Annotated in this window: 50 protein-coding genes; 29 read left to right on the forward strand and 21 right to left on the reverse strand. The window is 48.5% G+C overall.

What is annotated here, in order from left to right:
• From ACN0RL_RS17975 to ACN0RL_RS18005, 7 genes are all read left to right on the forward strand, one after another.
• On the forward strand, positions 1 to 278 hold a 278-nt coding region (locus ACN0RL_RS17975; RefSeq protein ID WP_417519297.1), incomplete at its 5' end, for a hypothetical protein.
• Between the two features lie 26 nt (positions 279 to 304).
• On the forward strand, positions 305 to 535 hold the full coding sequence (locus tag ACN0RL_RS17980; protein ID WP_417519299.1) for a hypothetical protein: 231 nt from the start codon (positions 305 to 307) through the stop codon (positions 533 to 535).
• Between the two features lie 271 nt (positions 536 to 806).
• On the forward strand, positions 807 to 1031 hold the full coding sequence (locus ACN0RL_RS17985) for a hypothetical protein (protein ID WP_417519301.1): 225 nt from the start codon (positions 807 to 809) through the stop codon (positions 1029 to 1031).
• A gap of 379 nt (positions 1032 to 1410) precedes the next feature.
• On the forward strand, positions 1411 to 1626 hold the full coding sequence (locus ACN0RL_RS17990) for a hypothetical protein (protein WP_417519303.1): 216 nt from the start codon (positions 1411 to 1413) through the stop codon (positions 1624 to 1626).
• A gap of 20 nt (positions 1627 to 1646) precedes the next feature.
• Complete coding sequence (locus ACN0RL_RS17995; RefSeq protein ID WP_417519305.1) at positions 1647 to 2252, forward strand: hypothetical protein; 606 nt, start codon at positions 1647 to 1649, stop codon at positions 2250 to 2252.
• A 61-nt stretch (positions 2253 to 2313) separates the two neighbouring features.
• Positions 2314 to 2613 carry a hypothetical protein gene (locus ACN0RL_RS18000; RefSeq protein ID WP_417519306.1) on the forward strand — a complete coding sequence of 100 codons (300 nt, stop codon included), beginning with the start codon at positions 2314 to 2316 and terminating at the stop codon, positions 2611 to 2613.
• Between the two features lie 23 nt (positions 2614 to 2636).
• Positions 2637 to 2882: a hypothetical protein gene (locus tag ACN0RL_RS18005; protein WP_417519308.1), complete on the forward strand. Its 246-nt coding sequence runs from the start codon at positions 2637 to 2639 to the stop codon at positions 2880 to 2882.
• A gap of 23 nt (positions 2883 to 2905) precedes the next feature.
• Here ACN0RL_RS18005 and ACN0RL_RS18010 read toward each other — a convergent pair whose 3' ends face one another.
• Genes ACN0RL_RS18010 through traJ form a run of 7 tightly spaced genes read right to left on the reverse strand, consistent with a single transcriptional unit; the run spans position 2906 to position 13960 of the window.
• Positions 2906 to 6424 carry a zincin-like metallopeptidase domain-containing protein gene (locus ACN0RL_RS18010; protein ID WP_417519310.1) on the reverse strand — a complete coding sequence of 1173 codons (3519 nt, stop codon included), beginning with the start codon at positions 6422 to 6424 and terminating at the stop codon, positions 2906 to 2908.
• Positions 6425 to 6427: 3 nt separating this feature from the next.
• Positions 6428 to 6799, reverse strand: a complete 372-nt coding sequence (locus ACN0RL_RS18015) for a conjugal transfer protein TraD (protein WP_417519312.1) — start codon at positions 6797 to 6799, stop codon at positions 6428 to 6430.
• A 5-nt stretch (positions 6800 to 6804) separates the two neighbouring features.
• Entirely contained in the window at positions 6805 to 8865 is a 2061-nt protein-coding gene (locus ACN0RL_RS18020) for a DNA topoisomerase III (RefSeq protein ID WP_417519314.1), read from the reverse strand.
• 14 nt (positions 8866 to 8879) lie between these two features.
• Entirely contained in the window at positions 8880 to 9413 is a 534-nt protein-coding gene (gene traF / locus ACN0RL_RS18025; protein ID WP_417519316.1) for a conjugative transfer signal peptidase TraF, read from the reverse strand.
• On the reverse strand, positions 9410 to 11314 hold the full coding sequence (locus ACN0RL_RS18030) for a type IV secretory system conjugative DNA transfer family protein (protein WP_417519318.1): 1905 nt from the start codon (positions 11312 to 11314) through the stop codon (positions 9410 to 9412). The genes traF and ACN0RL_RS18030 overlap by 4 nt, the downstream gene beginning before the upstream one ends.
• Positions 11311 to 13551, reverse strand: coding sequence for a TraI/MobA(P) family conjugative relaxase (gene traI / locus ACN0RL_RS18035; RefSeq protein WP_417519320.1), 2241 nt, complete (start codon positions 13549 to 13551; stop codon positions 11311 to 11313). The genes ACN0RL_RS18030 and traI overlap by 4 nt, the downstream gene beginning before the upstream one ends.
• A 34-nt stretch (positions 13552 to 13585) precedes the next feature.
• Positions 13586 to 13960 (reverse strand): conjugal transfer transcriptional regulator TraJ, encoded by a 375-nt coding sequence (gene traJ, locus ACN0RL_RS18040; RefSeq protein ID WP_417519322.1) that lies wholly within the window; start codon positions 13958 to 13960, stop codon positions 13586 to 13588.
• 358 nt (positions 13961 to 14318) lie between these two features.
• On the opposite strand from traJ, the gene ACN0RL_RS18045 reads away from it, so the two are divergent.
• The 3 genes from ACN0RL_RS18045 to ACN0RL_RS18055 are packed head-to-tail and all read left to right on the forward strand — an operon-like array spanning position 14319 to position 15879.
• Positions 14319 to 14717, forward strand: coding sequence for a TraK family protein (locus ACN0RL_RS18045; protein ID WP_417519324.1), 399 nt, complete (start codon positions 14319 to 14321; stop codon positions 14715 to 14717).
• Positions 14717 to 15442 carry a conjugal transfer protein TraL gene (locus ACN0RL_RS18050; protein ID WP_417519326.1) on the forward strand — a complete coding sequence of 242 codons (726 nt, stop codon included), beginning with the start codon at positions 14717 to 14719 and terminating at the stop codon, positions 15440 to 15442. Before ACN0RL_RS18045 ends, ACN0RL_RS18050 begins: the two co-directional genes overlap by 1 nt.
• Positions 15442 to 15879 (forward strand): conjugal transfer protein TraM, encoded by a 438-nt coding sequence (locus ACN0RL_RS18055; RefSeq protein ID WP_417519328.1) that lies wholly within the window; start codon positions 15442 to 15444, stop codon positions 15877 to 15879. The genes ACN0RL_RS18050 and ACN0RL_RS18055 overlap by 1 nt, the downstream gene beginning before the upstream one ends.
• A gap of 54 nt (positions 15880 to 15933) precedes the next feature.
• On the opposite strand, the gene ACN0RL_RS18060 is transcribed toward ACN0RL_RS18055, so the two are convergent.
• The 3 genes from ACN0RL_RS18060 to ACN0RL_RS18070 all read right to left on the reverse strand — a co-directional run bounded on the left by ACN0RL_RS18060 (position 15934) and on the right by ACN0RL_RS18070 (position 18682).
• Positions 15934 to 17262 (reverse strand): phosphoribosyltransferase, encoded by a 1329-nt coding sequence (locus ACN0RL_RS18060; RefSeq protein WP_417519392.1) that lies wholly within the window; start codon positions 17260 to 17262, stop codon positions 15934 to 15936.
• A 23-nt stretch (positions 17263 to 17285) separates the two neighbouring features.
• Positions 17286 to 17630: an IncP plasmid survival protein KfrB gene (gene kfrB / locus ACN0RL_RS18065; protein ID WP_417519330.1), complete on the reverse strand. Its 345-nt coding sequence runs from the start codon at positions 17628 to 17630 to the stop codon at positions 17286 to 17288.
• Between the two features lie 107 nt (positions 17631 to 17737).
• The gene (locus ACN0RL_RS18070; protein ID WP_417519332.1) at positions 17738 to 18682 is read right to left on the reverse strand and encodes a DNA-binding protein; all 945 of its coding nucleotides are present in this window, start codon (positions 18680 to 18682) and stop codon (positions 17738 to 17740) included.
• Between the two features lie 197 nt (positions 18683 to 18879).
• On the opposite strand from ACN0RL_RS18070, the gene ACN0RL_RS18075 reads away from it, so the two are divergent.
• Entirely contained in the window at positions 18880 to 19425 is a 546-nt protein-coding gene (locus tag ACN0RL_RS18075) for a hypothetical protein (protein WP_417519334.1), read from the forward strand.
• A gap of 216 nt (positions 19426 to 19641) precedes the next feature.
• Here the strand turns inward: ACN0RL_RS18075 and ACN0RL_RS18080 are convergent, their stop codons facing one another.
• The 9 genes from ACN0RL_RS18080 to trfA form a co-directional block, all read right to left on the reverse strand.
• The gene (locus tag ACN0RL_RS18080; protein WP_417519336.1) at positions 19642 to 20703 is read right to left on the reverse strand and encodes a transcriptional repressor gene korB; all 1062 of its coding nucleotides are present in this window, start codon (positions 20701 to 20703) and stop codon (positions 19642 to 19644) included.
• Positions 20700 to 21458 carry a ParA family protein gene (locus ACN0RL_RS18085; protein WP_417519338.1) on the reverse strand — a complete coding sequence of 253 codons (759 nt, stop codon included), beginning with the start codon at positions 21456 to 21458 and terminating at the stop codon, positions 20700 to 20702. The genes ACN0RL_RS18080 and ACN0RL_RS18085 overlap by 4 nt, the downstream gene beginning before the upstream one ends.
• Complete coding sequence (locus ACN0RL_RS18090; protein ID WP_417519340.1) at positions 21458 to 21754, reverse strand: transcriptional regulator KorA; 297 nt, start codon at positions 21752 to 21754, stop codon at positions 21458 to 21460. Before ACN0RL_RS18090 ends, ACN0RL_RS18085 begins: the two co-directional genes overlap by 1 nt.
• A 117-nt stretch (positions 21755 to 21871) precedes the next feature.
• Positions 21872 to 22222 carry a KleE stable inheritance protein gene (gene kleE / locus ACN0RL_RS18095; RefSeq protein ID WP_417519342.1) on the reverse strand — a complete coding sequence of 117 codons (351 nt, stop codon included), beginning with the start codon at positions 22220 to 22222 and terminating at the stop codon, positions 21872 to 21874.
• A gap of 130 nt (positions 22223 to 22352) precedes the next feature.
• Positions 22353 to 22589, reverse strand: coding sequence for a stable inheritance protein KleA (kleA, locus tag ACN0RL_RS18100; protein WP_417519344.1), 237 nt, complete (start codon positions 22587 to 22589; stop codon positions 22353 to 22355).
• Positions 22590 to 22738: 149 nt separating this feature from the next.
• Positions 22739 to 22993: a transcriptional regulator gene (locus tag ACN0RL_RS18105; RefSeq protein WP_417519346.1), complete on the reverse strand. Its 255-nt coding sequence runs from the start codon at positions 22991 to 22993 to the stop codon at positions 22739 to 22741.
• Positions 22994 to 23222: 229 nt separating this feature from the next.
• Entirely contained in the window at positions 23223 to 23432 is a 210-nt protein-coding gene (locus tag ACN0RL_RS18110) for a hypothetical protein (protein ID WP_417519348.1), read from the reverse strand.
• 135 nt (positions 23433 to 23567) lie between these two features.
• The gene (locus tag ACN0RL_RS18115) at positions 23568 to 24002 is read right to left on the reverse strand and encodes an antirestriction protein (RefSeq protein ID WP_417519350.1); all 435 of its coding nucleotides are present in this window, start codon (positions 24000 to 24002) and stop codon (positions 23568 to 23570) included.
• A gap of 1600 nt (positions 24003 to 25602) precedes the next feature.
• On the reverse strand, positions 25603 to 26646 hold the full coding sequence (trfA, locus tag ACN0RL_RS18120) for a plasmid replication initiator TrfA (RefSeq protein ID WP_417519352.1): 1044 nt from the start codon (positions 26644 to 26646) through the stop codon (positions 25603 to 25605).
• Between the two features lie 186 nt (positions 26647 to 26832).
• Here trfA and ACN0RL_RS18125 point away from each other — a divergent pair, with 186 nt between their 5' ends.
• From ACN0RL_RS18125 to ACN0RL_RS18205, 17 genes are all read left to right on the forward strand, one after another.
• Positions 26833 to 27216, forward strand: coding sequence for a transcriptional regulator (locus ACN0RL_RS18125; protein ID WP_417519354.1), 384 nt, complete (start codon positions 26833 to 26835; stop codon positions 27214 to 27216).
• A gap of 241 nt (positions 27217 to 27457) precedes the next feature.
• Positions 27458 to 28423, forward strand: coding sequence for a P-type conjugative transfer ATPase TrbB (gene trbB / locus ACN0RL_RS18130; RefSeq protein ID WP_417519356.1), 966 nt, complete (start codon positions 27458 to 27460; stop codon positions 28421 to 28423).
• Positions 28424 to 28441: 18 nt separating this feature from the next.
• Positions 28442 to 28864, forward strand: coding sequence for a conjugal transfer system pilin TrbC (gene trbC / locus ACN0RL_RS18135; protein ID WP_417519358.1), 423 nt, complete (start codon positions 28442 to 28444; stop codon positions 28862 to 28864).
• Position 28865: 1 nt separating this feature from the next.
• Positions 28866 to 29177 (forward strand): conjugal transfer protein TrbD, encoded by a 312-nt coding sequence (locus ACN0RL_RS18140; RefSeq protein ID WP_417519360.1) that lies wholly within the window; start codon positions 28866 to 28868, stop codon positions 29175 to 29177.
• Entirely contained in the window at positions 29174 to 31711 is a 2538-nt protein-coding gene (locus ACN0RL_RS18145) for a VirB4 family type IV secretion/conjugal transfer ATPase (RefSeq protein ID WP_417519362.1), read from the forward strand. Before ACN0RL_RS18140 ends, ACN0RL_RS18145 begins: the two co-directional genes overlap by 4 nt.
• Positions 31711 to 32487, forward strand: a complete 777-nt coding sequence (locus ACN0RL_RS18150; RefSeq protein WP_417519364.1) for a conjugal transfer protein TrbF — start codon at positions 31711 to 31713, stop codon at positions 32485 to 32487. Before ACN0RL_RS18145 ends, ACN0RL_RS18150 begins: the two co-directional genes overlap by 1 nt.
• 19 nt (positions 32488 to 32506) lie before the next feature.
• Positions 32507 to 33409 carry a P-type conjugative transfer protein TrbG gene (trbG, locus tag ACN0RL_RS18155; RefSeq protein WP_417519366.1) on the forward strand — a complete coding sequence of 301 codons (903 nt, stop codon included), beginning with the start codon at positions 32507 to 32509 and terminating at the stop codon, positions 33407 to 33409.
• A 2-nt stretch (positions 33410 to 33411) separates the two neighbouring features.
• On the forward strand, positions 33412 to 33951 hold the full coding sequence (locus ACN0RL_RS18160) for a conjugal transfer protein TrbH (protein ID WP_417519368.1): 540 nt from the start codon (positions 33412 to 33414) through the stop codon (positions 33949 to 33951).
• A gap of 3 nt (positions 33952 to 33954) precedes the next feature.
• The gene (locus ACN0RL_RS18165; protein WP_417519370.1) at positions 33955 to 35418 is read left to right on the forward strand and encodes a TrbI/VirB10 family protein; all 1464 of its coding nucleotides are present in this window, start codon (positions 33955 to 33957) and stop codon (positions 35416 to 35418) included.
• Between the two features lie 17 nt (positions 35419 to 35435).
• The gene (gene trbJ, locus ACN0RL_RS18170; RefSeq protein ID WP_417519372.1) at positions 35436 to 36203 is read left to right on the forward strand and encodes a P-type conjugative transfer protein TrbJ; all 768 of its coding nucleotides are present in this window, start codon (positions 35436 to 35438) and stop codon (positions 36201 to 36203) included.
• Positions 36204 to 36216: 13 nt separating this feature from the next.
• Positions 36217 to 36435: an entry exclusion lipoprotein TrbK gene (gene trbK / locus ACN0RL_RS18175; protein ID WP_417519374.1), complete on the forward strand. Its 219-nt coding sequence runs from the start codon at positions 36217 to 36219 to the stop codon at positions 36433 to 36435.
• 11 nt (positions 36436 to 36446) lie between these two features.
• A complete protein-coding gene (trbL, locus tag ACN0RL_RS18180; protein ID WP_417519376.1) occupies positions 36447 to 38093 on the forward strand; it encodes a P-type conjugative transfer protein TrbL in 1647 nt (548 codons plus the stop codon).
• Between the two features lie 555 nt (positions 38094 to 38648).
• Positions 38649 to 39260, forward strand: coding sequence for a muramidase (locus tag ACN0RL_RS18185; protein ID WP_417519394.1), 612 nt, complete (start codon positions 38649 to 38651; stop codon positions 39258 to 39260).
• Positions 39253 to 39954 (forward strand): TraX family protein, encoded by a 702-nt coding sequence (locus ACN0RL_RS18190; protein WP_417519378.1) that lies wholly within the window; start codon positions 39253 to 39255, stop codon positions 39952 to 39954. The genes ACN0RL_RS18185 and ACN0RL_RS18190 overlap by 8 nt, the downstream gene beginning before the upstream one ends.
• A gap of 14 nt (positions 39955 to 39968) precedes the next feature.
• Entirely contained in the window at positions 39969 to 40394 is a 426-nt protein-coding gene (locus ACN0RL_RS18195; protein ID WP_417519380.1) for an OmpA family protein, read from the forward strand.
• A gap of 85 nt (positions 40395 to 40479) precedes the next feature.
• Entirely contained in the window at positions 40480 to 40728 is a 249-nt protein-coding gene (locus ACN0RL_RS18200; protein ID WP_417519382.1) for a hypothetical protein, read from the forward strand.
• A gap of 33 nt (positions 40729 to 40761) precedes the next feature.
• Entirely contained in the window at positions 40762 to 41112 is a 351-nt protein-coding gene (locus ACN0RL_RS18205; protein ID WP_417519384.1) for a hypothetical protein, read from the forward strand.
• A gap of 200 nt (positions 41113 to 41312) precedes the next feature.
• Here ACN0RL_RS18205 and ACN0RL_RS18210 read toward each other — a convergent pair whose 3' ends face one another.
• Positions 41313 to 41972 carry a recombinase family protein gene (locus ACN0RL_RS18210; protein WP_417519386.1) on the reverse strand — a complete coding sequence of 220 codons (660 nt, stop codon included), beginning with the start codon at positions 41970 to 41972 and terminating at the stop codon, positions 41313 to 41315.
• A complete protein-coding gene (locus tag ACN0RL_RS18215) occupies positions 41942 to 42589 on the reverse strand; it encodes a hypothetical protein (protein WP_417519388.1) in 648 nt (215 codons plus the stop codon). The genes ACN0RL_RS18210 and ACN0RL_RS18215 overlap by 31 nt, the downstream gene beginning before the upstream one ends.
• A gap of 280 nt (positions 42590 to 42869) precedes the next feature.
• Between ACN0RL_RS18215 and ACN0RL_RS18220 the strand changes: the two genes are divergently transcribed.
• The coding region (locus ACN0RL_RS18220; protein ID WP_417519390.1) for a hypothetical protein at positions 42870 to 43070 on the forward strand (201 nt) is incomplete at its 3' end.

Raw genomic sequence — 43070 nt, forward strand, 5'->3', positions numbered from 1 at the left:
CCGCTTCGGCCAAAGCCTTGCGCTATTTGGGCAACCCTTCGTGGAAGGCTCAGCAGGAATACAGGCAAGGGTTATATGACGCAGGCATCCCTCTTACCGGGGATTACCCCTCTGGGGCTAATAGCTATCCAACACACCTTGAAAATGTTGATGAGTACCTTGGCCAAATCGTCGATTTCTATGAACTACACCACAGTAACGACGGTTATTCTTCTGGAGAGCGTGAAACTCTTTCATATAGGGGGAGCGAATACCTCGTAGACCCCAAGGGCCAGTGACAACATGGGAAACCGGGGATGACGAAATGAAACAAGGCATATGGGTAGACGCAAAAGTGTTTGCAGAGGCGATGGCGATTCCTGAAACCGGGGTCAGCCAGAGCGAGCTAATGCTGGGAAAGGACGAAAGTGGAAACGAGATTCCTTTTGTAGCTTTCTCAGCGGGCCATGGCCGAGTCAAGTACCCAGAGAATGTGACTGAGGTCTTCGTAGAGGACCAGGATCGAAATCGTGGTTATCTCAAAACACCTTTGTAAAGGCCGCTGAACAGGATTGGAATTCGGACAATGCGATATAAAGATGAACAGGCCCTTTTGCTATCCGTACTGCAAGCAAATCCCTACTTTGGCGATAATGTCGAACACCTAGAGCATATCGAGCCGGCAATAAAAAATGACGAGCAGATCTTCGAGGTCACGTACAGTGGACCTCTTGGGAGCGATACTGTCAAAGTGACCATGTTGGATGTTCTGTTGCATATCGCAAATCAATAGATGGGAAATCGGATACCCGAGAGGAAGGCAGAAAATGGCTAACTACACATCAGGAAGACATAAGTTTGCACGAGGCCCTGTCACCGATCAGGTGAAAAGGAAGCTGGTAACCATGATTAAGGCAGCGGAGGGTAAAGAAGATCTCTTGGCAGAGGACATCATCGAGGCGATTGCTGTTGCGCGAAATGATCGAGATGGCTTCCGTGCAGTTGATCGTTTACTCGCTGATTTGGCTAAAGAGTATGCCGCTGGGGCGTAAACCTGGGAAAACGCTTATGAAACAAAGCGCCCGAAAGAACTCTCTGATTTTTGTGCATTGGCTGGCCGGGTTGTGCGCGGTGGCAGGTGTAATTGCCAGTTTGCGAGGCCTTTATGGAATGTTCCAAGTGTGGACTGGGGAGATTACTTCTGTCCCAATCATCGGGAACTTGATGTATCCCAGCGATACGGACTCCGGAACCGGGTTGCTGATCTCGTTCTTTGAGGTGGGCTTCGGCGGATTGGCTTATCTCTTCATGTGGGTGACACCAGCGGGCATAGCCTTGGTGGTTCTGACTGCCATTGCAGACCGCCTAAAGAGGCCTCGGGCTGATCGGCTTGAGCCCATCCAGTAGACATCAGCAACATTGGAAATCGATATGCGTGACGGCAAAACACATGAACAGCGCACGATCGACACCTGCGCCAATAGGTACCAGGGTGCCATGGCGATATACAAGCCAGTATTCGATTACTGCGTATCCAAGGGCTGGTCGCATCGTCGATCATTTTTGATGACGCTGGGTGTGGGTGTGGTGGTATCCGGTGTTTTCGTCTGGGTTTGCTGGGCAGCGATCACAGTTGCTAAATCGTAGTGGGAATTCGGTGAGGCCTGATGCGGAAAAGACTCACTAACGTCATGCGAGAGTTTTGGGGGTGGTTCGGCACAGAACGTTTTACCCGTCAAGACTTGTGGCGTCGATTCGAAGGACAGTACCGCCATGCGGGTGGACAAGAGCCTTGGCCCAAGGACGATTTTCTGGGGTGGCTAAAGCTTTCGGAGCATAAGTGGATAATCCCCGCGCCAGGCCCAAGAGGTGGAGAGGGCTGGCGACTGAGTGATGACCTTGTTGAAGCGTTTCAAGCCGAGAGCAAGCGGAGCTTTGAACTTCGCGCCCAGGCCACAAATACCATCGAACACACACAGGTTAGGATAGGGACGCTTGAGCTTGCAAAAGATCCTTACAAACCGGCTGCCTGGAATATTGTTTGGTCATTTAAGCCACCGTTCCCGGTGCCTGGCTCTGATGTGGATGGAAAATCGCGCCACGATCCAAACTGGGCGTTCGTGTTCAGCGTAACAGCGGACGTTGAGCCTGCTAACCTGCAATCCCAGGTTGATGACGCAGCAAGTTATTTGAAACTTTTGCTTGAGAAGGAGCGATGCCGGGTAGTCGCCATTCTGGAAGAGATAGACACTTTGGCCGCTCAAATTAACTGATGGGAAATCCGGTCTCGGCAACAGAATATGTTCAGTATGCGATGACAAATGGAGAAAAGTAATGATTAAGCTGGAAACAACGATAATCGAACTGGCAGAGCAGTTTTGCGTTGAAGCGGAGGCTTTTGAAAACGACCGCAAGAACCCGCCGCCTTCCATCACAAAGCTGGCAGAGAGACGCGGCATGGATGTTGATGCATACATCAGGAAAAAGACAGCGTCAGTCGGGCAAAAGGCTTTCACGCTATGCCTTCTTGCTGAGGACAGTTCCGGCTTGACGGACGGCGCCCGATCTCAGTTGAAAGCCATCAACCAGCGGCTCATTGACCTATTTGCATCCGCTCGCGCTGACGCATTATAGGATTGGAAGCCGGGAGTAATTGTATGAGCGACTGCTTTTTGAAGAAGCGCCAAGTAGATGAACTATGGGTTGATGGGCCGCTGAATACCTTTGCCGCCCGCGTGGCTTTTCTGATTCCGATGATTCTGTTCGCAGTTGGTGTGATTGCTGGCACGTTCTTCGGCGTCAAATACACATTCAATGAATTGCTGATAGGCGTTGGTGTTCTCTTGTTTACAGCGAGCTGGTTGCCCTTCGCGTTTCAGAAGCCGAAGGGCAGTCATAGATGAGAAATGATTACTCCTATCAAATATCAAATCCGGGCAGATCGCTTTTGTTTGTGAACCTGTTGTTCCACCTGTTTCTGTTCGCGCTTTCGTTCCATTTCTAGACCGGCTTTACTTACGGCAGCCCTTATTTGGCGTTCAACTCCATCACGCCCTAAACGGCTGTTAGTTGCCAGGTCATTAAAGTCAGTGTGTTTCTTCATGTGACTAAGAGCCGCCATCTGATCATTGCTGAGCAAGGCCTTTTGCAGCTTTGCTTTATGCGTCTCTGGTGCAGTCTCTAGAGCTTTTGATGCTCGCAGATGATCCCGGTAACGCTGTGGGGTTATCGGAGATAAACCGTTGGGGTAGTCAGCCTCACCTGGTGCAAACACTGGAAATACGGCCTTTCCACCAACAGCCTTAGCTGCTTCCAGAGCTTTTGACTTGCCGGGGTTCGTCCCCTGTGTCAGCTCTTGATGACGATCATTATCACCAAAGATCACAACAGGCTTATCAGGGAACTTCTCATGTAGGGCTTTCGCTACATTTGGTAGATTCCCTGCATCGAAAGCAGCCACAGTGACGTGGCCCAGCACTTCGGCATTAGTCGCTGCAGTTGAATACCCCTCTTGTAGTACCAGAGCCGGTGCAGCTTCCAGCGCTTTCATATCACCACCCACAATGTGAAAACAACCCTCTTTCCGCGAATCTCTGGCGAACCGCTTTGTGCCATCTTCTTTGATGTACTGCATAGTCCATTGCTTTCCATGTTCATCATACGCGGGAACGTAGGTAGTTTTTCCTTCGGAATCGGTTAGAACGCCAGCCTGAGGTCGGATACCCTTATTTTGCATGTATGGTGTCTGCACAATGACGGGCAACAAACTGGCAGCCTGCCCACAAACACGTTTTGCGGTAGCCTCATGAGTTTTTTCCAACTCTACTGCCCTTGCAGCCAGCGTCTCAACTGCCAAGGCTTGAAGCTTGGCCTTCTCTGCTGGATCGAGGGTATACCCCTTAGACTTCCATTTCATATCAACGCCGGTACGGTTATTTAAAATGTAACCGGCAGGATGGCCGTCGAGGTGTCCGACATAGAAACCAGACCCCGATTTGTGATTGACTCCCTTTTTATCGCCCTCAGTACGAATCCGGTGCTTCTTCCCGTCCATAATTGGATGCTCGCCAGTGACCTCGCAGCCTAAAGACTTCATAGCTTCCGCAAATTCTTCGCGGGGCGACATGGCCGGGCCTTGTTGACTCTTGACGTTATCAGGCATCCAGCGACTTAGGCGCTCCATGTCTCCGTTCGGGCCAACATACCAAGACTTAGCATTTTTATCCCAGACCGCACCTGCAGCTTTCGCAGCACCACGCTCACCATAGGGCACAGCTAAATATTGTTTTCTTTGGTCTTCGCTCTGGGTTTGGTCTCGATCATGCGACCCTTGTATTGCCCCCGATGCCCATTTAGCGAAATGAGTAGGGTCAACCCCTTCAGGTACATACCAAGATTGCTCCAGACGATCCCAGCGAGCCCCAAGCTGTTTTGCTGAGTCTTTCTCTTTGTAGGGCACGTTAATGTAATGCCGGCTTTTTTCCTCAATGCTATCACTTTTTATTTCAGCAGCTCCCTGCTGCAGCTCTTCTGTTTCTGCCTTCATCTCAATTCCAGCCTCCTGACATTGCTGGAAGGTCTGGTGAAGCTGCTCTGCCTTTAACAGGAACACCTGCGCCAGTCCTTTGCGCTCTAAGTAGGGGTTGTCCACATCATTATGATCAAGCGGTATCCCAAAAACCGGGGAAAGACGCGCTAAAGCCGTATCTAAAAAGTTATCAGGATCGTGCCCGGTGACACTGCCTACAGTAGTAAATCCTAGATCCTGCAAAGCTTGCTCTAGGCTGTCACCGTGATATGCCTCGAAGTGATTGAACGTCACATCCGAGTCATTGAGCACTTCCCGAATGTCTACGGCCAACGCCTCAACAATGGCGACCTCCTGTTGATTCTGTTCCTGTATTTGGGTCTGCTCGAAGGCCAGCACATAGTCGTGAACCTTCTCCGAATTCGCTGACGCCCGGAAAACCTCTAAGGGGTCATCCTGCAATACCTTAATCCAGGAATCGACATAGGCGACGTGTTGATCTGGATCGTGACCAATGCCCAGTTCGTCACCCAAGATCATCGAGGCAATTTCAGCACACAGTTCCTCCTTGGCGTACCCTTCTGACCCGAACGGATGTGACAGGTCACGGTCGAGGCGTGAGGGGTGCCCTGTCCAGTGAGCCAACTCATGAAGAGTAGTTGCATAGTAACGGTCTGCTGACTCGAACTGACTACGCTCTGGCATCGTGATGCTATCGGTTGACGGTTGGTAGAAAGCCCGATTGCCGGAGACGTGTGTGATCTTGGCCCCAGAAGCGTTCAAAATATGTTCGGCCCGCTCCACGGCATTCCACTGCTGTTCTGTTTTTTGTTGAACCGGTGGCAAGCCGTCAATCTGTTCTGCATTGAACACTGTCGCGAAGAACACTCGCGGCCGTTCCAGCATGACGGTTTCCTTGACGGGTTTATCCTCTGCATCAAATACTGGCTTGCCGTGTTTGTCGACTTTTGTTTGCTCTTCGCTGAATTTCCAGTATTGAACGGGAGTCCCCTTCTCTCCCTTGCGCACTTGAGCATCTACGGCCAACGCCTGTTTGTAGGTCATCCAACGCGCATCACTACGCCCTTGAGCCATCAAGTAAATGGCATTGATACCCTTGTAACGCTTATTTGTTGTCGGATTCATCGGTAGGTGAGAGTTCGGCTCGCCTGGGTTCCATGGCCTTTGCCAGGGCGCAGTGCCCGCCTTGAGCTGTTCAATTAGCTTTTCAGCCACCACTTCATGAAAGGGTTTTTTAGCCCTCATTGTTGAGTCCCTTCTTTGTAGTTCGTTGATATTCGGAAAAGTCTGCTGTGTGCGGGTTCGGTCATGCAAGCCTTGCGCGACCATGCAAGCAATGTTGTTCAGGTCGGCGGCCTGCATAAGCCGAGTCCGATCAATGCAGGTTTCCAGAAATGATTGTTGGCCCCTTTCGACGGTCTTTTCGATGACGTGATGATCCGGGGCAACGCCCTCACTGTGCAGCGCAAAGACCTCTTCGGCGCGCACGTCTAATGAGCGGTCGCTATAAAGCTGGTCGATACTTTCCCATAGTGGTTTGATGCCTGGCTCGTTACGCGCAGCAATCAAACCATCTAACAAGCCCCGCTTTTCATTGGGCGCGAATGTGTTAGCTCCGTAGTGGCCAAGAACCTCATGGCGCAACGTCATCAGCAAATCGCGGGGATCACGCAAGTTTTCCAGTGGAATATCGATGCGCCCCCGGTAGACTCGACCATTATGAGTTGTTTCCTTGGAAACATACCCGCCCTTCATGCTCGCCGGAACTTTATCCGCGTGACGACCATACAGCTCTGCCGTGTTATGACGGAATCGATACGCAAGCTCCAACGCCCCCGGATAGTCGCGCACAAAGTGGCGCGTCAGGTTTTGGGCCTCAGACTTAGTCAGCGCCATACCTTAATCCTTGACGGCTCGGGCCCGCCGCGCAATAGCGTCGGCAACCGTTTCATCATCACGTAGCCCGTACAGCTCTCGCGCATTTGTAGTAGTAGGAACAGACGGCAAGTCATTGCTCGGGCCATCATCGTCCAAGAACGCGGGCTCAAAATCTGTGCTGAGATCGGCCAAGTCGTCGCCGCTCTCGGCGGCGTCATGCTCGGTCAATGCATCTTCGATGAAGGCTCCTGCCCGCTCGGCCTCTTCCGGGTCAAACTCGGCTTGATAGCCCGGCGTTTGTGCATCAACCAGCTTCTCGTGCAGGACTTCGGCTGCATTTGCCTGATCATCAAAAGAGCCTTGTTCCAGATTTACATTAGTTTCGATTGTCATGGCGATCATTCCTTCTCAGAATTGTTGCGTCCCTTGCTGTAGTTGGGACAACCTTTAACATCAGGGTAAGTCTGTTTGCAGGATGGGAAATTTGAACACCCCCACCAAAAGTGACCTTTTTTCTTTGGCAGAGGGCGACGGGAGAGGCCAGCGCCACAGGCCATACATTTATAAACAGTCGAGACAGGAGTCGCGGCCTTACCGCCTGCAATAGTCACTGCACCATCATTAGCTTTGGCTACCTGATCCCTGATAAAAGTCTCTTGTTTAGCGATGAAAGTGGCGAGATCCGTTTTGCCCGTTTCGACGCTTTTTAACATTCGCTCATAGAGGGATGTCAGCACAGGGCTTTTTACAACATCAGGCAGCGCGTCAATAATGCTACGTCCCAGAGTGGTGCTGGTGATTTGTTTACCTTTCGTCTCCAAATATTCGCGCCGTTTCAACTCTGAAAGAATTGAGGCCCGCGTTGCTTCGGTGCCAATGCCATCACCATCTCTCAGCATTTTCTTGTGCTGTGGGTCAGTAACAAAACGATGAATGTTGACCATTGCAGTGATCAACGTACCTTCGGTAAATCGCGCCGGAGGTTTGGTTTTGGCATCTCGTCTCACAGCTTGGTTACAAGTGATGCCATCACCTTCGCTCATCTTGGGCAGTGACTGGCTTTCGTCGTTCTGATCGCTGTCGTCCTCGTCCGCGTTATCCAGATACACATCGTGCCAGCCGTTTTTTGTGACTACCTTGCCTTTTGCGCTAAACGTCTCGCCTTCAACATCGACGGTAACGGTCGTACTCATAAACTCATGAATCGGGTAAAACTGTGCCAGATATGCCCGCACAACCAAATCATAGATATTGCGCTCCTTGTCATTAAGTTTGTTCAAATCGCCCTTGTGCATCGTCGGAATAATCCCGTGATGCGCTGACACCTTTTTATCGTTCCAGGTTCGAGATCGAATATTGGTATCTGCTCCGTCAACAATAGACGCCAGACTAGGGTTCACGGCTTTAACCACTGCCAACACGTCCGGGGCATCTGCAAACTGAGATTCCGGCAGGTAGGCACAATCGGTTCGCGGGTATGTGGTCAACTTGTGCGTCTCGTACAACGACTGACAGGTTTTAAGCACGTCTTCGGCGCTGTAGCCGAAGCGTTTGGACGCCAGAGCGGTCATATCGGAAAGACTGAACGTCAGCGGGTGATTTTGGTTCTTGGCGTCTTGTTTGTACTCGCTGATTGAGCCTGACTTGCCGATGAGTGATTCAACCAAAGCATTCGCAATGACAGTGTCAACAAGTCTGCCTTCGGCATCGAGGCCCGCTTGATCTTCCTTGGCCTTCCAGCTAGCCCAAAATGCTCCATTCGAGTGCTGAATTTCGGCGCGAATAGTGTGGAACGGAACAGCCTTGAATGACTCAATTTCGCGGTCTCTAGTGACAACCAGGGCCAAGGTAGGGGTTTGCACTCTCCCAACCGTTAACAATGCCCTAGAGCCGCCCCGCTGCGCTCTCAGTGTGTACGCTCGGGACAGGTTCATACCAATGAGCCAATCAGCTTTTCCGCGCCCTTCGGCAGCGTTTGCAAAGCCGTGGTACTCCTTGTTGTCCTTCATGTTCGCCAGCGCTCGTTTAACAGATACCGAGTCAATAGCGTTCGACCAATAACGGATCACCGGCTTTTTGTTGTTGAAGTGTTCTAGCAGTTCATCAACCAGTAACTGACCCTCGCGGTCGGGGTCGCCAGCGTTCACGATTTGCGACGCCGATTTAAGCAGCCCCCCGATAACTCGAACCTGTTTCTTGGCGTCATCCTTGGGCCTTAAAATCCATTCATCCGGGATAATTGGCAGTTCATCAACGCGCCAAATTTTGCGGCCCTTGTCATTCGTTGGCACATCATCAGCAGTGTATTCGTCAGGCCCGACCTGCTCCAGCATGTGGCCGAAACACCAGGTAACTTTGTCACCGCCGCATTCAATGTAACCGTCACCCTTTCCGGTAACTCCTAGCTCGGCGGCAATGGCTTTTGCAACCGAGGGTTTTTCTGCAATAAATAGTTTCATGGTGATTCCCTTCCCTACCAGATAATAACTGGACGAATGACGCTCTTAACTTGCGAGCGACTGACTGGCCCGAAGTAGCGGCCATCAAATGAGGTATCGCTTACATCAGACATAAGCAGCAGCTCAGAGCTGCCGAGTGTGTATTGATTGGATTGATAGCGCGGCAATTTTCGGCCATCGAGGTCGGCCTGAATGGGCTTGCTGTGCGGTAACAGCTCACCATTAACAGAAACACCGCTATCCGTTATCGTTACTACATCGCCTTTAGCGGCTAAAATTCGCTTCATCATGTAACCGTAATCACCTGGACAAAATCCTCCAGATATATAATTCCGCTCTTTAGCGGTTACGAAAGCGCTGACATCAGGCGGACAGAAAAAAACATAAGCGCCTTTCTCAAGTTTCGCGTCAGTTGTCCAGTAAAGGCCGACCGGGATGCTCCTTGTTGTGTTAACTCGCGCCCCCGCTGCGTAGCTAATTGCTGCAAGGGACAAGATAGAAATACCAACAATAGCTACCCCAACATAAAAACGACTTAGGGTGTTCATATCGTGACCCCTTTTTCTTCTGGTGCCGGATGCCGTAGCTTGTCGCTAGTTTTCGGAGCATCAATGCTTGCGCGAGCCTGAAAAATAGGATCTTTAAAATACAGTGGTTGTTTGCCATAAATTGCGGGATAACCAGCTACGTAAATCACCATGTCACCGGCTTTTTCAATGTCGCCTGCAGCATTTTTGGTTGGGCCAGGCATACGCAAACATTCATCGGGAGTGAGCAACGGACGCTGTACTTCTTGTATTGTTCGAGACACTTGGCCGAGCATGGCCGCTGTTCGACGACCGCTGGTTGTGATCTGTTCTTTAACGACAGTGGTTTGACCGGTTAAGCGTGAAAGGTGTTCTGCTGTTTCAATGCGATTAGGCGGATATGCATTCTGAACATGACAATTTGAGGTGATTGTTTCATCTGGGCCATAACCAGTTTCACGACTTTTAAGCTGGTTTAAATCTTGACAGATCAAATAGCACTTGATGCCATACCCCGCCACAAATGCCAACGATTCTTGTAAGATTTCTAATTTCCCAAGACTCGGGAACTCATCGAGCATTGCAAGCAGTCGATGCTTGTAACGAGCAACAGGTCTTCCCTTCTCAAACGACATTTCATCTGCCAATAGACGGATAATCATATTGGTCAATACGCGAACCAAAGGGCGCAATCGGGACTTGTCGTTAGGTTGTGTGACAATGTAAAGACTGACAGGGTCATCGTGGGTCATCAGATCTTTAATACAAAATTCAGATTTACTCACGTTGCGAGCAACTACCGGATCACGGTACAAAGCCAAATATGACTTAGCCGTTGAGAGTACCGAGCCTCCCTCTTCCTCTGGGCGATCCATCATGTCCCTTGCGGCAGAACCTACCGCTGGATGATTCTGGCCGTCCACATGACCATACGTTGCCATTTCCATCCAAAGCTCACTTGTATCGCGCTCTGGGTCGGCCAACATTGCATCAACAACAGGCAGGCTAGCCGGGACACCTTCATTTCTGGCTTTATAGAGCGCATGAAGAATGACACCAACTAACAGAGCATAAGATGTTTTCTGCCAGTGCGACTCCATCCCCTTGCCATCGGGATCAACAATGAGCGTTGCCAGATTCTGCACATCACCAACTTCGTATTCCGTACCAATCCTAATTTCATCCATAGGATTCCAGCACACACCGCCGTTACTCGAAGCGGGTTCAAAACGCAGCACCTTATTCTTAGCGTGTTTCTGCCGCCACCCCGAAGTTAGCGCCCATAATTCACCTTTTAAATCGGTTATAACGCAACTTTGGGGCCACGAAAGTAAGGTAGGTACAACTAGACCAACACCCTTTCCCGAACGAGTTGGAGCGTAAGTAAGAACGTGTTCAGGGCCATTGTGACGCAGATAAAAAAAGTTGCCGTTATCATCTTCCCAGCCGCCGACATAAACCCCCGTCGACGTAGGTTTCTCTTTAGATCGTACTACATCTAAACCGCTACGCCGTCGAGGCAACAAACCCGCAGCTTGAATGTCGTTTTTACTCGCCCAGCGGGCAGAGCCGTGAAGATAGTCGTTACTTTTAGAGCTATTCGAAGCAATCACCTTTGCTATCGCGACACAAAGGAGCCCCCCAGCCGCAACTACTAAGCCGATACTTCCGGCGCTCATGATTTCATCAGGATAAGTGCCGTACCAGTTATTAGCCCACCCCAGAATCGACCAAGGAGCGTAAATAGGGCCAACACTGCCTCCCAAACTATCTTGATAATTGAAGGTGTATGCAAAGAACTGGGTTGCAGCTTGCAAGCCGCCAATCAAAGAGCCAGCGCCCAAAACAGGCAAAAACCTGTTTGTTCTCGGCTTTTTGTTGCGTACTTGCGGCCCAACAGCGTTGTTTCTCTTGGATTTCATCTGCTCCTTCCTTTTGAGCTTTTAAGAGATCCTTGTGTAACTGTTACAGCATTTCCAACTCGTACACGCTTCATGCGTTGTGCCGTAGCTGCGTCAATTGGCAACACAAGAATTTCATCATTACAATTTAACAAGGCTAATGATTGGCCTTGAACATTCCGGGTGCCTGCATAAGTTATCGCACCACCCTGATTAGTATACCTCGTATGCTTCGGTATATCGAAACCCAATAGACGTTTTGATTCCCGCTCCGCAATATATTTATCCGCCGCACGAAACTGATCGGTGGTTAATTCTCTTGGCCCAGAAACTCCCCATCGCAGTTGGTTATCTGATTGGGTTCTTTGGTACTCCAGCTCACCAGAAACATCACCCGGCAATAACACTTCAGCTCGTCGGGTGAAGCGAACCACACTGAGTGAGGACAACGCTCGCAAACGGTTTTTTGCGAAGGACGGCGGCTCTCCTCCAATTCCCGTAACGTTGGGCTTGTTGCTGATATAGCGCCCTCCATTTCCGGCGTCATTTCGACGGCCTGTTGACTGCTCACGTCCTCGATGCTCGTATCCAATACGGCTATCGTCTCGTTCTCTACCGGCGCTGTCGGCAGCTCCCCGTCCATTGCGGCTAATGCTGCGTCGATCAGTTCGTCCTCGTTCATTTCCTCTTCCGGCATGTTCGTTTCGTCGGTCATGACTATGCTCCCGTTGCAATAGCTGCTGTCTGCGGCGTTCCAAGCCCGCATCAGCAAAGGTGATAGATAGATTTCTGGTAACTGCTGCCTGTATTACCTGAGCTTTAAATTGAGGTGAACCGCTAACTGTGATCTGGCTACCGTATCGCTCCATTGCCATGCGCAAAGCTTCCGCAACTGTGTCACCAGTCGCAGCTTTAGAAACCTGTAATTTGTCGCCATCGTCCCGAACGGCGTTCTTGCCTACGCGAAAAATGATGGTGCCTTTTTTCGTGATGTTGTCGGTAACTGGGGCATATACAGGCCTTACCTCCCCACTCCCTTTGATAGTGTCACCTTGGAGACCTTTGGATTGCTCCCGTGACCGTAACGCCTCCAGAGCCTTTTTATCACCATCCAACGCCTGCCTTTTGAGCCAGTCAGCCCAAGCCCGTCGCTTGTATTGGTCGTGCAGTTCTTGTCGCTCTCGCTTGTACTTTTTATTAATCGACTGGATATCATCTTTCAGCGCTTTATGAGCTTGCGCATAAAGCAATCGTTTAGATAAACCGCTGTCGGCCATTAATTTGATAGCAGAGCGCCGTAAACGATTACTTCGTTTTGCGGCATCTATGAGGCGGGCTTTTCTTCCTATGGCGCTATCCCATTCAATCTTTCGCGCCATTGTTAGTTCTTTTTGTTCTTCCTGATACTTGGCGTACAACTCAGTTGTATTGATCTTGAAGTGAGTGGGGCGCTTGTTATATCGACGCTTTGCTTTCCTCTGGGTCAGCCCCTCTGCTTCTTCAAAAGCGCCAACTCGGGCCTCCAATTGACGCTTAGACAGATCGCGGGCAACGGTGCTGGCCTTAACCTGCGTCCCGTCTTCAGATTCAATGACAAAACCATTAGCCCTCTGGCGAATTTCCAGCCCGTTATCGCTCATGACCTGATGCAGCTTTGCCCAGGTCTCGGCTGCCCGCATTTCCTCCAAGCACTCCCGTTTAATCCAACTCACCAAACTTTCTATGCCTGCGTGTCGCTCCATGTCAGAGGCGCGACCTTGAGATACGCTTTTGCGCCCCTGATGATTGTCCTTCTGTAACCCATATTCATCTTCAAGCGAATCACATAGCCCGCCCAATGTTCTATACGCCTGATAAGGCTCGTGCATTGTGTTTCTGGTTGGATGAATCTTGTTGATTGCGATATGAATATGAACGTTATCGGTATCGTGGTGTACAGCACTAACCCGCTGATGGTCTGCATATCCAAGCCCGGCACAAATACGCTCTTCTATCGCTTTCAAAGTGTCAGGTTCTGGCTTTTCCCCAGCCGGAAAGCTGACTATTAGATGGTATGTTTTATCACCTTGAGCGCGTGTATTAGCCTGCTGCGTGGCAAGAACTTCACCAATTACGGCCTGCATGGTGTCAGCTTCACAATTAGTCGCATTCACCAGACCAAGGCGCTCGGTTTTGCTTTGGTCGTCAGTGATGTACTTAACCAAACCAGAAAAATCAGAATTCTTGAGGGAGCGCATGGGAACGTGCTTTGCAATCAAAACCCACCTCGCGCTGCTTTAGCCGCTAAAAAAATCACTGCTCCGACCTCGGCATAACAACCTTAGTCATAACCTTACCCATCTCTTCCTGAGTCGCCTCAATCCTGCGAAGAACAGCAAGGATTGTTGATCGACCGAATTGCGCCGTCCGAATATCATCGGTTAACCATAATTTTAATAGGCCACCTAACCTGCCAAGGTCACCGTTAATTCGCGCCAATTCTCGAACTTGCTCAAAATCGACCACGCCCTTAATTTGATAGCCCTGCCCGACCTCTCGCAAATAACGCGCAGCACTCATACCTGCACGTTCGGCCTGCAACTCAATGCTCCGCTTTTCTTCGGGCAAGCAATACACCTTAATTGGTGGGCTACTCTTTCTCGTCACCTTGTTTTCTGAATCATCCATCTCGCACCTCATTAACCGGCGGCAGCCGGTAGCCTCGCAGAGCAGGATTTCCCGTTGAGCGCCTTCGGCGCGAATAAGGGGGAGTGAAGTAGGAACATCGGCTTGCCGGTGGGCCTACTTCACCTATCCTGCCCGCCTTACGGCATTGTTTACGCCAAGGAAAGCTTACACCGATAAACTTGAATTTACATGTTTTTCGTTGAAAAAGCGGGGATATATCGTAAAATAGGAAAAATAGAGGCATAAACAGGGAAAGCCAGCCAAAATACTTAATATAAACATGATTAATGCAAGGGAATGAACGAGAAAAAGCAAAGAAAAAAAGGAAAAAATAGGATTAATGTGAGCAGGCTTACCAATGGGAAAGTTAACCACCGGCGAACTGAGCAAATGGGTTCAAAAAAAACAAGGAAAAAAGCGGAAATCCTCTGCAATCGTTGAGTTCATTGCAGTCAAAACCTTTGTAGCGGAGGCAATTGAAGCGGGGTATTCGATAAAAGACATTTGGGGATACCTAAAAGAAGGGGGGCAAATACGCTCTACCTATGAAACGTTCCGCAACCATGTCAACCGGCACCTAGCGGCAAATTTAGCCGCTAAAAAACAGAAACCAGCAAAAGATGAAAAACAAGAAGACAAACTTGAAAGGTCAGTCGGGCCTAATGAGACCGAATTGGATAACCCTGAAAAATCAAAACCTATAGGAATAGCTAGTTTCAACTACAACCCGAAAATAGACGACAAGGATTTATTCTGATGAACAAAGTTCATATGGTACTTCAAGGGAAAGGTGGGGTTGGTAAGTCAATGATTGCCGCCACCATTGCTCAGTTCAAAGCAAGCAAAGGTAACTCCCCAATATGCATTGATACTGACCCGGTTAACGCAACGTTCGAAGGGTATAAAGCGCTTGATGTTCGACGGTTGAACATTATGGACGGCGACGAAATAAACACCCGAAATTTCGACTCTCTGGTTGAACAAATAGCGGAAGCTGAAAGCGACATTGTCATTGATAACGGCGCAAGCTCTTTCGTTCCGCTTTCAAGCTACCTGATTGGCAATCAGGTGCCTGCCATGATTAAGGATATGGGCCATGAGCTAGTTGTCCACACCGTTGTAACCGGAGGTCAGGCGCTGAAAGACACGGTTACAGGGTTCACTCAACTTGCCGATCAGTTCCCATCAGAATGCTCTTTTGTCGTGTGGCTCAATCCGTTTTGGGGAACAATCGAACATGAAGGCAAAGGCTTCGAGCAAATGAAAGCTTATACGTCATACAAAGAGCGGGTATCTGCGATCATTCACGTTCCAAGTCTGAAAGAGGAAACCTACGGACGCGACTTTTCAGAAATGCTACAAGAACGGAAAACGTTTGATGAAGCTCTGGCCGATCAAACCAAATCAATAATGACGAGACAACGCCTAAAGATTGTTCGAAGTCAGCTATTCGAACAACTTGAAGCTGCGGCTGTGCTGTAATGACCGATAAGATTGAGGAAACAATTAAAGAGATTGCGGCAAAACACGGTATAGCTGTGGGCCGTGACGACCCTATATTAATCCTGCAAACAATCAATGACCGGTTAATGCAGGAAAGCACTGCTGCCCAGCAAGCCAATCTGGATGCTTTCAAAAGCGAACTAGAAGAAATTGCGCATCGGTGGGGAGATGACGCAAAAAACAAGGCCGAAAGAACGCTGAACGCCGCACTGGCGGCCAGCAAAGAGGCAATGATGGCCGCCGTCAAAGAAAACGCCAAAGCAACGGCAGCAGCGGCCAGACAGCAAGTGGAAGAGGCGATTGCTCAGGAACTCAAGCCCTCAATCCGGGAAGCTCGCCGGGTGTCTTACATGAACCTGGTTGCGGCTGTAATGGTCGTTTTCGCGGCGGGCCTTGCGTTATGGGCGTCATGGTAGTGGTCGGAGTGATGCGGCAAGACAAAAAAGCCCGGCATAGTCGGGCTTTGCTGTTTACTGAGGCGAACGATTTAATCCAAGGGATAGCCCTCTGCTTTTCTCTTGGGTTTGCTCTCGATCCTGTTCCCGCTTCTTCATTAGCGTCTGGTGCTGCCGCTCCGCCTGCTTCATCGAATCCCAATCCGCAGCAAGGTTCGGATTTTCTGCCCGCATCTTTCTAGTTGCCAGCTCTTCAACTCGCGGCGAATGTAACCCCATTCCGTCCTTGATTTCCCGAACCGTCTCCAAGCGAGCGTGAAGCACCTGAAGCCTACCTTGTTGTTGCGTCTGTGAAGACTGCCAGACTTTGCGGGTTCCGGGCATAGACAGAAAACTAGGGCGATTTGACTGCGTTTGCTGCAATCGGGCTTGCTGTCGGTTAATCAGGTTTTCTAGGCGATCCTCAATGCTTTCCACCTGATCATGCTTGGCTTGAACATACATGGCTAGGGTTTCTTGATAACCCTGCTCAATGGGTGCCCCTTCAATCATGGCCTGTTGCTCGACCTCCAAACCCTCTGTCGCCGAAACAAGGCTTTCCCCGGTTAGACCTGAACGCCCTGCGCTTTTTGAGCGCGACGGCGCTTCAATTCGATTCGCGCCCAATCGCTCGATTCCTTCATATCGCGCCGCAGTGATTCTTTCTCGGATTGCGTCAACGCTCTTGGCTGATTTGAGGTGTCCAGCTTCACCTTGTGTGAGTTTGTCGGTTCCATAACCAAACGTCTCCTGCCAAAATTGATTCATACTCGAACCATGCTTTTTCTCAATGGCTGCCAGCATGGAAGGCTTAACCTGCAAGTTAAGCGCCCCTTCATGCGCCGTCATCACAGAAGCGGCAAGCACCTTACCGCCCCGATTCTCCACATAGCCTCGTAAAGAGGCGACTGTTCCACCCATTGTCAAAGTGTCGTCCACAATCAGGTACTTTTGATCCGACTTAACGTCACCCTCAAACGTAGGATTGAACGCCAGACGATGGTCAGCGCCGGTATCAGTTCGACCCACTTTGTCACTCTGGATAATGCCTAGCTCAACGTCCAGTCCCAACCGCTCCCCAAGCACCTCGGCCATTGCTAACGGTATTTTATTGTTGCCCCCCGCCTCAATTGCCAAAACTGGCAGTATTAAGGGCCGAACATCTCCAATTTGTTTTTCTATTTTCCTAACCGTCTCGTCAGTCAGTATTCTATCTACTAGAGCAATGGCGGCGGGCATGTCTCCGGTTTTAGCTGCCAAATACTCGGGTTCTCTCTTTAGAGTCCCTAAATCATCATTTCTGATCACTTTTGGAAAGCTGCCCCAATGTGCCCGCTCCCCCATTCCTAATATACTCAAAAGCACCTCCATCGCTTTAGCCGCTAAAACTATCGGGTGCGCCCTTTGCTGAGCTTTATAGCTTGGGTCACTACAGCTTTACCCTGTGCGTTGTACTTAATGCTTTTCGCACTCCCGATATCAGGCACTATATCGAAATCGGACTTCGAGTGCATGACAAAATTCTTGTCAACTTTCTGATATATTTTATTGTCTCCCGCATGAACAATCGGGCCATTATGACTTTTCGACTTGTCTGCATCCTTGGCCATATAGAGGTTGTATATACCAGGGGTCAGCGCCCCAGCTTTATCAACTTTTAGGTTGGCCCAAGCACCCTTTTGGTCAGCCTGAACAATTCTTTGGCCATTCATGACCAAGAGGCGTAGTTTCATTTTCGGTGCTCCTTTTTTCTAATTTTTTTGGCTGTAAAGGGAGGTGACCGACACGCTACAATCGCCTGTGCAGGTCAGCCACTTTCTCTCTGGCCGGGGCAGTTGGTTTATTTCTTGGTATTGCCTTTCTTCTCATCTGACGTCGAAGTCTTTGCTATCAAGGCATCTAAATCCTTCTGAAGACTGGCAGCCTGCATCTCAGCCTGAACTGCTCTGCGCTCAGCTTCTTTCTCTGCTTTTCTGGATTCGTCCCGTTCGTCCTTCCGTTCTTCAGATCTCCTAAGAGTAGCTGCTTCACGCTCTGTAATCGCAGACAACTGGGCTTTTAGCTCAGACCGAGTGTCAGCCAGATTATCATTTGTCCGTTTCAGACCCTCAATGTCCTCCTGCTGTTTTTTGACCGTTTCCTGAAGGGAAACCCGCTGCACCCGGAGATCTTCTTTATCCGCTTCCAGCGCCTTATTTCGGACATTTAGGCTTTTCAGCTCATTCTCAGCCGCTTCACGCTTGCCCTTTTCCTGCTCCAGCCTCTCCGCCGTGACGGCAAAATCTTTCTCCAGATGTACCACTTGCTGGCGAAGTTTCTCCACGTTCGTGTTTGCAGCTTGAAGCTCAACGGTGACTGAGTTCAGCCGACTCTCTCTATCAGCCAACTGATCTTCTAGGTCATCTACCGTGGCCGCTGCATCAATCAGCTCAGCTTCAGCACTCTCTTGCTGTTCCTTCGCCGACTTCATTACATCAGCTACACGCCTTTCTGCCGTCCTCACTGCTCTGTTATTAAGATTGAGAGCTAAAGACCGGACTTGCTCCAGAAAAGCGCTCGTCATTTCATTCAACGCTCCCTCAACCTCAACCGGGAGATCCTGAACCGGCTCACTTTCAACAACCTCCTGAGCCTGACGGTAATCCTCCCAGACCCGGACGAGGCGAGAAGGATTGCCTCCCCCAACTTCTTTTCTTAAAGCAAAGCCGGTTACGCGACGACCTTCGCTTAGTAATTGCTTGGCGGCCTCAATGATCTGTTCGTCTTCAAACTCGGCTGGGCGCATGGGAAAACCTCATTACTAGTGGATTGTGGTAACAGTATAATAGAAAAATAACAAATAAACAAACAAACAAAGTAATTAACAAACAAAAGAATTTAGAGTATTCGGAGTGTGCTATGGGCAGGAGATTGAGGCAGGGTGTTTATAGCCCTGTTTCAATCCTATAATCCGGATACCCTATTAATCGAAGTGAGGAAGCGATGGCATCCACTGAAGTTACTGAACACTACGACCTGCACCAGAAGGAAGGTGACCACATTGGGCGAGCCAAAATCTGTTTTAAAACTACAAGGGTGCCTGAATGCAACTACTGGAGTTTTGATGGAAAGGTGGTGGTGTACGGCCCTACTGGCAACGCACTTGGGTGGATCAAGGGCGAAGTGAGAGCAGGAAAAGTGTGCTTCGTGGATGATTTGATTCTTCCGTTCCATCTGGAAGGGATGGGGGTAGCAACTTGGCTTTTGGATCGCTTGCGCGATCTGATTCCGGAAGAAGTCGGACTGACACCCTGGCTAAAGGGCACTCTTACCCCTATAGATTCAAAGACGGCGGATCGTGGCTACGGCAAACGCAGAAATGATTTTTGGAAAAAGCACTTAGTTCTAGGCTCGACCCCCGGCGCGTATTACACGCCGGATTCGGATGGACATGATGGATCGTTTCTCGCCCCTTGGCGCCAATATGTCTTTGACCCCGAGAAAGCTGGCTTTACTTATCAGAAAATTTCACTCGGTGTTCCGGGGTAAGACTTCGCTATACTACCATTGGCTGGTTATTGTGGGATCGTAATAAAGTTGGTAACTTTCAGGCTGAAAATCACGCTCACAGAATGAACTAAGGTGCGGTGGTGGTCGGGCCTGCTGATTTGGGGAGATCAACCAGCTATTCCGGATACCCAAAAAAAAGCCTCGCTTTGGCGAGGCAAGGGGTATGGTTCTTCCAGCAATCAATGTCTTTTTGCTCTAAGCTCCTTCCATCAGCGCCATAAGTTCAACAGTACCTAGATCCGCTTCCAGTTCGTGGCCATCATCATCGTATTTGATCCAAGCCCAACCGTCAGTGGACGGACGACGATTGGTCACCAAACGACCCAACCGTTCGTCATGCTTAATCAGGATAACCGCTTTTTTTAGCTTGTTTGGATCTTGCTCTTTCGGTTCCTTTTTCGATGGCGCTTCACCCTCTCCACCCTCTCCACCCTCTCCACCCTCTCCACCCTCTCCACCCTCTTCGCCACTTACATAAGTACCTTCCGAGTCTTGTCCAGAAAAGGCTCCATCTATGTCGAGGTCGCGCTCTCCACCCTCATATTTGCCTTTTTCATCAAGATACTCTCGCAGCAACTTTACTGATCCGCGAGTCAACTCTTGTTCATCATCGCTTAGCCATGCAACAACTTCGTTTGGATTTTTTTTATACGCCTTTACCAGCTCATTAATCACAGTTACATCATTGATCCGACCAGCATTGAAAGCACCGGCAATTGGCTCTGGCAAATCCAGCAATGTAACGTGCTGACTCACAAATGCAGCGGATTTACCGATAGATGCCGCAATATCACCTTTCTTCACGCCCTTAGCTAGCTCACGGCCAATGAAGTCGGCAATTTCGCGGGCGGTCAATTCGTTGCGTTGCAGATTCTCAATAACCTGATCAACTTCGTTGTAGTCGTTATCAATAAATGCTGGGATAGTCTCTTTTTCAGCAATTCGACTACCACGGAAGCGCCGAGCGCCATGATTAATGATGTAGCGCCCCGGCTCGTCTTCGTTCTCGCGCACTGAAATAGGCGTTTTAACGCCTCGATGGCGAATGGTTGCGGCCAGCTCTTCCAGACTTGATTTTGAAAAGCCAGGATTGTCCTCAGTACGTGGCTGATTTGGATCTTCATCTATCAGGTTCAAGGACAGCTCCAAGGGGCCAGCGCCTCCCTTGGTGTTTTCAGGGTCATTCAAAAGCCCGGACAAGTCGCCAATACCCTCCAGTCCCAGCCCCTCCATTTTCTGTTCTTTTTGCGCGCTCATGCGGTGATCTCCATTTTTGTAAACACTAGGTCAGCCAGAGCACGAACTTCTTTCGCGGCTTTTCTGGCAGCCGTTTTTTTAATTTTCCAGACCGGCACCCCGGAAGCGAGAGCGTCCGCTATGCTGCTACGCAAGCCGACTGAGGTGGGAAGCATGAGTTGGGGAAATGCCTGCTGAAGCTGTTCCAGGTGGCGACCGTGACGGGGGTTTCGTCCATCTACTTTACTCGGCACCATGCCCAAGAACTGCAGCTTAGGGTTAGCCTTGCGCACGTTCATAATGGCTGAATTCATTTTTTTGATACCTTGAATTGAGTACGCCTCCAGTTCGATAGGAGATAGAACATAATCTGCAGCAATAAGCGCTGCAGCCATTGTGACGCCAAGGGAAGGGGCTGTGTCGATCAAGCACACGTCAAAACCTTGTTCTGCAAGGCTAGCAATGCCAGCTCTGAAATGCTCACCAGCACGACCAAGAGACATAGTTTCCATGTTCGCCAGGGCAGCGTCAGACTCGATAAGAGCCATACCAGGCGCACCCGCTCCGTTCACAACGTTAAACGAGCCGCCATTGAAAAAATTGCTTGCTACAACGCCCGTGCGGAACTCCTGAAGCGTGTAAGAGGCGTTACCCTGAGTATCCAAGTCGATCACGGCCACCTTTTTGCCGCGTTCGTAGAAATCAAACGCTAGATGCACCAAGGTTGATGTTTTGCCAACGCCGCCTTTTTGGTTTGCCGTGACCAGTGTTTTCATTACGTGTCCCTTTTTTTCTTGGCGTCCTCCGCCCATTTCTTGACGATAAACGCTTGATGTTCCGGCAGTATTGCCGTGACGCGCTCGAAGCCTTCCGGCGTCAGCGCCTTGTGAGCACTCCAAACCCTCTTGACGGCCTGATTGACCGCTCCTTTTGTCACTCCCAATAACGCCGCAAACTCGGCTTGAGTCTTCCCCTCCACCAATACGCCATGCGCTATTTCGAGCGTTTGCGCTCCCACTCCCAAGCTCTTGATTGCAGCTTGAAATTGAGCTTCCGTTAGTTGTTTCTTCATGGATTGCACCCATACCAACCCCACACCCTAGCTGTTAATTGAGTGGCGGTGACAGCCGCCGAACACAAAAAAGTATAGCTATACATTAAGCGGAAATCAACACTTTAGCGGCTAAAATTAAACGCCGTTGGGTTTGTAAACGGAAACAAAATAAGTAAGTAGCGTCAGTACGGCGAAATGGGTCAAAAACGTCCAGCCAGCATGTACCGCTGGATCATTCCAGTAGTACACGGTACGGATGCCCTGAAAGAAAACGTCGATAGAGATAACCCACTTGAGCAAAGGCCATACTAAGACAACCACAATCCACACCCAAAGCTGAATAGCCGCCAGAACCCTCCCGCCTTTCGTCAGGTCGCTCTTCAGCTTGTGCGTCTGTTGGTTGGTTTGTGCTTTCGGTTGCGAGGCCAACGGCCCTGAATCAGCCGGGCCAGCTTTCGGAAACCTGATGATATTTGACTTTGACATATTCTTGACCCTCCGTGCCTTCCATGCTCCAATTGCCTATTGCTCTTAAATAGGGCCACACCCTAGAGCATCGGTTTCGGTGTGACAGCGCCGGGCCAAGCGCCCCGGTCTAAGCCGGGGCGTATCCTTTCTAAAAATCAGTCCGGTATTTTGCCTGTTCTACGACCTCAACCGACCATACCCCTTTGGCGTCACCTTCCAGTTTAAGACTGGCAAAATAAGCCTCTTCACGCAGCTTTCCCGCCCGCTTTTCCAGTTCCTGAACTTCTGCCATCGTGTCCGCAATCGAGTCACGGCGAGCGATGAAGTCAGTCGTGGCCACGTTTGGCAAAGCATCGATCCAAAACATGATTTTGCTATTAGTCATCGGAAATTCTCCGGTAGTGGACCTTGGCAACATGCCCGGCCTTCACTTAATATATTAGGGCATATCGCCCTATTGCGTCAAGTAAAAATTCCGTTTTATCGGAATATTTTAGCCGCTAAAACTCAAGCTCCATACGTCTCCTATGGCGTTCAACTTTCTTTCCAAATCTGACCAAGCCCCGCGAAGTCGCAGAGCAGCGCCCAATTTGCATACGAAATATTCGTATCCTCCCCAGTCCAACGGCGAACCGTTCGGCCTCCACCTTCACCAAGTCCTAACGACTTAGCTGCAACACTGGCACTAAACCCCGCCATACGCAGAACCTCGCGCACTTCTTCGCCTGTTGGATGCACCCACTTTTCAGCGCGGCGCAGGCATTCAAGTCTGATATTCGGATCACTCATTGTTTTCTCCTGCGTCTATTAAGGCTCGACGACTAGTGTGGAGCATCGTTGCGCACAAATCCTGCGCAGCGGTAATTCCAAGGCTATTCCGCGCCTGGATCATCTCCCGCAGCGCCTTGACTTGCTCTGGCTCTGGGCTGGCCGTAGCGCCTGGTGACTTGCTGCTCATCTAATACACCCCAATCTCTGATTTCATACCATTTGCCGCCCTGTAGGGCGGCTAACCTGATTAGCTGAAAGCAATTTCTGAAAGGCGGTTATCGCCGTGAATAGCTGCAAAGCTTTCCAGCCACTCTTTGTCAGTATCACCTACAAACTCAGCGTTGACCGTTTCACACTCTTCCACGCTCGCAAAGGTCTCGATTGAAGTCATTACTTCGGTAACGGGCTTTTCGGAATCGTTGCCAGTCCAAGGGTTGGTTACGGTGATGGTTTCCATGATGTTTCTCCTCTCTGTCCCCGGTTCCGCCGGATCGGAAGAGTTGCTCTGGTCAACTCTTGTCCTTAGTCTGTTTGGGTGTTGGCCTGTCCTCAACCCTTGAATATAGGCCCAGCTTGCGCCAGGCCTCTCCTATCAGTCGATAGCGCCAAGGATCGCAGCGGCTTCCGCATGGTCAAGGGCGTACTCTCTCAAGAAGTGATAACGGTCAATCAGAGCGTCACCCTCGGCGGTGCCCTGAGCTTCGGCTGCAAGATGCCCAAGTGCGAACAACGTGGCTACGATACCCGCCGCGTTAGCCGACATGGAGCCAGAAAACCAGTTCCCGGCAACCTCCAGATGCATTTCGGTATCAATCGCAGGGGCCATGTAATAGCCGCCATTCGATAGGGTGTAGAAGTGCCAGAACGCCCCTTTGTAGTCCTGAGAAAGTTTACCCATGTAACCTAGCACCAAGGCTTCGCCGTGCATCATGCGAGCTTCACCAAATGCAGCAGGGTAAAAAGACATGCGGTTATCTTCTCCGACCAGGGAAGCGATAACAGGGGCGTAATCGGTTGTATTAATCATCGGAAATTCTCCGGTAGTGGACCTTGGCAACATGCCCGGCCTTCAATATGAATAATAGGGCAAATTGCCCTATCTTGTCAAGGGCAAATTGCCTCCATGGGGCCAGCTCACCTTAACTCCAACTCCGCCACATGTGGTTTAGCTCTAGGCTACGGCCCCGCCACTGATCCCCTAGCGCCTTGGTGGCTGAAGCTCTGTAGTTGATACGTGTATGGATAGTGCATCGAGTTATTGCGTGTTTCGTGTCACTGTAACGGTCGAACGCTAGAGCTGTTTGATAGCCAAACCGTTCAACACAGCGGCAATCTAGACTGGCCCGAGTTCGCCCGCCCATTCGTTCCCACTTCCGGAACATTTGCATAAAGGTTTTCTGTTTCATAATACCCCCTTAGCTGATTAGGGCAGGCTTTCGCCCGCCATTCAAATGTCAATAAAAGTCAGGCTCAGCGCCGCATTCGACACAACCGGCCCCGTATGGATCGGCCTCGGCTTTTCCGCATTCGTTGCAAATCCAAGTCGACTCTTCTGGCTCGGTAGTAAAGCGGCTGAATCGTCCGCTCTTGGAGTCCTCCAACCATTCGCCTTCGTTCTCAAGCTGGAACGTGAACGTATGACCGACACGGCAGGTGCCTTGCCACGGTGTTGCCGGAGTATCGGTAGCTTGGGGGACAGAAGCGCCGCAAGTAGGGCACAGGGGATGTGTTAGATCAGGGGTATAAGTGTAAATCGTCATCGGAAATTCTCCGGTAGTGGACCTTGGCAACATGCCCGGCCTTCAATATGAATAATAGGGCAATTTGCCCTATCTTGTCAAGAGAAAATGCCTCCTGAATTCCATCTTAAAAGGGTTTCATTGACATTTGAGGGGCTGATTCAACCTGGAAGAGCGTGATTTTCAGCCTGAAAGTTACCAACTTTATTACGATCCCACACCTTTTTTATGATCCAATAACTACATCTAGCAATCACATCTTCTTGGCGTTCAAACAATATCAGTTCCCGTGAAGGTCTATAGTTTAAGTTTGTCTCTAGGGCTCCAGAAGGCACGGAGTTGGATAATCGGGGTGTCCAGAGGGGCGATAGCCCCTTTGGGCATAGCGCAGCGTAAACGCACGTTCATAATGTATTGGGGTGAGGACGCGAAGCGGTCGAGGGGCTTGCCCCTGGGGGGGATGGGAGGCCATGAAATGGCCGGGTGGGTTCGAGAAGGGGGTCTCCCCCTTCGGCGTTGTTTGGTTATAAAAATAGTTATTTTTTGGTTAAAGATGGTTAGGCTTTAAAAAATAGCTTTTATCTTTATGCTTTTAAAGGGTTTTATGAAAATTGTGGCCCCTCATATGTCTACACTTAGCCCCTCATGTGTCAGCATTTAAGCCCCTCATATGTCAGCAGCTTTGCCCCTCATGTGTCAGTAGTTTTAAGAGTTACTAACAGTTCTCTAGTGTTTGGCTGTGGATAAACCCACAAAAACTGTTTATTTTTTGATCCTTTTTTACGCCAGAAAAGAAACTGAGGGTATGGCCCCTCAAATGTCTATAGTGCGCCGAACTAAACGCCCCTTATGTGTCAATGAACGCCCCTCAAGTGTCAAAGAACGGCACTAGACGCGGTTACAGTACAGTTGATTGTTCTGAACCCAAGCCTGAGCTATCAGGCCACTCTCACTGAGTTCACAGCATGCGGATCTAACCTGTTCTCTCCACCTTTTTTCTCTAGTTGACTCTGAACCACACATTAGCCTAAATGTTTCCAGTTTTAGCGGGAAGGGCTGCTTATGTGATGCAAAGTAATCAAACATACGCCGAGCTGTAGGTGACAACTTCTTGTATTTTTCCCAAATAAAGCGAGAGTAGTAGTCTCCAGCAAACATCACTACCATCTCTTCATCTATCATGACCTGACATCGTGAGCTTTTCTTACCTCGATCCAGAACACGAAATCGACTAATCAACGATAGCGATTCTAGGCGTCCAACTCGTTTGGACTCAAACTGCATAGCTGATGCTTGCAATCGTGACAGGCACTCTTCGGCCTTTTTGTAATAACGACCATTAATCGACCAACCCAAATCTTTGCACAACTCGTAAAAAGTGAATGAAATTGGATCTCCAATCGGTGATCTTTTGGCGTACTCCATTACCTGCTGCCAAACCAACTCATCGTCTTCGGCTCTAAGCTCAACGCCTGTGTAGGTGATATTTACATCATCACCTAGACTGTAAATGGGTTCATTCTGCAATGCTGAGCGGGGTACTCTTTTATTTCTCACCGTGAACAACGCTGACCGAGCATAGTCATTCGGCAACGCTCGCATGTGGTCGGCCCAAGGAGCAATATCAAACAGTGATAGCTGTGCGTCCCGAATCTCTTGCTTTGTATGTTTCAGAAGCGCTGCTTGCCTAACTTCGTCAACTTGACCGGCCAATGCATCTATAGCAACACGCTTCTTAGATTCTGTTTTTTTGTTGCTTTTAGCCATGGCATTCCCCGACTCTAGTTTGCCAATTGGATTGCCAAGGAGGGCTGGAGCTTCAGAGCTAGGATGATATGTGGTTCTATCAGCAATTTCCTGCGCCTTGTTTGGTTCGATCCCACTCTTAATCAGCTTTTGGATGTACTCAGACCTATTAAAGCTTGTAGCCATTTACTCCACTCCTTGTAAACCTAAATTCCCCTGAAACATTTCTTGCCGCATCGTCACACTGTATCGCGGGAGACATTATCTATAAACTGCTCTTAAAGTAACTCCACTCAGTAAAATAAGTATAGCTATACTTTTGCTTGGTGTCAAAACTTTAGCCGCTAAAATAGCTTTGCTAAGAGGCAGTAAGTGTACAAATACATTTTTTTTACCAATGTGCTTCGCCTTCTGGGCGAACGGCGCATGACAAAAAGCGAACTTGCTGACCTATCGTCAGTGTCAGGCTCTTATCTATCGGATTTGACAACCGGAAACGCCAACCCTTCGTTAGAGATTATGGAATCCATAGCAAACGCCCTTGAAGTGCCTCTCCCCCTTCTGCTGGAGTCCACCGATCTTGACAAGGCATCTCTCGATTCTTTATTTGGCAGGAAAATGCTAAATAGTCTACCTGCGGGTTACGTTCGCATCTCTGTGGTTCTACCAGACCACAAAGCGTTTCAAGTTAAAAAATGGGGAGAAGAAACGCGAAAAAAGCTACAAGATATGGAATCTGTACAGAAAAACGACTAACATTAGCTTGTTGCTACACTTACACGATTTTAGCAGCTAAAAAGGCATCCGGGCCTTGGAAAACCGGGACTACCGAAACGGACCATCGCGTTATATACGTGACAGATGCTCTTGGTGACTTCACCCCTTGGGCCATGGAAGATTTTATGAAAAATTTTTGCTTCGTTATGTTGCGCGGCTCTGATTTTCGGTATATCGTATTCGCAAGAAACGGATTGTCCGATATATTGGAGCAAGCGGAATGCATCAGAAAGATACAAATGGTTCAATCAAGGATCGAGCAAAGAAAAAGCTAGAACGTGATATGGGGCCAGAGCTTCTAGACGCTCTAAATCACCCTAAAACGGTCGAGCTAATGCTCAACGCCGACGGCAAAATATGGATTGAGCGGCTAGGGGAGGGGATGCAGTGCATTGGTGTGCTGCGACCAGCTCAAGCTCAAGCCATCATCGAAACCATCGCCGGCTTCCACGGCAAAGAAGTTACCCGCTCCAAACCTATACTTGAAGGCGAATTTCCCCTAGATGGGTCGAGATTTGCAGGCCAGCTCCCTCCTATCGTTCCAGCTCCCACTTTCGCTATACGGAAAAAAGCCGTTGCCATATTCACGTTAGATCAATACGTGGAAAACGGCATTATGACTCCGTCTCAGAAGCAAACTCTAGTTGAAGCCGTCAGAACACACCGAAACATTCTGGTGATTGGAGGCACTGGTTCGGGCAAAACAACCCTTATTAACGCAATCATCAACCAGATGGTAATCAATGACCCGTCCGAACGGGTTTTTATCATCGAAGACACTGGCGAAATTCAGTGCGCGGCTGAAAACCATGTTCAATACCACACCAGCCTTGATGTATCGATGACCGCACTACTGAAAACCACATTGCGTATGAGACCAGACCGCATTCTAGTCGGAGAGGTACGCGGTGCGGAGGCTCTGGATCTTCTCGACGCCTGGAATACCGGCCATGAGGGCGGCGCTGCAACACTTCACGCAAATAATGCTGCCGCTGGACTAACCCGCTTACGGTCGCTGGTTACTCGTAACCCAGTGGCTCCAACCGAAATTGAACCGCTAATCGGCGAAGTGGTTCATGTCGTTGTGCATATCGCCAGAACCCCAGAAGGCCGTCGCATACAGGAAATCTTAGAGGTTTCAGGTTATCGCGACGGACAGTACGTCACTCAATCCCTTAAAGCATAGAAACTAGGAGCTATACCCATGCATTTCAACATTTCATCAATCCGCATTAATCGCACAACTCTGGCCTATTTGGGCCTATTTGCGGCTGTGTTTCTGATTATGGCGTTTCAACCAGCCATGGCATCAGAAGGAACGGGGGGGTCACTACCATATGAAAGCTGGCTAACCAACCTACGTAACTCTGTGACTGGCCCTGTGGCTTTCGCATTATCAATTATCGGCATCGTCATTGCCGGGGGAATTTTGATTTTTGGGGGCGAACTCAATGGTTTTTTCCGAACACTGTTTTTTCTCGTGTTAGTGATGGCCATGCTTGTTGGTGCCCAAAACATGATGGGTACGTTCTTTGGTCGTGGTGCTGAAATTGCCTCTCTTGCTGATGGGATTACTGAACAAATCAGCATGGGTTTGCGGCTCATTGACGGTATCCAGGCGGCTTAATATGACTCTTCGCACGATCCCTATTCGTAGAGCTGGCAACCGAGAAAACCTGTTCATGGGCGGGGATCGTGAACTTGTCATGTTTTCTGGGTTACTCGCTGGAGCGCTCATTTTTACCGCCCAAGAAGTTCGGGCAACAATTTTCGGTATCGGGCTTTGGTTCTTCGCGTTGTTTGTCTGTCGCCTTATGGCTAAGGCCGACCCAAAGTTGCGGCAGGTTTACTTGCGCCATCGACGATTCGCAACTTATTACCCAGCCCGTAGTACGCCGTTCCGTGAAAATACAACTAGCCAGGGGAAACAATACAAATGATTCAAACCTTTGCATTTGTAATTGCTGCCCTCGGTGCAGCGCTGGTTCTTATTCTCTTTGCTCGTATTCGCGCAGTCGATGCTGAACTGAAGCTAAAAAAACATCGATCCAAGGATGCGGGTCTAGCCGATCTGCTTAATCATGCCGCTGTCGTTGATGACGGAGTGATTGTTTGTAAGAACGGCGCGTTTATGGCCGCGTGGCTATACAAAGGGAATGACAATGCCAGCAGCACCGATGCGCAACGAGACATGGTGTCTTTTCGTATAAATCAGGCTTTGTCAGATCTCGGCAACGGCTGGATGATTCATGTAGATGCCGTGCGCCGCACGGCTCCCGCCTATTCAGATCGCAACGTTTCGGACTTTCCCGACCCTGTATCTAAAGCGATAGATGAAGAGCGTCGTCAGTTATTTGAAGGCTTGGGAACTATGTATGAAGGGTATTTCGTACTCACACTAACCTGGTACCCCCCCCTTCTAGCACAACGTAAATTTCAAGAACTCATGTTTGATGATGATGCGGAGGTGATCGACAAAAACACCCGAACAAAATCACTAATTAAACAGTTCGAGCGGGAAATAAAAAACATCGAATCGCGCCTTTCTGTCGCTGTCAGTTTGACACGGTTACAAGGGCAAAAGGTGGCCACCGAAGACGGGACAGAGGTGACCCATGACGATTTTCTGAGCTGGCTGCAATTTTGCATTACAGGCCTAAATCATCCTGTGCAACTCCCCAGCAACCCTATGTATCTGGATGCATATGTTGGTGGACAGGAAATGTGGGGAGGCGTTGTACCTAAGATAGGCCGTAAGTTTGTTCAAGTCGTCGCGATTGAGGGATTCCCACTTGAGTCTCACCCTGGGATTTTGAGTTCTCTTGCCGAACTCCCGGTTGAGTACCGATGGTCATCGCGTTTCATCTTCATGGATCAGCACGAATCGATAAAGCATTTGGATAAATACAGGAAAAAATGGAGACAGAAAGTTCGGGGTTTCTTTGATCAAATCTTCAATACAAATAGCGGCGTTGTAGATCAAGACGCTCTGACAATGGTTCAAGACGCGGAGTCAGCAATTGCTGAAGTAAACAGCGGTTTAGTCGCAGTAGGATATTACACCAGTGTTGTTGTGCTAATGGATGAGAGTCGGGATCGTCTGGAGCGCTCTGCTCGTCAGGTGGAAAAGGCAATTAACCGGTTAGGCTTCGCTGCGCGTACCGAAACAGTCAATACATTGGATGCGTATTTAGGGAGCTTGCCGGGGCACGGAGTCGAAAATGTCCGCCGTCCATTGATAAACACGCTGAATCTGGCAGATATGTTGCCAACTAGCTCAATTTGGACGGGGAACGAAGATGCACCGTGCCCAATGTATCCTCCGTTTTCACCCGCTCTCATGCACTGTGTCACAACCGGTGCTACTCCGTTCCGGCTAAACCTGCATGTGCGTGATCTAGGGCATACGTTCATGTTCGGCCCAACAGGTGCTGGCAAATCAACTCACCTTGCGATGATTGCCGCCCAACTTCGCCGTTACTCAGGTATGGCCATTTATGCTTTTGATAAAGGCATGTCTATGTACCCTCTAACCAAAGCCGTTAGAGGCCTGCACTTTGCCGTTGGTGCTGATGATGATCAGTTGGCTTTTTGCCCGTTGCAATATCTGGAAACAAAAACCGATCGCGCCTGGGCGATGGAGTGGATTGATACCATTTTGGCGCTAAATGGTGTTATCACGACGCCTGCACAGCGAAACGAAATTGGCCACGCAATACAAAGTATGCATGACAGCGGGGCTCGGACGTTGTCGGAGTTTTCATTAACAATTCAAGACGAAAATCTACGAGAGGCAATCCGACAATACACTGTTGATGGCTCAATGGGGCACTTGCTGGATGCAGACGAAGACGGTTTATCTCTCAGCGATTTCACAACATTTGAAATTGAAGAGTTAATGAATCTGGGAGAAAAATTCGCACTGCCGGTTTTACTCTATCTGTTTCGACGTATTGAGCGCAGCTTAAACGGGCAACCGTCCGTCATCATATTGGATGAAGCTTGGATAATGCTTGGTCACCCGGCGTTCCGCGAAAAAATAAGGGAATGGCTTAAAGTCTTGAGAAAAGCGAACTGCCTGGTTTTGATGGCATCACAGAGTCTTTCCGATGCGTCTAACTCGGGCATTTTGGATGTAATCGTAGAATCCACAGCAACAAAGATTTTCCTACCGAACGTCTATGCCCGCGATGAAGATACTGCGGCGCTTTATCGCAGAATGGGCCTTAACGCTCGTCAAATAGAAATCCTTGCCACGGCAATACCAAAACGTCAGTACTACTACGTCTCTGAGAGCGGACGCCGCCTTTATGATCTGGCTTTGGGGCCGCTGGCGCTCGCATTTGTGGGAGCTACTGACAAGGACTCTATCGCCACAATTAAGCAACTGGAAGCTCGATATGGCGACCAGTGGGTAAGTGAATGGCTTGCGAGCCGGGGTCTAGAAATTGATCACTATCTGAGGGCTGCCTAATGAGCGTTTCCGTAACCGAAAAATTGAAAGGGTTTGTACTCAAAAAGCCCAGTGCAACCTCCAAGGCCGAGAAACAGGCGCGAGACAAACCAACACAAATGAATGGAGATAGTGATAACCCCTATTTAACGGCTCGACGTACATGGAATGAGCACGTTGGCGCAGTTGTGTCATCACGACAAACCTGGCAAGTGGTCGGTGTGTTATCTCTCCTGATTGCACTGGCAGCAGTTGGGGGAATGATTCATATCGGCAGCAAATCGAAATTCATTCCATACGTGATCGAAGTGGACAAATTGGGTGCAGCTCAAGCAATGGGTGCTGCTTCCGCATCGTCTCAAGCAGATCCGCGAGTGCTAGGCGCAACAGTGTCAAAGTTTATTGAAAACTCACGGTTTGTATCGCCAGACATTGCCCTGCAAAGAAAAGCTGTTTTTAGCGTTTACAGCCATCTTTCGCCCAACGATCCAGCAACTATAAAAATGAACGAATGGTTGAACGGCAGTGAAGATGCAAGCCCTTTCAAGCGGGCGGCGAAAGAGATGGTGAGTATCAATATTACGTCCGTCTTACCGCAAACGCCGACTACCTGGCAAGTAGACTGGATCGAAACCACACGAGATCGGCAGGGCATCCAGAAAGGGCAACCCGCAACCATGCGAGCGCTGGTAACAGTATATTCCGCAAATACGTCACCGCAGGCCACGGAAGAAGAGCTACGTAACAACCCTCTGGGTATCTACGTGCGTGATTTCTCCTGGTCTCGGCTGCAATGATTTAAGAGGCGATTGAACCATGAGCAAGAAAATACGTTCCAAAATCTTCGGCGCAGTCATTTCGACTCTAATGCTGTCACCAGTAGCGACCGCAACAACGCTTGAAGACAAATTTTTTACAAATGACAACCCGACTCTATCAAAACAGGAGCGTCAAGCGCTGGCTATTGCACAACGCTGGCAGGCAGGTGAGGGCAATGGTGGCATTCAACCTATAGCTGGACGCAACGGAACTATACAGTTTGTGTTTGGGGCTCAAGCCCCGAGCGTTGTTTGTGCGGTACTGCAGGTTTGTGCAATCGCACTGCAACCAGGTGAGTATGTGAACTCCATTCAGTTGGGCGACAGTGCCCGCTGGAATGTTGAGCCAGCAATCTCAGGCGTCGGAGCCAATGCGACTCAACACATCATTATTAAACCGCTGGATGTTGGATTAGAAACCAGCTTAGTAGTTGCAACTGACCGCCGTATATACCACATCCGACTACGCTCACACCGCACGCAGTACATGCGCCAAGTATCGTTTACCTATCCGGAAGATGCGCTAGCTAAATGGGATTTAGTTCGGGCCCAAGAACGGCAATACAAAGAGAACAATACAATTCCGGGAACTAGAGAGTATCTAGGAGACCTGAGCTTTGATTATGACGTGTCCGGCTCTGCTTCATGGAAGCCTCTTCGGGTTTTCAATGATGGACGTAAAACAATCATTCAAATGCCAGAAGAAATGCGACAAGAAGCTCCAACTCTTTTGGTGGTGCGCAGGGATGGTGGTCTGTTCACTGACCCGGAAACCGTAATGGTGAATTATCGAGTGCAGGGAGACCGATACATTGTCGATACAGTCTTTGACAAAGCCATCCTGATTTCTGGAGTCGGTGACGGGCAAGACAAAATTACAATCACAAAACGGGGTAACTAATAATGAGAACCCCAGTTATAGCCATCTTTCTATTATTTCTCAGTCTCAGTTTTGCAGGCTGTGCAACACATCCGTCTTACGGCAATTTTATTAGTGATCAGGACAACCTCAACGAACAAACAATCACGAGAGATTCAGTAGAGAAAATATCAACGCTTTATCCGCCCGCAAAAACACGATTTGATCTACAACAGCCTACACCAGATCAGTTCGGAACTGGCTTTGTTCGTGGCCTTCGTGATCGTGGCTTCAGCCTCTTGGAGTACCCCGAAGAAAAAGTGAGGCTAGAAGAGATTCAGTCTGAACGATACAGACGCGTACACGAACACGAAATTATACCAACCCAAAAAGCTGTAATAAAAAAGATGCCGCCCGCACCCGAAGGAACCGGACTGCCACTCTTTTACATACTAGATCAGCTCGCCAATGCAGATATGTATCGAGTGACAATCCAGATCGGTGAGCAGTCGCTGACGCGGGCCTATTCAAAGGAAAAAAGTGGCCGGGTGATTCCCGCAGGCTATTGGGTTCGAAAGGAGTAAGCCATGAGTGATAACACCGAACAAATGTCACCAGATGCCTCCCCTGGTGAAGCGTCTCCGAAAACGGGAGTTCGTCGTGTCAACAACTGGCCAATGTACATCATAGCGGCAGTTCTTGGTCTATTTCTTGTAATTATGATGTTGGTGGCCGCTGATAGAAGCGCCCAGCAAAATGCTCCGGGCGAACGCGATAAAGAGCAAGCAGGCAACACATCAATATATGCAAATGAAATCGCTGGAGGGCAGAAAGAGGGATTCATACCTGCTATTAAGGCTAAGACTACCGAAGTCGGTGCAGCATCAGAAGTGATGCCATTAGTTGGATCAGTTGATCAATTAGCAACTGTAGATGTAGAAGAGGCTGAAAAAGAAGAACTACAACCCCAACATGCCGACTCTACGGGTTTAGTGCTTCCGTACAACCCAAATAGACCACCACTCAAAGCGAATCGATCATTAACACCGCCTAGAGAAAATGACGACGAAGCACAGCGGATACGAATCGCGAAATTGCAAATGCTTCAAGAAGCGATTAAAGCTAAAACAGGCGTACAAACTATTGCCCCACGCAGCAACAGCGATACCTCTCAAAACGTTGGAAGAAGGCCTGAAACACGGAGCGAAATGCTAGGGGAAATCGCCAGAGTGCGACAGCAAATCGCTTCCAATCGCACTAACGACCCTACTGCTGCATATCAAGCTCGCAGGGCTCAAATCGAAGAAATGAGGAACACTGGCAGCATAGGTAGCGGAAACTCACGCGGTACCAACTCTCCGATGCTGATGCAAATGTCTTCTGATTCGGATGGGTATTCGCAGTTCAACGGTGAAGGTGATGATCGCTGGCAGCTTAACTCCCAAATTCAATCACCACGCACCCCTTACGAACTACGCGCGGGTTTTGTTATACCAGCCACGCTGATTTCTGGTATCAACTCTGACCTGCCTGGTCAGATCATTGCCCAAGTGTCCCAAAGCGTTTCAGACACATCCACCGGCAAATATGAACTTATTCCACAAGGGTCGCGCTTAGTTGGCTCCTATTCGAGCGAAGTAGCTTATGGGCAAGACAGAGTTCTAGTCGCCTGGCAGCGCATAATTTTTCCCGATGGAAAAGCAATGGATATCGGCTCAATGCCGGGTGCTGATGCAGCCGGATATTCAGGCTTTCATGATCAGGTTAACAACCACTTTCTAAGGATATTTGGATCTGCATTCTTAATGTCTGGGATCACCGCTGGCGTAACCCTGAGTCAAGATAACGACGATGAAGATGATAACAGTCGTCGAGCTGGCAATGCGCTGAGTGAAGCCCTTGGCCAGCAGCTAGGGCAAGTCGCAGTTGAAATGATTAGAAAAAATATGAATATCGCTCCAACGCTGGAGATTCGGCCAGGGTATCGATTTAACGTAGTCGTTACAAAAGATATGACATTTTCAAAGCCTTACCAACCGTTCGATTATTGACGCCAAGGAGAACAACAATGAACCTGAATAGGAAATATTTAGCCGCTAAATTTCTGCTTGTTTTTTTAGTAGCTGTCGGTAGTTTCCAGAAAGCGCAGGCAGGTATTCCGGTTATAGATAGTGCTAACCTAACAGAGAATATATTGTCAGCAATCGAAGCAGCCGCTCAAACGTCTAAACAGATACAACAATATCAGACGCAACTTCAACAATATGAAAACCAGCTACAAAACACCGTAGCTCCAACAATGTATATATGGGATCAAGCACAAAACACCATAAACGAACTAAACCAAGCTACAAATACGCTTTCTTATTTTAAGAATCAACTTGGGAGTCTTGATGCCTATTTGGGTAAGTTTCAAGATGTTGAGTATTACAAAAACTCTCCTTGTTTTACGAGTGCTGGCTGTAGTGATGCCGAACGAGAGGCTGTTCTAAACCAAAGAGAACTAGCGTCCAAGTCTCAAAAGAAAGCAAATGACGCTCTTTTCAAAGGGCTGGAAAAGCAGCAGGACAATCTGCAAGCCGACTCTCGACAGCTTCAGCGTTTACAATCAGTTGCTCAAGGTGCAGATGGGCAACTAGAAGCTATCGGCTATGCCAACCAGCTCGCCAGCAATCAATCGAACCAACTATTACAGATACGCAGCTTACTAATAGCCCAGCACAACGCTTTCACAGCCTATTTACAGACGACTGCCGATAAGGAGGCGCAGCAATCCGCCGCGTCTAAACAGCTCAGAATGGGTGATTATGTCGAAAGCCCAAACATGACATGGTGAGGTATATAAAAAAATGAAATTATATAAATTCGTTGTTATCTCTTTCACTGCAACCATCCTAACCGGGTGCTTTGGTGATAAAAAGCCGGAAGTGAATGAAGAAAACTGTAAGGTTGAAAATATATTAAGCATCGAAGAAATATCTTTACGAGAAGAGCTGGCCCGCAAGTGTGCAGAACATACAAACCCTCGAACAGGCGCGTTTCGAAACAGCCCCAAAAAGGAATGGTGAGGTACTGAGTCATGAGAATTCCAGCCAATTTATCCGCAAAGCTAGCCATCTTTTGGCTGGTGTTCTTTATGGCAACACCTGCATATGCCGCAATAGATAATGCTGGGTTACTAGATAACGTACTAGCTCGGTATTCAACAGCGGCCTCAACCTGGGCGGGTGTTATCACGTCAGCGGCCACCTGGTTGTTTTGGACATTAGCTCTCATTTCAATCGTTTGGACGTTCGGGCTAATGGCCTTGCGTAAAGCGGATATTGGCGAATTTTTTGTGGAGTTCATCAGGTTCACTATGTTCACCGGATTCTTTTGGTGGTTACTCATGAATGGCCCAGCGTTCGCTTCGTCTATATATGACTCGCTACGACAAATTGCCGGTGACGCAACAGGACTAGGGCCTGGTTTAACACCATCGGGGATTGTAGATATAGGTTTTGCGATTTTCGATAAAGTATTGGATCAATCGACACTCTGGTCGCCGGTTGATTCCTTTGCAGGAATTATAATGGCCCTAATCATACTCGTCATTCTGGCGCTGATCGGCATAAATATGTTGTTGCTGCTCACTGCTGGCTGGGTACTCGCGTATGGCGGAGTATTTTTTCTAGGGTTTGGAGGATCGCGTTGGACTTCAGATATCGCCATTAATTATTACAAGAGTGTGTTGGGCCTCGCAGCTCAGTTGCTGGCAATGGTCTTGCTGATTGGTATTGGCAAGAGTTTTCTTGATGATTATTACAACGCGATGAATGAAGGAGTTAGTTTAAAAGAAATGGGGGTTCTGCTGATTGTAGCCGTTATTTTGTTAGCTCTAGTTAACAAGGTTCCAGCTATGTTGGCTGGCGTCATTTCCGGTGCCGGTGTAGGTGCCGTTGGCAGCGCAGGGGCTGGAACTATGTTGGCCGGGGCGGGCGTAGCAGCAGCGGCGGCAGCGACCGGTGGCGCTGTTATGGCAGCAGGTGCTTCTAATATGGCCGGTGGTTCGCAAGCGATCATGGCCGCTTTCAACAAAGCAAATGACAACGTTGCAGCGGGCACAGACATCATGTCGAGCTTTAGTGGTAGTAGCGGCAAAAGCGATGAAGCTGCTTCGTCCGATGATAGTGCAGGAACTGGAGATACCCCGTTCGCTAAAGCGGCGGGCTTTAGCGGCAATACGAGCAGTAGTGGTAACGCTGGGGAGAGCGAAGAATCAAGCGGCGGCAATACTGAGAGACCTAGCGAACAAAGTAGCAGCGGTGATCGAGATCGAGGCTCAGAAGCTGAATTGGAAAGCCAAAATTCCGAAGCCCAATCAAGCACTCAAACATCACAAAAAAGCCCGGCTTCTGACACAAAAGGTGGGGGTGGCATCTTCGCTGGCGCAGCAAAGGCCGGGCGAATTGCCGCTGACACAGGCGCCAATTTAGCAAAAGGCACCAGCGCTGTAATGAAAGAAAAAGCTCAAAATCGCCTCAGTGATACAGCAGGCGGGAAAATCGCAGCGGCAATTAAAAAACAAGGGGGTGGAAAGGCAGAAAGTGGTGTTAGTGAAAACGGCTCTGAAGGCTCCGAAAAGAATCACACTTCGCCATCCTTTGGTAACGACAGTGTGGGCGGGTTGAGTAAGAGAGAACAAGAACGAATCAACGAAGTCACCAACTTCGTAAATAAAGACTAATCCAAGCCAAGCAAATACGATCAAATCATTTAAACAGGGAATTTTATAATGAAAAAACTATTTGTTGTATTGTATCTAGTTTCTGCAGCCTTTCTAGCGTCCTCTCCAGTACAGGCTGCATCACAGTCGGAGTGCGCCATTTGGCTGTGTCTGCCAGGTGGATTCCCGTCTGGATGCAGTGACGCGAGATCAGCACTAAGAGACCGTATAAGAGATTTTAAAAGCCCTTTGCCTAGTTTTTCATCTTGTGCAGACAATCCGCCAAAAGGCAGCGGGAGCCATATGTCAACAAAGCTTGGCGTTGCTGCTTATATTCCATCATATGATGTATGCGTCCGTTATCAGTATTCTGGGCCAAGAAATGAAAATCGGGAATGTGTTGAATGGAGAACAAATGCCGAGCGATTAATAAGAGGGGTACGATGTGAGCGCAATAGAGACGGAGATCCCGTTCCAGCGCGATGCACAGAGACCAGACATTGGGTTGAAGTGTTTGTAGAAGAAGAACAGCTTGGACCAACCCACTACTACACACGCTAAGACGTTGGGATGATTATGTTACCGTTCGTTGTTGATATGCCACCGTTAGAACAGGAACGCATTGTTTGCTCTATATCGGCAGCCGTAAAATACGACGTACCTGCTAATATCGTTTTGGCAATAGCGAGAAAAGAGGGCGGCAAGCCCGGCCAGAGAGTGTATAACACATCGAACGGTACATACGATGTTGGCGCAATGCAGTTTAATACTGCTTATCTAAGCGACCTTGAAAAATATGGGGTTACTGCTAACGACGTAGCAGCCCCAGGCTGCTACCCTTTTGATCTTGCCGCCTGGAGAATTCGCGGTCATATTTTAAATGACAAGGGCGACCTCTGGACAAAGGCGGCTAATTACCACTCCCGAACACCTAAGTACAATACTATTTATAGAGATGATTTGATAAAAAAGGCGATAGAATGGACGAAATGGTTAAGTGCCAACTTCACTACAGTTAAAAAAACTGAACAGGGAGGGGCTACACCAACAGGGCCTGTTGTGCGCTATATTGTGAATGAGGCAAATAAAATCGAATCCAAAAGTCTTAACGCCCAAGAAAATATAACAAAAAACATAAATATTGAATACCACACTCCACGTTCAATTAGTTTCAAAAACAATGACTAATCGACTAACGCCTTTAAATCTATCAGACGGAACGGTAGAAGCTTTGAAATGGTTAGGCCTATTGCTTATGACAGGTGACCATATAAATAAATATTTAGCAAATGGCACCTTACCAATTCTATTCGAGATTGGTCGAATTGCCATGCCTATTTTTGTGATTGTTTTGGCATTCAACTTAGCCAGACCAAAACAGCATGGAAATGAATTATATAAAAAAATATTTTCACGGATGATTTTTTTTGGATCTATCGCTTCAATTCCGTACATTGCTCTAAATGGCGTTTCGGATAGCTGGTTTCCTCTTAACATTTTTTTCACTTTAATTATATTAGCATCAACGATATATTTCGTTGAACAAGGATACAGTGCAACCGCTTTAATAGTTTGCTTTGTTGGAGGCTTTTTTGTTGAATATTGGTGGCCCGCTCTAATACTGGGCCTATCTGCATGGTCATACAGTAAAAAACCCTCAATAGAGGCTGCCGTTGTCGCTATAGTTTCGTGTGTGGCGCTGGGATTAATTAACAAAAACATGTGGGCATTAGCAGTATTTCCATTATTAATGGCTGCCAATAAAATAGATTTTAAAATCCCTCGGTGTCGCTGGGTATTTTATGGATTTTACCCGTTACATCTTGGCGTAATATATATTATTCGTATTCAAATGAGCAAAGCCGGATATCTTTTTTTTTAAAAATGGAGAGAACTATGCATAAAATTACGCTTTTAATATTTACACTCTTTTGCGCTGCTATGAATAATCAAGCACTAGCAAATACGGACAGCCATCGAGACCCAGTTTCCAGTACGGTTTCAGTCTCGTTTGATAGTGGCGATTCAACATTTCAGGCAGACCCAACAAACCGTGCAATTTTAGATGCAGCTAAGACAGCGTCGATGGTTATCGTTAGTGGTCGTACCAGCACTGACATACCAAGCAAGAGAGATGAAATGCTCGCTTTGAAACGCGCACTTTCAGCACGAGATTACTTAGTTTCACAAGGCGTTTCACCGTTGAAAATAATGCTTAATTATGCCTCCGCATCTGATTACCGCGTTGACAATGATACGCCTGAAGGAAAATACATAAATCAACGTGTTGATATTAAAATAATATACGTACCAAAATATTAATTACTACCACGCCACCGGAGGCCATTGTATAGAGTCGTATTTCGTAGTAAATAGCTAGACAACAACCAAGGAATAGGAAGCTGGTATGATAGTACCCACGCCAGAAGAAACAAGGAAATGTCTTACAGATGAAAAATATAAAGAATATAGTCTAATTGGAGAATCATTACAAAAAAAATACGGAAAACCTACTATTAAAATAAATGTTGTAGGATGGCTTTGGAAGAATATATCCGAAGCAGAGCGTATAGGCTGGAATGATTCGTTCATTAAACAAAATATAGATTCTGCCTATCTATCATTGCTAAAACATATGATAGAGTCGGACAGTTAAAACGATACAAAACAAGCAATTAAGGTGAACATCATGAAATTGAAAACTGTTAGTATTATGATTTTTTCGATAACATTACTTTCCGGCTGTGGAATAATAGAAAAGAAAGTCGCAACCGAAGAAACTCTTCAAGAAAAAGCATCTCTTGCCATCGGCGTTGAACCGAAAACAATCAATATTTCAAACGTTAAATCAGGGCTAGAAAAAGTCACTTTCGATGCAGAATCAAATAACTCTAAATATAGTTGTTATTATACCACTGTGATCATGGTTAAATCAGACGCCATTTGTAAAAAAATGGAAATTAACAAAGATAAAGAACCATCGAAAATAGAAAAATCAGATCAGTGTAACGCTCTTCTTGAAGCTGCGGGGAAGTGCTAATACATAGAGGATGAACTTGGGCATCCGGACATGGGGCTGAGACAGGGCTATATGGGGTCAGCTCACGAAACGGAAAAAATCGTACGCTAAGTATATGAGCCCTGCTTCAATCTCCTGAACCAGTGTTGAGATTGTTATCGTTTTAGCTCTCTGCGAAGGCTATAATTTGTTTGCAAATTACGCTTGGCGCAGATCAACCGCTAAATCCGGATACCCATTTTTTCTTTGTTGTGCCTAGCCCAAACAAGCTTAACCTGACTTGTACTACAACCGGCCAGCCGTGCAGTTTCTGCAATCGTATGGTTAGGCCGCAGCTTAACGATAAGCTCATGTGTTTTATGGTCAGCCTTTCGCCCCCGGTACTTGCCTTTTTTCTTCGCCTGACTAATACCCTGTCGCTGGCGTTCCTTACGATCCTCGTAATCATCGCGGGCCATCTGCAAGGACAGCTTTAAAAGTAGCTCCTGAACGGCCTCCAGGACAATCCTGGACACGCCTTCGGCCTCGGCAACAAGGTCAGTCAAATCGACAACGCCGGGCACGGCCAACATAGCCCCTTTGCCTTGTATCGTAGCAATCAGGCGCTCTGCTTCCGGCAGTGGTAAGCGGCTGATACGGTCTATTTTCTCCGCAATCACCACGTCCCCAGGCTGCAAGTCCTCGATCATGCGCAGCAGCTCGGGGCGATCTGCTCGCGCTCCTGATGCCTTCTCTCGATACACTCCGGCCACGTAGTAACCGACAGCTCTGGCGTCCAGAATAATCCTCTCCTGGCGTTCTAGGTCTTGCGAATCGCTACTGACACGCAGGTAGATTCTGGCGTTCTGGCTCATTTTTCTGTTACGCCAGTTTGCGGCCATGGTTCATTCCAAGCCGACTTATCATCATGTTCAATTTCCATTTTTACACGTCGCGCAACTTCCTCTATTACACTGGCAGGCTCTCCGTTGTGAACGGCTCTACCAAGTCTTGCCGGGTGTCTAAGCATTCTCTCGAACTTATGCAGCCTGCGGCGTGCCTTGTCGTATGTAATCCCAAGCTCTTTGGATGCGCCAATAATCGTTGCGCCTTTCCATACTAGAAACGACACGGCCAGCCCTTCGCTTAACACCTCTTTGTGATGGGCCTTATTGCGTTCGGCAATCTCTGCTTCCTTTATATTTGTCGGGCAATTTGGGTCACGCCCCTTATTTTTTGAGCTTGGCATAAACGGGGGTATATCCAGTTCTTTCATTCTCTTGATAATCTGGCTAGTTGGCCTTACGAGAAGAGCCGACACCTCAGCCAAGGTGTTAGTGCCTAAAACGGCATCTTCTTCTGGCGTCCAACCCTGCTTTATAGGTTTGAAAGCCTCGATCCCCAATGACCGCCTGCGGACACCAACCTGATCACTGGTCAGTCCGAATCTGCCACCAATGTTTCTATCAGTATCAGACCCAAGGGCTGCGTCCATTTTCGCCGTCCACTCAACTGCCATTCTCTCCCGCCTCCAGATAGACAAATAGGGTATACTCTATTTGACTATTATAGACCGATGGGCCAATATAGACAATCAGCAACTCTATTTGGCTAGTATTTTTTAGCCAACCCAAATTAACCAGAAGAAAGGAAGCCATTTTATGAAATTGAAATTTGTCGCCGCTTGCTCTGTTGCTCTAAGAGATGTGCTTGATCAGCTTGCTCAAGCATTCCCTAATCGCTGATTGGAAAACGGGCACAGCGTAACTCATAACTCAAGAACATAGGGGTGGGGTAGCATGGGCTATTTTCGTAGAACACTCATAAGTCTTTGTGGCGGTATCACTTCGGAAGCGGGGTTGTCATACCAAAAAGAACTGGGCCACTTGAGAGAAAGGGTTGTGGAATTGGAGATGTATAAAGCCGCTTCGGCCAAAGCCTTGCGCTATTTGGGCAACCCTTCGTGGAAGGCTCAGCAGGAATACAGGCAAGGGTTATAT

Origin of the sequence: Marinobacter sp. (genome assembly GCF_048259445.1) — a bacterium.
Lineage (GTDB): Bacteria > Pseudomonadota > Gammaproteobacteria > Pseudomonadales > Oleiphilaceae > Marinobacter.

What these genes read in the sequence shown, in the direction of transcription:
- ACN0RL_RS17980 (WP_417519299.1), top strand. Translation starts at nt 305, where the DNA reads ATGAAACAAGGCATATGGGTAGACGCAAAAGTGTTTGCAGAGGCGATG.
- ACN0RL_RS17985 (WP_417519301.1), top strand. Translation starts at nt 807, where the DNA reads ATGGCTAACTACACATCAGGAAGACATAAGTTTGCACGAGGCCCTGTC.
- ACN0RL_RS17990 (WP_417519303.1), top strand. Translation starts at nt 1,411, where the DNA reads ATGCGTGACGGCAAAACACATGAACAGCGCACGATCGACACCTGCGCC.
- ACN0RL_RS17995 (WP_417519305.1), top strand. Translation starts at nt 1,647, where the DNA reads ATGCGGAAAAGACTCACTAACGTCATGCGAGAGTTTTGGGGGTGGTTC.
- ACN0RL_RS18000 (WP_417519306.1), top strand. Translation starts at nt 2,314, where the DNA reads ATGATTAAGCTGGAAACAACGATAATCGAACTGGCAGAGCAGTTTTGC.
- ACN0RL_RS18005 (WP_417519308.1), top strand. Translation starts at nt 2,637, where the DNA reads ATGAGCGACTGCTTTTTGAAGAAGCGCCAAGTAGATGAACTATGGGTT.
- ACN0RL_RS18010 (WP_417519310.1), bottom strand. Translation starts at nt 6,424, where the DNA reads ATGGCGCTGACTAAGTCTGAGGCCCAAAACCTGACGCGCCACTTTGTG.
- ACN0RL_RS18015 (WP_417519312.1), bottom strand. Translation starts at nt 6,799, where the DNA reads ATGACAATCGAAACTAATGTAAATCTGGAACAAGGCTCTTTTGATGAT.
- ACN0RL_RS18020 (WP_417519314.1), bottom strand. Translation starts at nt 8,865, where the DNA reads ATGAAACTATTTATTGCAGAAAAACCCTCGGTTGCAAAAGCCATTGCC.
- traF (WP_417519316.1), bottom strand. Translation starts at nt 9,413, where the DNA reads ATGAACACCCTAAGTCGTTTTTATGTTGGGGTAGCTATTGTTGGTATT.
- ACN0RL_RS18030 (WP_417519318.1), bottom strand. Translation starts at nt 11,314, where the DNA reads ATGAAATCCAAGAGAAACAACGCTGTTGGGCCGCAAGTACGCAACAAA.
- traJ (WP_417519322.1), bottom strand. Translation starts at nt 13,960, where the DNA reads ATGGATGATTCAGAAAACAAGGTGACGAGAAAGAGTAGCCCACCAATT.
- ACN0RL_RS18045 (WP_417519324.1), top strand. Translation starts at nt 14,319, where the DNA reads ATGGGAAAGTTAACCACCGGCGAACTGAGCAAATGGGTTCAAAAAAAA.
- ACN0RL_RS18050 (WP_417519326.1), top strand. Translation starts at nt 14,717, where the DNA reads ATGAACAAAGTTCATATGGTACTTCAAGGGAAAGGTGGGGTTGGTAAG.
- ACN0RL_RS18055 (WP_417519328.1), top strand. Translation starts at nt 15,442, where the DNA reads ATGACCGATAAGATTGAGGAAACAATTAAAGAGATTGCGGCAAAACAC.
- kfrB (WP_417519330.1), bottom strand. Translation starts at nt 17,630, where the DNA reads ATGAAACTACGCCTCTTGGTCATGAATGGCCAAAGAATTGTTCAGGCT.
- ACN0RL_RS18070 (WP_417519332.1), bottom strand. Translation starts at nt 18,682, where the DNA reads ATGCGCCCAGCCGAGTTTGAAGACGAACAGATCATTGAGGCCGCCAAG.
- ACN0RL_RS18075 (WP_417519334.1), top strand. Translation starts at nt 18,880, where the DNA reads ATGGCATCCACTGAAGTTACTGAACACTACGACCTGCACCAGAAGGAA.
- ACN0RL_RS18080 (WP_417519336.1), bottom strand. Translation starts at nt 20,703, where the DNA reads ATGAGCGCGCAAAAAGAACAGAAAATGGAGGGGCTGGGACTGGAGGGT.
- ACN0RL_RS18085 (WP_417519338.1), bottom strand. Translation starts at nt 21,458, where the DNA reads ATGAAAACACTGGTCACGGCAAACCAAAAAGGCGGCGTTGGCAAAACA.
- ACN0RL_RS18090 (WP_417519340.1), bottom strand. Translation starts at nt 21,754, where the DNA reads ATGAAGAAACAACTAACGGAAGCTCAATTTCAAGCTGCAATCAAGAGC.
- kleE (WP_417519342.1), bottom strand. Translation starts at nt 22,222, where the DNA reads ATGTCAAAGTCAAATATCATCAGGTTTCCGAAAGCTGGCCCGGCTGAT.
- kleA (WP_417519344.1), bottom strand. Translation starts at nt 22,589, where the DNA reads ATGACTAATAGCAAAATCATGTTTTGGATCGATGCTTTGCCAAACGTG.
- ACN0RL_RS18105 (WP_417519346.1), bottom strand. Translation starts at nt 22,993, where the DNA reads ATGAGTGATCCGAATATCAGACTTGAATGCCTGCGCCGCGCTGAAAAG.
- ACN0RL_RS18110 (WP_417519348.1), bottom strand. Translation starts at nt 23,432, where the DNA reads ATGGAAACCATCACCGTAACCAACCCTTGGACTGGCAACGATTCCGAA.
- ACN0RL_RS18115 (WP_417519350.1), bottom strand. Translation starts at nt 24,002, where the DNA reads ATGATTAATACAACCGATTACGCCCCTGTTATCGCTTCCCTGGTCGGA.
- trfA (WP_417519352.1), bottom strand. Translation starts at nt 26,646, where the DNA reads ATGGCTACAAGCTTTAATAGGTCTGAGTACATCCAAAAGCTGATTAAG.
- trbB (WP_417519356.1), top strand. Translation starts at nt 27,458, where the DNA reads ATGCATCAGAAAGATACAAATGGTTCAATCAAGGATCGAGCAAAGAAA.
- trbC (WP_417519358.1), top strand. Translation starts at nt 28,442, where the DNA reads ATGCATTTCAACATTTCATCAATCCGCATTAATCGCACAACTCTGGCC.
- ACN0RL_RS18140 (WP_417519360.1), top strand. Translation starts at nt 28,866, where the DNA reads ATGACTCTTCGCACGATCCCTATTCGTAGAGCTGGCAACCGAGAAAAC.
- ACN0RL_RS18145 (WP_417519362.1), top strand. Translation starts at nt 29,174, where the DNA reads ATGATTCAAACCTTTGCATTTGTAATTGCTGCCCTCGGTGCAGCGCTG.
- ACN0RL_RS18150 (WP_417519364.1), top strand. Translation starts at nt 31,711, where the DNA reads ATGAGCGTTTCCGTAACCGAAAAATTGAAAGGGTTTGTACTCAAAAAG.
- trbG (WP_417519366.1), top strand. Translation starts at nt 32,507, where the DNA reads ATGAGCAAGAAAATACGTTCCAAAATCTTCGGCGCAGTCATTTCGACT.
- ACN0RL_RS18160 (WP_417519368.1), top strand. Translation starts at nt 33,412, where the DNA reads ATGAGAACCCCAGTTATAGCCATCTTTCTATTATTTCTCAGTCTCAGT.
- ACN0RL_RS18165 (WP_417519370.1), top strand. Translation starts at nt 33,955, where the DNA reads ATGAGTGATAACACCGAACAAATGTCACCAGATGCCTCCCCTGGTGAA.
- trbJ (WP_417519372.1), top strand. Translation starts at nt 35,436, where the DNA reads ATGAACCTGAATAGGAAATATTTAGCCGCTAAATTTCTGCTTGTTTTT.
- trbK (WP_417519374.1), top strand. Translation starts at nt 36,217, where the DNA reads ATGAAATTATATAAATTCGTTGTTATCTCTTTCACTGCAACCATCCTA.
- trbL (WP_417519376.1), top strand. Translation starts at nt 36,447, where the DNA reads ATGAGAATTCCAGCCAATTTATCCGCAAAGCTAGCCATCTTTTGGCTG.
- ACN0RL_RS18185 (WP_417519394.1), top strand. Translation starts at nt 38,649, where the DNA reads ATGTTACCGTTCGTTGTTGATATGCCACCGTTAGAACAGGAACGCATT.
- ACN0RL_RS18190 (WP_417519378.1), top strand. Translation starts at nt 39,253, where the DNA reads ATGACTAATCGACTAACGCCTTTAAATCTATCAGACGGAACGGTAGAA.
- ACN0RL_RS18195 (WP_417519380.1), top strand. Translation starts at nt 39,969, where the DNA reads ATGCATAAAATTACGCTTTTAATATTTACACTCTTTTGCGCTGCTATG.
- ACN0RL_RS18200 (WP_417519382.1), top strand. Translation starts at nt 40,480, where the DNA reads ATGATAGTACCCACGCCAGAAGAAACAAGGAAATGTCTTACAGATGAA.
- ACN0RL_RS18205 (WP_417519384.1), top strand. Translation starts at nt 40,762, where the DNA reads ATGAAATTGAAAACTGTTAGTATTATGATTTTTTCGATAACATTACTT.
- ACN0RL_RS18210 (WP_417519386.1), bottom strand. Translation starts at nt 41,972, where the DNA reads ATGGCCGCAAACTGGCGTAACAGAAAAATGAGCCAGAACGCCAGAATC.
- ACN0RL_RS18215 (WP_417519388.1), bottom strand. Translation starts at nt 42,589, where the DNA reads ATGGCAGTTGAGTGGACGGCGAAAATGGACGCAGCCCTTGGGTCTGAT.